At 59.9% G+C, this 41162-nt stretch carries 39 protein-coding genes and 1 pseudogene; 19 read left to right on the top strand and 21 right to left on the bottom strand.

Translation table 11 applies throughout. The features are described 5' to 3' along the window. Positions 1–62: 62 nt before the first annotated feature. A complete protein-coding gene (locus AC3WN7_RS25270; protein WP_007970336.1) occupies positions 63–1082 on the bottom strand; it encodes a Glu/Leu/Phe/Val dehydrogenase family protein in 1020 nt (339 codons plus the stop codon). Between the two features lie 183 nt (positions 1083–1265). On the opposite strand from AC3WN7_RS25270, the gene AC3WN7_RS25265 reads away from it, so the two are divergent. Beyond that, entirely contained in the window at positions 1266–2069 is an 804-nt protein-coding gene (locus AC3WN7_RS25265; protein WP_102675418.1) for a SirB1 family protein, read from the top strand. A gap of 123 nt (positions 2070–2192) precedes the next feature. Here AC3WN7_RS25265 and maiA read toward each other — a convergent pair whose 3' ends face one another. Genes maiA through hmgA form a run of 3 tightly spaced genes read right to left on the bottom strand, consistent with a single transcriptional unit; the run spans position 2193 to position 5453 of the window. Then, entirely contained in the window at positions 2193–2828 is a 636-nt protein-coding gene (gene maiA, locus AC3WN7_RS25260) for a maleylacetoacetate isomerase (protein ID WP_102675417.1), read from the bottom strand. Between the two features lie 12 nt (positions 2829–2840). Beyond that, positions 2841–4145, bottom strand: a complete 1305-nt coding sequence (gene fahA / locus AC3WN7_RS25255) for a fumarylacetoacetase (protein ID WP_015093535.1) — start codon at positions 4143–4145, stop codon at positions 2841–2843. Between the two features lie 3 nt (positions 4146–4148). Further along, positions 4149–5453, bottom strand: a complete 1305-nt coding sequence (gene hmgA, locus AC3WN7_RS25250) for a homogentisate 1,2-dioxygenase (RefSeq protein WP_102675416.1) — start codon at positions 5451–5453, stop codon at positions 4149–4151. 163 nt (positions 5454–5616) lie between these two features. On the opposite strand from hmgA, the gene AC3WN7_RS25245 reads away from it, so the two are divergent. Then, entirely contained in the window at positions 5617–6414 is a 798-nt protein-coding gene (locus AC3WN7_RS25245; protein ID WP_102675415.1) for an IclR family transcriptional regulator, read from the top strand. A gap of 71 nt (positions 6415–6485) precedes the next feature. On the opposite strand, the gene AC3WN7_RS25240 is transcribed toward AC3WN7_RS25245, so the two are convergent. The 3 genes from AC3WN7_RS25240 to AC3WN7_RS25230 form a co-directional block, all read right to left on the bottom strand. Next, entirely contained in the window at positions 6486–9032 is a 2547-nt protein-coding gene (locus tag AC3WN7_RS25240; protein WP_102675414.1) for a LuxR C-terminal-related transcriptional regulator, read from the bottom strand. Between the two features lie 141 nt (positions 9033–9173). Continuing rightward, positions 9174–10541 (bottom strand): DUF1329 domain-containing protein, encoded by a 1368-nt coding sequence (locus AC3WN7_RS25235; protein ID WP_102675413.1) that lies wholly within the window; start codon positions 10539–10541, stop codon positions 9174–9176. 23 nt (positions 10542–10564) lie between these two features. Then, complete coding sequence (locus tag AC3WN7_RS25230) at positions 10565–12358, bottom strand: DUF1302 domain-containing protein (RefSeq protein ID WP_102675412.1); 1794 nt, start codon at positions 12356–12358, stop codon at positions 10565–10567. A gap of 772 nt (positions 12359–13130) precedes the next feature. On the opposite strand from AC3WN7_RS25230, the gene AC3WN7_RS25225 reads away from it, so the two are divergent. Next, positions 13131–13901, top strand: a complete 771-nt coding sequence (locus tag AC3WN7_RS25225) for an N-acetylmuramoyl-L-alanine amidase (RefSeq protein WP_095965860.1) — start codon at positions 13131–13133, stop codon at positions 13899–13901. 74 nt (positions 13902–13975) lie between these two features. Here the strand turns inward: AC3WN7_RS25225 and AC3WN7_RS25220 are convergent, their stop codons facing one another. From AC3WN7_RS25220 to AC3WN7_RS25205, 4 genes are all read right to left on the bottom strand, one after another. Next, positions 13976–14887, bottom strand: coding sequence for an SDR family oxidoreductase (locus AC3WN7_RS25220; RefSeq protein WP_095965861.1), 912 nt, complete (start codon positions 14885–14887; stop codon positions 13976–13978). Positions 14888–15166: 279 nt separating this feature from the next. Further along, positions 15167–16069: an alpha/beta fold hydrolase gene (locus AC3WN7_RS25215; protein ID WP_102675411.1), complete on the bottom strand. Its 903-nt coding sequence runs from the start codon at positions 16067–16069 to the stop codon at positions 15167–15169. Continuing rightward, entirely contained in the window at positions 16069–16851 is a 783-nt protein-coding gene (locus AC3WN7_RS25210; RefSeq protein ID WP_095965863.1) for a class II aldolase/adducin family protein, read from the bottom strand. The genes AC3WN7_RS25215 and AC3WN7_RS25210 overlap by 1 nt, the downstream gene beginning before the upstream one ends. Before the next feature lie 226 nt (positions 16852–17077). Then, positions 17078–17533, bottom strand: a complete 456-nt coding sequence (locus AC3WN7_RS25205; protein WP_095965864.1) for a flavodoxin — start codon at positions 17531–17533, stop codon at positions 17078–17080. A 102-nt stretch (positions 17534–17635) separates the two neighbouring features. Between AC3WN7_RS25205 and AC3WN7_RS25200 the strand changes: the two genes are divergently transcribed. Beyond that, complete coding sequence (locus tag AC3WN7_RS25200; protein WP_095965865.1) at positions 17636–18112, top strand: PAS domain-containing protein; 477 nt, start codon at positions 17636–17638, stop codon at positions 18110–18112. Positions 18113–18166: 54 nt separating this feature from the next. Next, entirely contained in the window at positions 18167–18772 is a 606-nt protein-coding gene (locus AC3WN7_RS25195) for a hypothetical protein (RefSeq protein ID WP_095965866.1), read from the top strand. Positions 18773–18775: 3 nt separating this feature from the next. Here the strand turns inward: AC3WN7_RS25195 and AC3WN7_RS25190 are convergent, their stop codons facing one another. After that, positions 18776–19735, bottom strand: a complete 960-nt coding sequence (locus AC3WN7_RS25190; protein ID WP_095965867.1) for a MerR family transcriptional regulator — start codon at positions 19733–19735, stop codon at positions 18776–18778. A gap of 223 nt (positions 19736–19958) precedes the next feature. Between AC3WN7_RS25190 and AC3WN7_RS25185 the strand changes: the two genes are divergently transcribed. From AC3WN7_RS25185 to AC3WN7_RS25155, 7 genes are all read left to right on the top strand, one after another. Beyond that, positions 19959–20528: an antibiotic biosynthesis monooxygenase gene (locus AC3WN7_RS25185; protein ID WP_102675410.1), complete on the top strand. Its 570-nt coding sequence runs from the start codon at positions 19959–19961 to the stop codon at positions 20526–20528. A 188-nt stretch (positions 20529–20716) separates the two neighbouring features. Then, positions 20717–21427: a dihydromonapterin reductase gene (folM, locus tag AC3WN7_RS25180; RefSeq protein WP_102675409.1), complete on the top strand. Its 711-nt coding sequence runs from the start codon at positions 20717–20719 to the stop codon at positions 21425–21427. Between the two features lie 20 nt (positions 21428–21447). Beyond that, positions 21448–22008 (top strand): GTP cyclohydrolase I FolE, encoded by a 561-nt coding sequence (gene folE, locus AC3WN7_RS25175; RefSeq protein ID WP_095965870.1) that lies wholly within the window; start codon positions 21448–21450, stop codon positions 22006–22008. A 2-nt stretch (positions 22009–22010) separates the two neighbouring features. Beyond that, positions 22011–22382 carry a dihydroneopterin triphosphate 2'-epimerase gene (gene folX / locus AC3WN7_RS25170; protein WP_007970304.1) on the top strand — a complete coding sequence of 124 codons (372 nt, stop codon included), beginning with the start codon at positions 22011–22013 and terminating at the stop codon, positions 22380–22382. 97 nt (positions 22383–22479) lie between these two features. Next, the gene (locus AC3WN7_RS25165) at positions 22480–22776 is read left to right on the top strand and encodes a DUF1244 domain-containing protein (RefSeq protein WP_008023232.1); all 297 of its coding nucleotides are present in this window, start codon (positions 22480–22482) and stop codon (positions 22774–22776) included. Beyond that, a complete protein-coding gene (locus AC3WN7_RS25160) occupies positions 22769–23107 on the top strand; it encodes a HopJ type III effector protein (RefSeq protein WP_095965871.1) in 339 nt (112 codons plus the stop codon). The genes AC3WN7_RS25165 and AC3WN7_RS25160 overlap by 8 nt, the downstream gene beginning before the upstream one ends. Positions 23108–23355: 248 nt before the next feature. Further along, on the top strand, positions 23356–24606 hold the full coding sequence (locus AC3WN7_RS25155) for a 2-aminoadipate transaminase (protein WP_095965872.1): 1251 nt from the start codon (positions 23356–23358) through the stop codon (positions 24604–24606). 173 nt (positions 24607–24779) lie between these two features. Here the strand turns inward: AC3WN7_RS25155 and trxB are convergent, their stop codons facing one another. Beyond that, entirely contained in the window at positions 24780–25736 is a 957-nt protein-coding gene (gene trxB / locus AC3WN7_RS25150) for a thioredoxin-disulfide reductase (RefSeq protein WP_095965873.1), read from the bottom strand. 315 nt (positions 25737–26051) lie between these two features. Between trxB and cysZ the strand changes: the two genes are divergently transcribed. Together cysZ and AC3WN7_RS25140 are read left to right on the top strand one after the other, a co-directional pair. Beyond that, a complete protein-coding gene (gene cysZ / locus AC3WN7_RS25145; protein ID WP_102675408.1) occupies positions 26052–26804 on the top strand; it encodes a sulfate transporter CysZ in 753 nt (250 codons plus the stop codon). A gap of 57 nt (positions 26805–26861) precedes the next feature. Beyond that, positions 26862–28061 (top strand): glycosyltransferase family 4 protein, encoded by a 1200-nt coding sequence (locus AC3WN7_RS25140; protein WP_095965875.1) that lies wholly within the window; start codon positions 26862–26864, stop codon positions 28059–28061. Positions 28062–28179: 118 nt separating this feature from the next. Here AC3WN7_RS25140 and AC3WN7_RS25135 read toward each other — a convergent pair whose 3' ends face one another. The 3 genes from AC3WN7_RS25135 to AC3WN7_RS25125 form a co-directional block, all read right to left on the bottom strand. After that, complete coding sequence (locus AC3WN7_RS25135; RefSeq protein WP_102675407.1) at positions 28180–29283, bottom strand: NADH:flavin oxidoreductase; 1104 nt, start codon at positions 29281–29283, stop codon at positions 28180–28182. Positions 29284–29481: 198 nt separating this feature from the next. Further along, positions 29482–29964, bottom strand: a complete 483-nt coding sequence (locus AC3WN7_RS25130) for a glutathione peroxidase (RefSeq protein ID WP_008000576.1) — start codon at positions 29962–29964, stop codon at positions 29482–29484. Between the two features lie 122 nt (positions 29965–30086). Then, entirely contained in the window at positions 30087–30572 is a 486-nt protein-coding gene (locus tag AC3WN7_RS25125; RefSeq protein WP_008000574.1) for an FKBP-type peptidyl-prolyl cis-trans isomerase, read from the bottom strand. Here AC3WN7_RS25125 and AC3WN7_RS25120 point away from each other — a divergent pair. The 3 genes from AC3WN7_RS25120 (at position 30541) to yihG (ending at position 33934) form a co-directional block, all read left to right on the top strand. After that, positions 30541–30867, top strand: coding sequence for a DUF3565 domain-containing protein (locus AC3WN7_RS25120; protein ID WP_102675406.1), 327 nt, complete (start codon positions 30541–30543; stop codon positions 30865–30867). The genes AC3WN7_RS25125 and AC3WN7_RS25120 overlap by 32 nt on opposite strands. 61 nt (positions 30868–30928) lie before the next feature. Further along, the gene (gene pta, locus AC3WN7_RS25115; RefSeq protein ID WP_102675405.1) at positions 30929–33028 is read left to right on the top strand and encodes a phosphate acetyltransferase; all 2100 of its coding nucleotides are present in this window, start codon (positions 30929–30931) and stop codon (positions 33026–33028) included. Next, on the top strand, positions 33029–33934 hold the full coding sequence (gene yihG / locus AC3WN7_RS25110) for a 1-acylglycerol-3-phosphate O-acyltransferase, YihG family (RefSeq protein ID WP_102675404.1): 906 nt from the start codon (positions 33029–33031) through the stop codon (positions 33932–33934). A gap of 389 nt (positions 33935–34323) precedes the next feature. Here the strand turns inward: yihG and AC3WN7_RS25105 are convergent, their stop codons facing one another. Next, positions 34324–34800 (bottom strand): hypothetical protein, encoded by a 477-nt coding sequence (locus tag AC3WN7_RS25105; RefSeq protein ID WP_146022447.1) that lies wholly within the window; start codon positions 34798–34800, stop codon positions 34324–34326. Between the two features lie 294 nt (positions 34801–35094). On the opposite strand from AC3WN7_RS25105, the pseudogene AC3WN7_RS25100 reads away from it, so the two are divergent. Then, positions 35095–35295, top strand: a pseudogene (locus tag AC3WN7_RS25100) (acyltransferase); the annotation flags it as partial. A 177-nt stretch (positions 35296–35472) separates the two neighbouring features. Here AC3WN7_RS25100 and cysN read toward each other — a convergent pair. The 4 genes from cysN to AC3WN7_RS25080 form a co-directional block, all read right to left on the bottom strand. Further along, positions 35473–37371, bottom strand: a complete 1899-nt coding sequence (gene cysN / locus AC3WN7_RS25095) for a sulfate adenylyltransferase subunit CysN (RefSeq protein ID WP_095965880.1) — start codon at positions 37369–37371, stop codon at positions 35473–35475. A gap of 53 nt (positions 37372–37424) precedes the next feature. Continuing rightward, complete coding sequence (locus AC3WN7_RS25090; protein ID WP_102675402.1) at positions 37425–37766, bottom strand: four helix bundle protein; 342 nt, start codon at positions 37764–37766, stop codon at positions 37425–37427. Positions 37767–37870: 104 nt separating this feature from the next. Continuing rightward, positions 37871–38788 (bottom strand): sulfate adenylyltransferase subunit CysD, encoded by a 918-nt coding sequence (gene cysD, locus AC3WN7_RS25085; protein ID WP_007970286.1) that lies wholly within the window; start codon positions 38786–38788, stop codon positions 37871–37873. A 261-nt stretch (positions 38789–39049) separates the two neighbouring features. Continuing rightward, positions 39050–39808, bottom strand: a complete 759-nt coding sequence (locus AC3WN7_RS25080; RefSeq protein WP_102675401.1) for a Nif3-like dinuclear metal center hexameric protein — start codon at positions 39806–39808, stop codon at positions 39050–39052. A 103-nt stretch (positions 39809–39911) separates the two neighbouring features. On the opposite strand from AC3WN7_RS25080, the gene algW reads away from it, so the two are divergent. Further along, on the top strand, positions 39912–41072 hold the full coding sequence (gene algW / locus AC3WN7_RS25075; RefSeq protein ID WP_095965884.1) for a Do family serine endopeptidase AlgW: 1161 nt from the start codon (positions 39912–39914) through the stop codon (positions 41070–41072). Positions 41073–41162 lie beyond the last annotated feature (90 nt).

Raw genomic sequence — 41162 nt, 5'->3', positions numbered from 1 at the left:
CTCCTACACGGGATAACGTTCAACTTGTAGGAGCTGCCGAAGGCTGCGATCTTTTGATCTTATTATCGATACAGCACCTTTTCCGCCAACTCGTCCGCCACCCGGGCCGGCGAACGTTTTTCCGCCTGGGCGTGGGCAAACACCTCGGTCAGGCGCGAGCTGATTTTCGACAGGTGTGCGGTGATGGTCGACAGTTCTTCACCACGGTGCTTGAGCGACACATAGATCAACCCGCCAGCGTTGATCACGTAATCCGGTGCGTACAGGATACCGCGACGTTCCAGTTGATCGGCGACATCCAGATGCGTCAGCTGATTGTTCGCCGAGCCGGCCACTGCCGAGCAGCGCAGTTGCGTCACGCTGTGGCTGTTCAGCACCCCGCCCAAACCGCATGGCGCAAGAATATCGCAAGGCGTGCTGAGCAGTGCGTCGTTGGCGATGGGGTGAGCCCCGAGTTGCTCCATCGCCAGTTGCACCTTGCCGTGATCGATATCGCTGACCAGCAGTTCGGCACCGGCGGCATGTAACTGTTCTGCCAGGGCATAACCGACGTTGCCCAAGCCCTGAATGGCGACGCGCAGACCTTCGAGGTTATCGCTGCCCAGTCGCGCCATCGCAGTGGCGCGAATGCCGGTGAATACGCCCATCGCCGCGTGCGGCGCGGGGTCACCCGCCGAGGTGGTGCTGGTGACGTGTTGGGTCTGTTGGGCGATGCAATCCATGTCCGCCACTGAGGTGCCGCTGTCGATGGCTGTGATGTAGCGCCCGTCCAGCTGATTGATACAGCGCCCGAAGGCTTCGAACAGCGCGGCGCGGTTGGCCACATGAACGGGGCGAATGATCACCGCGACGCCGCCGCCCTGGGCCAGGCCGGCCAGTGCCGCCTTGTAACTCATGCCTTGGGCGAGGCGCACCGCATCCTCGACCGCAGATTCGTCGCTGGGATAGGCAAGATAACGACAACCACCCAGGGCAGGCCCCAGTCGGCTGTTATGAATGGCAATGACCGCCTTTAACCCGGTGACCGGGTCAACGCTCAGATGCAGCGATTCAAGGCGAGTACTTTGCATGAGAGCGAACATCGTCAGGCTCCCGAATCACTTCTTGTAGACGCCAGTATAGGCTTGCGCCCGAAAATTGCAGAAGCGCACCGGAATAAGCACGGCTGCGATGCAGGCTTTCGGAAATAACCGGAATTCGCTCTTGCGCAGCACTGGACGAATGCCGGAGAGGGGACTAAAACGAGGCATTGCCCGGAGATTTTGATGACCCCGCGCCAATCGTTCTTCGCCTGCCTGCAACGTTCACCGCCCGCGCTGTTCGAGGCCGCGCTATGGATTGCGGTCGAGCATGACGGTGAAGTAAAGCCCCAGGCGGTACTGGCCGACTTCCAGGAATTGCAGCAACGGGTCAGCGGTGGCTTGCCGATGCTGCCGGTCAGTGAACTGGCGCAACCGCTATTGCGGCGCATGAACGACCTGGGCTTCGCCCAGGACGACTTCACACCCTTGCGCCCGCAAGTGGCACTGATAGACAAAGTGCTGGAGCGCCGACGAGGGCAACCCTTGACGCTGGGGTTGATTGCGCTGGAGTTGGCCAGGGGCCTGGAGATCCCCATGGTCGGGGTCAACTTTCCCGGGCATTTCCTGCTGCGGGTGCCGGGCTCCGATCATTTGCTCGATCCCTGCGGCGGCCGTCGCCTTTATCCGAACGATTGCCGAGAGTTGTTGCACCGCCAGTATGGCCCGGACATGAAGCTCAGCGCCGACCATCTGGTCACCGCCGAGCCAGTGCAGATGCTGCAACGGCTGTCGCGCAACCTGCGCCAGTTGTACCTCTCCCACGACGACTTCATCAATGCCCTGATCGACGCCGGGCGCGTCCTGGAACTGGGCAATGCCAGTACCGCCGACTATCTGGCCCGGGCCAGCCTGTACCAACGGCTGGACTGCCCGAACGCCGAGCGTTTTGATCTGGAGCACGCACTGCTGCTCAGCGACGATCCCATCCAGCGGATTCGCCTCACGGACCGGCTGGGGCATCTACCGCCGAATGCCATCGTCCATTAATCACAGTCCCCTCCTGTGGGAGCGGGCTTGCTCGCGAAGAGGGCGTGTCAGCCAACAATAATGTGGCTGACACACCGCTTTCGCGAGCAAGTCGGACCGCCGCACCGCCGCTCCCACATTGGGTCATGGCGTATCTGGCTGATTCGCCGGATGCGCCTGGATGAACGCCGGGTGCGTCGCCGCCAATGCCGCCACTCGCCGGATGCGTGGATAAGCCTCAAGAGAAACATTGAAACGCTCGGCCGCGTACAGCTGCGGAATCAAGTAGACGTCCGCCAGCCCCGGCTCGAGGCCGAAGCAGTAACCGTCATCACCGATCAACTGCTCTACCGTGGCCAGTCCCTGGCCGACCCAGTGGCCGATCCACTCCACCACCTGCGGTTCGTCGTGACCCGACTGGCGCAGCCGGTTGAGCACGCTGACGTTGTGCAGCGGGTGCACATCGCAGCCGATCACTGCCGCCACGCCACGCTCATGTGCGCGGGTGGCGAGGTCCCTGGACAGCAGCGGCACCTGTGGATAACGTTCCTCCAGGTATTCGATGATCGCGGGAGACTGGATCAGCAACTCGCCTTCATCGGTACGCAAGGCCGGCACCCGGCCTTGCGGATTGATACCCAGATAAGGCGGCTGCCGATGCTCGCCGCCCTGGGGTGCGATCAGGTTGACGGGCAGGGATTGATAATCCAGGCCCTTGAGCGCCAACGCGATACGCACCCGGTACGACGACGTCGAACGGTAGTAGGTATAGAGTTCCATGCCCCGCTCCTCTCAGCGCGCCGGCAGCACTTTGCCGCGGCACTCACCGAAACCGATGGACGCGAAACCGTCGCGGCGGCAACGGCCGCGCAGGATGATTTCGTCACCGTCCTCAAGGAACTTGCGCACCTCGCCCGAGGCCAGTTCGATCGGCTTTTTACCGCCTTCGGTGATTTCCAGCAGGCTGCCGAACTGACCGTTCTCCGGCCCCGACAAGGTGCCCGAACCGAACAGATCACCAGCCTGCAATTGGCAGCCATTGACGCTGTGATGCGCGACCATTTGCGCCACGGTCCAGTACATGTGCTGTGTGTTGCTCAAGGTCAGGCGATGGGCCGGCAGGTTCTGCTCGCGCATGGCCTCGGTGAGCAGCAGCACTTCCAGTTCGATGTCGAACCCGCCAGCGGCTTGATCACGCTTGTCCAGCAGGTACGGCAGCGGCTGCGGATCGCCTTGCGGACGCGCAGGCTGGGCACGACGGAACGGCTCCAGCGCTTCGGCGGTGACGACCCACGGCGAGATGCTGGTGATGAAGCTTTTCGACAGGAACGGCCCCAACGGCTGGTATTCCCAAGCCTGGATGTCCCGTGCCGACCAGTCGTTGAGCAGACAGAAACCGGCGATGTGATCGGCGGCGTCGCCGATGGCAATCGAGTCGCCCATGTCGTTGCCCTGGCCGATCCAGATGCCCAGCTCCAGTTCGTAGTCCAGGCGCGCACAAGGGCCGAACGTCGGTTCGCTCTGACCGGCCGGCAACGTCTGGCCTTTCGGACGACGGACGTCGGTACCGGACGGGCGAATGGTCGACGCACGACCGTGGTAGCCGATTGGCACGTACTTGTAGTTCGGCAGCAACGGGTTGTCGGGACGAAACAATTTGCCGACGTTCTGCGCGTGCTCGATGCCGACGTAGAAGTCGGTGTAATCATTGATTTTTGCCGGCAGGTGCATCTCGCAATCCGCCGCCAGCGGCAGCAGTTTTGCGCCCTGGGCTTCGATCTTGCCGTGCAGGGTGCTGCCCTCGGCGAACAGTTCCAGCAAACGCTCGCGCAACGCGACGCGAGCCTCACGCCCCAGTTCGAAGAAGGCATTCAACTGACCGCCAAGGGTCGCTTCGACCGCGGCTTTCGCAGCGCCATCGAACAACCCGGCCTCAAGGGCCGCTTGCAAGTCAAAGATGTGTTCGCCGATGGCCACGCCACTGCGCGGTGCCGAGCCGTTGAGGCTGAACACGCCCAGCGGCAGGTTTTGCAGGGGGAAATCCGCATGGCCGTTAGCGGATGCAACCCAGCTGCGAGTGATGGAAGTCTGCGTCATGGGTTATCTCCGGGTCGGGTCGAAAGTGGCGGGCAGCGTAGCCCAGCAGGCATCGTAAGTGTTTTGCAGTTGCGGGCAATCGAGGGCGAAACGGCTCGGACGCAACACCTGGCTGGTCTCGAACATGAATGCCATGGTGTTGTCGATTTTCGCCGGTTTGAGGTCAGCGTTGATCGCTTTGGTGCACGTCTCTCCGTCGGGACCATGGGCGCTCATGCAGCTGTGCAGCGAAGCACCGCCGGGCACAAAGCCTTCGGCCTTGGCATCGTATTCGCCCTGGATCAACCCCATGAATTCGTTCATCAGGTTCCGGTGGAACCACGGCGGACGGAAGGTTTTCTCGGCCACCATCCAGCGCGGAGGGAAGATCACGAAATCGAGGTTGGCCAGGCCATGAACGCTGGTCGGCGAGGTCAGGACGGTGAAGATCGACGGATCGGGGTGATCGAAACTGACGGTGCCGATGGTGTTGAAACGGCGCAGGTCATATTTGTATGGCACGTTGTTACCGTGCCAGGCAACCACGTTGAGCGGCGAATGATTGAGCTCGCACGCCCACAGCTGGCCGAGGAATTTCTGCACCAGCGTGGTGGGTTGTTGCAGGTTCTCGTAGGCCGCCACCGGGGTCAGGAAGTCCCGCGGATTGGCCAGGCCATTGCTGCCAATCGGCCCCAGGTCCGGCAGACGCAACGGTGCGCCATGGTTTTCGGCGACATAACCACGGGACTGTGGGTCGAGCAGTTCGATGCGGAATTTAAGGCCGCGTGGCAGCACGGCAATTTCCAGCGGTTCCAGCTCAAGCACGCCCAGTTCGGTGGCAATGCGCAGGCGCCCCAGTTCAGGCACCAGCAACATCTCGCCGTCGGCGTTGAAGAACACGCGCTCCATGGAACGGTTCGCGCGGTAGTTGTAGATGCTGATACCGGCCGGCTTTTCCGCGCCCGAGTTGGCGGCCATGCTCACCAGGCCGTCGATGAAGTCGGTCGGCTCGGCGGGAATGTCCAGCGGGTTCCAGCGCAGGCGGTTGGGGGTCACCTCACCCAGCGGGCCGCCGGCCAGTTGCCGGTCAAGCTTGACGAATGCCGGGTGATTGGCCGACGGCTGAATGCGGTACATCCACGTCCGCCGCCCCTCGCTGCGCGGCATGGTGAACGCCGTGCCGGAGAACAGCTCGGTGTAGAGACCGTACGGGGCTTTTTGCGGGGAGTTCTGGCCGACAGGCAGTGCGCCGGGCAAGGCTTCACTGCTGAATTCGTTGCCAAAGCCTGACAGGTAGGCCAGCGCTGGCATCGTTGAATCGGGGTTCATGGAGCCTCCTGAACAGGGAGTCGGCAGTGGCCGCTCACTCTGTTGCAGAGGTCGAGGCACGCCTGGGTTATTTTTATCGTAATTTGATTACGCATAACGTAATTTGATTGGTATTGACCGTCAAGCTATAAAGACGCCCATTCGTCCCGGGATCCCAGCCACCATGGAAAAAACCAGCGACAACAACGGTAAACAGAAAGTCCGCTCGGCCGAGGTGGGCACTGACATCCTCAAGGCACTGGCCGAGTTGTCGCCTTCGACCTCGCTGTCGCGCTTGGCCGAGCACGTGCAGATGCCAGCGAGCAAGGTCCACCGCTATTTACAGGCGCTGATTGCCAGCGGATTTGCCGAACAGAACGCAGCGACCAACCATTACGGCCTGGGCCGTGAAGCCTTGCGCGTGGGGTTGGCAGCACTCAACAGTATGGACGTGCTGAAAGTCGCCGCCCTGCCCCTGGCCGAGCTGCGTGATGACTTGAACGAAACCTGCTTTCTGGCGGTATGGGGCAATCAGGGCGCGACCGTGGTGCACATCGAGCCAGCAGTGCGTGCGGTGACGGTGGTGACACAACTGGGCTCGGTGCTGCCGCTGCTCAGCTCTTCGACGGGACTGGTATTTGGCGCCTACCTGCCGAAGCGCGAGACCGAGGATTTGCGCGCGCAGGAATTGCAGGCCCACGCAGCCCATGTGCTGGCAGACGATCAGGCCTACGCGGCCCAGTGCGAACGAATCCGCGCACGCGGTTTGCACCATGTACATGGCTTGCTGCTGCCAGGGGTGGATGCCTTGTCGGCACCGGTGTTCAACGCGATGGGCAGAGTGGTTGCCGTGCTGACAGTGGTGGGGCCGACATCCTTGTTCCATGCCGATGAAAACGGACCGGCGGCGCAGCGCCTGTTATCCGCCAGCCGTGCGGTCAGCTGGCGCATGGGGCATGAACCCGCCGCATCCGCGACCTGACTGGCACAGCTGTGCCAACCAGGCAGAGTTGGCGCATGCCTTTAATTCATTTCAAAACCAAAAACCAACACTTACCAAACCTGCATTATCAATCCCAGCTTCTTCGCCATGGCAACTGCCTGTGTGCGTCGCTCCACACCCAACTTGCTGTGAATGCGCCGGGCATGGGTTTTCACCGTATGCAACGAAATGAACAGTTGTTCGGCGATTTGCTGATTGGAGTTGCCTTGGGCGATCAGGTCCAGTACTTCAAGCTCTCGCCCGCTCAGCAAACTGACATCGGTGTCTCTATCGACCACTGGCGCCGCGCCCTGTAGACGACAGATCAGACTCGGCTGGCGCAAATTCAAATCACGCAATGCCTGCTGCCCATGACAACGCTTCACCAAGGCCAGGCCGGCCTCCAGTGCGGCATGAGCCATGTCCGGCTCGCCCGTCAGGTCCGCCACTTCGCAGATTGCCAATTGCAACTCCGTTTCCAGCGCCAGCATGGCCTGTTGTTGCGCCTGCTTGAGTAACGCCTTGAGACGATCCAATGGACTTTGCGCCAATTGAAGTTGAGTCTCGGCCAACACCAACTGGTATTCGATACGCGCAATCAGTTGCAGCGTGGCGGGTGGTGCCTGGCGTGCATGGGCCCCGCGATAATGACGCAAGACTCGGGTCAGCGCTTCCCGGACCAACTCCGGGCGCCCTTGTTGCAGCCAGAAATGACTGCTGATTTGCAGCAGTACGCTGCGATAAACCGTGTCGGGGATCTGCCGTTGCTGCATCAACCGTTCGGCTTCGCGCAGACGATCAAACGCATGGGCATAATCGCGCTGGTTGGCAGCCATCTGCGCTTGCCCGAGAAAGCCATACAGCGCGTGCTTGTCCTGGCTTTGCAGGCAGTCCTGCAGGCCGGACTGGAAGAAACCGGCGGCCAGTTCATCTTGTCCCTGACAGAGGGCCAACCGTCCTCGGCGCAGGGCAATTCGCCCCAATAGCGGCGTCGGTCGATCAGCCTCTCGAGACAACAGCGCAACCGTATCAGCCAACAAGCTCTCGGCGCGTCGGGGCGCTCCGCGCATCTCCAGCAACTGCGCGTGATCGAGTTCAAGCAGCCCTTCGAACAATAGCGAGCCTTGGGCGCGCGCCAGGCACAGTGCCTCGCGATTGAACGTCTGCGCCACATCGAGTTCGGCGTTGAGCAACGCTTGCTGGGTCAGCCCTGACAGGCACAACACTCGCGCCGGCCAGGCATCGACGCTCAACTCGGCCAGCGCTTCGAGAAAGTGTCCGCGAGCCGCCTCCATACGGCCTTGCAAATGCAGCAGCCAGCCTTTTTGCGCCTGCCAGCGTGCCAACAGTTGCCGTTGCAGCGCCTGCGTAGGCTGCGGGGTAAATCGTGCCAGTTGCTCGATGCACGCGGCGGCAGGATCGAAACGTCCGGCAAACAACAACGCCGCGCTGACCAGCCCGACCAATTGCGGCGTAACAAGGGTCAGCTCAGCCTGTTGACGCTCGTGGAGTTTCAACAACAGGCAGACATTTTCGCGCCGGAACAAATGTTCGAGGCTGAAGTGCTGCAACAGACTGACCGCCACTTCGAACTCCTGCGCCAACAGCGCCTGCTCAAACGCACCTTGCCAGTCCTCTTCGGCGCTGAACCATTGGCACGCGCGGCGATGCCAGGATCGCCCGGCCGGGGTCGGCTCTTCCGCCATTGCCCGGGCCAGTGGCTCGAAGATCCGCAACCACTCGACGGAGTCTTCCCAAGGCTCAATGAAGCAGCCCATGTCCTGCAACGCGTGCAGCCACTGCGCGCCCTCACCCGTACCGAAAAGATGCTCGCACAGGCTGGCGTTGAAGCGTGGCAGATGAACCAACACCTGCCAGACCTCAACCAACTCCGGTGGCAAGGTGTTGAACAACTCGTGCTGCAGATAATCGAGCAACGTTGCCGAACGCCCCTGCTCAACCGACCACGGGCAACCATTGAGCAACGCAATCCGCACACCGGCGCACCAACCACCGCTGCGCTCAACCACCCTCTTGGCGGTCTGGGCCGCCAGGGTCGGCTCGACATGACCGAGTAACTGCCCGACCTCGACCTCGGTAAACGCCAGCGCCCGACCTTCGCACTCGTACAACTCATCATCGAGCAGCAGCCGCGGCCAGTTGCAGGAGGGTCGACGACGGGAGCCCAGCCACCAGGTCAGCGCCGGGCTGGCGACGGCCAACAGGCGATCGAGCATCCGGTCGAGTTCCGGGTTGGGTGCACGGCAGTAATCATCCAGAAACAGCCAGGTCGGGGTCTGTAATCGGGCCAGATGCGCCAGCAGTCCGGGCTCATCCGCCGAGGGCAGATCCAGCGCTTGCGTCAGTCGCAATAGAAAATCGGCAGCACTCAACGACTCCCCCGCCAGCGGCAGCCAACAGACCCGACAGTGCTTCGGCGCCCGCAGCAGGCATTCGCTGAGCAACGCGCTCTTGCCACTGCCGGGCGGTGCGCAAAGCAACTTCACCCTCGCGGTCGACACCAGCATGGGCTCGATCAGCCGCTCGCGGGACAGATGATGAGACGACAGTCGGGGCACAAGGCCTGAGCGGTCCAGACAGTGCGTCATTGCAGTCATTGTGATGCGCCTTTTTTATAATTCTGGCGCCACCCTAGACCTCTCCCGAGCGCTTGTTGAAGAAGTATTCAACACACTGATCGTCCCCTATAAAAAAGGTGACCGCAAAGTCACCCTTTTGTGTAGGAGCCTGTAGGAAACCTACCTGACCCCCGTGCTACGCAAGGCTGCTGGTGTGTAGTCCCCCGCTTTTGCATCGATGTTGAATTCGAAGCTGCGCTTTTCTTCGTTCTTCATTCCCAGTGCGATATAGCGACCGGCAATCAGGTCATACAGCGCTTCGACGGTATAGGCCGGCACCTGGTGATCGTAGTAGAACTGGGCATGCCCTTCGGCGACGCGCCAGAGCTGTCCACGCCCGTCGTAATGGTCGGCCAGCGCCACTTGCCAGCTGTCTTCGTCGATGTACATGTGGCGCTTGGCGTACACGTGCCGCTCGTTCGGCTTGACCGTGGCGACGACTTCCCAGACCCGGTGCAACTCATAGCGGGTCAGGTCCTGGTTGATGTGCCCGGCCTTGATCACATCGGTGTACTTGAGGTCTGGCGAGTCGAGCTTGTAGCTGTTGTAGGGGATGTACATTTCCTTCTTGCCAATCAGCTTCCAGTCGTAGCGATCCGGCGCGCCGGAAAACATGTCGAAGTTGTCGGTGGTGCGCAGGCCATCGGATGAGGTGCCGACACCGTCATAGGCGACCTGTGGCGCACGCCGTACCCGACGCTGGCCGGCGTTGTAGATCCAGGCCTTGCGCGGTTCCTTGACCTGATCGAGCGTCTCGTGAACCAGCAGCACGTTGCCCGCCAGCCGCGCCGGTGCGGTCACCTCCTGCTTGAAGTAGTTGAGCACGTTATCGTCGCTGCCCGGTTTCAGATCGCTGAGCAACGACGGTACGGCAACTTCGTCCTTGAAGCGGATCACCGTGAAGTCACCATTGGATTGCGGCGTCGCCTGGGTGATGGTGCGACGCAGATTGCCGCCGTGGTAACGGGTGACGTGGTTCCAGATCACTTCCACGCCATTCTTCGGAATCGGGAACGCGTAGTAGCGATTGCCGGTGAAGTTGGCCAGACCGTTACCGTCGTTGATCGGCGTTACGTTCAGTGCACTGCGCTTGGCCGACTCATAGATTTCTGCCGGTAACGCCACGGTGCGGTGGCTGGGATAGACCGGGATCTTGTAAGTCTCGGGGTAGCGCTTGAACATCGCTATCTGGCCGTCGGAAAGCTTGTCCTTGTACTGGTCGACGGTCGCTGCGGTGATCACGAACAATGGCTTTTCGTTGGCGAACGGGTCGGCCAGGAAACCTTTGCTGTCCACCGCGCCAGCGTTTTTCGGGATGCCACCGGTCCAGGCCGGAATCGAACCATCGGCATTGCCGGCCTTCTCGGCTCCGAGCGGTGTAAGGCTGGTGCCGAGCTTGCTGGCTTCCTCTGGCGACACCGCGGCCATCACGTTGGCGGCCAGCAACCCGAGGGTCAGCACGCCCAATTGCAACATCATCTTGCGCATCGAAATCATCCTTATCAGCCGGGTCAGAAGTTCACACCAAAGCTCAACGCCACGAAGTCACGGTCGGTGAGGACGTTGTAGTCCCCGCCGAAAAAATCGGTGTAACTGAGGCTTGCGGTATAGGTGTTGCGATAGTCCGCATCGACACCGAGGCTGATGGCCTTGGCGCCTTCGTTGAACAGGCCGTTGGGGCCATAGCCGGAGACGTCGTGGGACCACGAGAGATTGGGCCTGACGTTGATCCCGGCGATGAGGTTGTTGTAGTCGAGGATGGCCCGAGCGCGATAACCCCATGAAGTCGAGGTCACGAAGCCGTCGGTATCGCCGCCGAAACCATACTGGCCATACACCGAGTCGCGGCCGTAGCGCAACTTCGTACGTGCTTCCAGGCCACCGACCCGAACCACCGCCGCCTCACCCACCAGCGTCAGGCGATCGGCACCGGCGACCTGATCGATGAAGTGCGTCAGGGTGCTCTGGATCTGCGTCACCTCCTTGCGGCGGTAACCTGTGTTGTCAGCCCCCGGTGACGTGGCGATGGGCGACGCCGCACCGCCTGCAATCGGATTGAGCATGGCCAGGGTCAGGTCATTGGTGTTGACCTGCACCGGGAGGTTGGGGCGGTAGCTGATCTCCCCGCTCCACGCAGTGCCGGTCGATAAGGTGGTGGCGAAGCTGGCGCCGTAGAGGCGGATGTCCTCCGGGTATTCGAGGTAATACTGGCCGCGACCGAGCATCACACTCTGGGCCAGGCCTGAACCGCTGCCGGGGGCGATTCGGTTGGCGGCGGCGACGATTCCCGGAAGGCTTGCCAGCGTGCTGAGCCCGGCGGTGGTGGTCCCGACGTTGGGGCTGCGGCTGTGATAATTCATGAAGTACAGGCCGTACTCAGTGTCGTCCCCCAGCCAGCGCAACGCCGTACCCCACTGTCCGGAATCCCGGGCATCACGGTCGCCGCCACGGGGAACGATCACGCCCTCTTTGCTGACCTCGAAGCCCTGGCCAAAGGCAGCCGCAATCGGCTGCAAGGGTGCAATGGCCGGGCTGGCGACGGTGTAGCCCTTGTTGCAGCCATCGGCCACCACATCGACACCAAAGAAGGTGCCGCAGTTATCGACGACCGTCTGATCCCATTCCAGTTGATAGAAGCCTTCCACGGTCAACTTCTCCGTCAGGCCCTGGGAGGCGAACAGCATGTTGACCGGGATCAGGCCCTCCTTGATCTCGGCTCCAGGACGACGGAACGCGGACACGTCGACCGGGTTGATACTGTTGATCGAGTTGCCGATGAAGGTGCTCTCCCCCCAACTGACCACCTGCTTGCCGGCACGCACCGTGCCCGGCAAATCGGCGAGGGAGTAGTTGTGATAGACGAATGCGTCGAGGATTTGTCCGCCTGAAGACTTGGCGCCTTCTTTGCGATTGTGATCGCTGATGTCCTTGAATGGGCGGCTTTCATCCTTCAGCTCGAAGTCGTACCAGTACTTGCCACGCACAAACGCGCCGGTGTCGCCGTACTTCAGTTCGAGGTCGTGAATACCCTTGGAGATCTTCGAGAAGGTTTCACCTTTCTTGAAGTTCAGGCGCCCGTCGTCACCGGTCGAAGACTGACCGGAACCGCCATTGACAGTGCCTACCAGAGCATCATCCGCATCACGCATGCCCCAACTCGCGCCGACCGACAATGAGGAGTCGAACGTCCCCTCGATTTCCCCGATGCCGAACGAAATGGCCTGAGCCTGGGCACAGCAGCCCAATGCGACCGCGGCCGCCAGCGCCTGCGGTGTGAAGATGGCGCGCATTGTTGTTTTTGTCATGCGTCTTCCCCGGTGAGTGACAGAAGGCGTCACCCTACTGCCGGGCATCGGGATCGATAAGCGCACCAAGGAGGTATTCGTGGTGTACCTCTAAAGGATGACTGGCACAGGGTCATCACCCGGACGTCGAGCAGCCGAATCCTGACTGTTGCCGGGGCTGCAACAGTGCATGTCGGGAATTGGTATTTTTCCTACAGCAACGAGGGCTTATTCTTACCTGGCTGCCACGGAGCCTGCGCCGTGACTGAAAGATTTCAGATGAATCGAGGATTCGGTTCATCACTCCGTGTTCACTGACGTTGATTTGTAGCTCCTGATCCAACGTCTTACTTTGGCCGCTGCGTTTGCAGCGGCCTTTTTTATGGGCCTCATTTTCAGCGCGGGCACGGTCCCCAGCAGGAGCTGGCTTGTCGGGTCGCCGCATCGCAGCGATGGTCGTTAACGATAACGCGTGTGAACCGGATACACGCGGCGCACTGGAGTCCATCGCCAGCAAGCTGGCTCCTACAGGTATTGCGTGAAAAACGACGCGGACGCGGTCCCTTGTGGGAGCTGGCTTGCCAGCGATGGTCGTTAACGATAACGCGTGTGAACCGGATAAACGCGGCGCACTGGAGTCCATCGCCAGCAAGCTGGCTCCTACATTTCTTTCAGAAAGCAACTACAAGCATAGGTAAACATCTATCGCACTCGGGCCATTAAGTTGACCAGCAAGTCGGCGAACAACCTTGATCTTCGTCCGACTGCAAACTTACTTATTGCGAGTGCAACCATGAAGCCCATCGACTACAACAAGTATCGCTCAGCCAGAAGCTTCAACAGCCGAATACGCTTTCTGATTCTTCATTACACCGCCGCTAACTTCTCAAATTCTGTCAGTGCCCTGACCGGCCCGAATGTCAGCGCGCACTATCTGGTTCCGGATATCACCGACCCCAGCTACCTGAAAGCCGGTTATACCGGGCAGGAAGTGTTCAACCTGGTGGATGAAACCCATCGCGCTTGGCATGCGGGCGTCAGTCAGTGGGGTAACCGTAGCAATCTAAATGACACGTCAATCGGCATTGAGGTGGTCAACCTGGCGACTGACAACAAAGGCCAATTCACCTTCCCGCCGTATCACCCCGAGCAGATTGCCGCGATTGAACTACTGGCGCTGAACATCCTCAAGCGCAACCCGGATATCACGCCAACGCAGGTGTTGGGCCACTCCGATATTTCAATCGGCCGCAAGAGCGACCCGGGGCCAATGTTTCCCTGGCAGGCGCTGTACCTGAAAGGCGTCGGCGCCTGGTTCGATGAAGCCACTCGGGACCAGTATCTGAGCCAATACACCACATCGGGTGTTCCAGGCCGAAGCGAATTGCTGGGGCTGTTCAAGTCCTATGGATACGATGTTTCGGGCGCCTCGTCGGAAGGTGGTTTTCAACAGTTGGTACGGGCATTCCAGATGCATTTTCGCCCGGAAAAATTTGACGGGAAAATGGATGCGCAGACAGCCGCCAATCTGAAGGCACTGGTATTCAAATACTTTTCCGGCTGATCGATGGCAAACAATTTTCCAACCGACAGATGCAGCCACCGGCAAGGTCAGTCAATGTGACCTTGCCGGCAATGTCAGAGCGAATACTTCTGCAAATTCCCCATCATTTCCTTCAGCGCTTCGATGTTGTCCTTCGGATGCGCCGCACCTTCGAAGTCGCAAATCTGCTGCCAGTGCGCCGCCACGTCTTCCGGTGAGAAGCCGGCCCGTGGATCGAACCCGACACCGAGGCTGCGTTCCCAGCGGACCTTGCCCATCCAGCCACCGCCGACCTCGAACAAACCGGAGGTTTCCTGGCAGTTCTCGCTGGCCAGGTACACCACCAACGGGCTGACCAGTTCCGGCTTGAGCTGTTCGAAGACTTGCGGCGGGATCAGGCCTTCGGTCATGCGTGTGCCGCCGGTGGGGGCGATGGCGTTGACCAGGATATTGTTCTTGCGGCCTTCGATGGCCAGGGTGCGGGTCAGGCCGTAGAGACCGAGCTTGGCCATGCCGTAGTTGGACTGGCCGAAATTGCCATAGATACCCGAGGTCGACGCGGTGAAAATCACCCGGCCGTAGTTCTGCTCGCGCATATGTGGCCAGGCGGCACGGGTGACTTTGTAGGCACCTTCGACGTGGACGCGGTAAACCAGATCCCAGTCGGCGTCTTCCATTTTGTGGAAGGTCTTGTCACGCAGGATCCCGGCGTTGTTGACCACCACGTCGACGCGACCGAAGACGTCCAGGGCGTGCTGGACCAGTTTGTCACCGTCAGTGACCGAATCGTGGTTGGCCTCGGCGATGCCGCCGGCCTCGCGAATGTCCGCTACCACGCGGGCGGCGGCCGAGGCGCTGGCGCCTTCGCCCTGGGTCGAGCCGCCCAGGTCGTTGACCAGAACCCTGGCGCCCTGTTTGGCGAACAGCAGCGCATGCGCCCGTCCCAGGCCGCCACCGGCACCGGTAATGATCACGACTTTATCTTCGAAGCGCACAGGCTCATTCATGGGGGGACTCCAGCAGGCCAAGGGACGATGAGTCCGAGTGTCCGGCACGGCGCAGCGGGTCACAATCAATACGGGGGAGGCTGAATGGTGCGCGATAAGGCTGGGGGATGATGATCGCGTCAACAGGTTGCGCGGCCCTTGTGGCGAGGGAGCTTGCTCCCGTCGGGTCGCGAAGCGGCCCTGAGGCATTCAATCCGGGACACAGGTTTTACGACTGCTTCGCAGCCGAACGGGGGCAAGCCCCCTCGCCACAGAAGCAGAGCAGGTTCACGCTGCGAATCAGGAGCAGGCGACTTTGCGCGGAGGGGAAAGCAGTTGATCGCGAAACGCCAGGTAGTGCCTGAGGACCTCGCAAGGTGCCTCGATCTGCGGGTAGTGACCGATGTCGGGCAACACCACGGTGTCCGCATCCGGGATCAGTTCCCGGTAACGCTCGACCATATGCACACCGGAGATCGGATCGACCCCGCCATCGATCACTCGCAGCGGCACTTCACCGCGCTGCATCGCGCTCACCCACCGGTTGCGCCAGACGCGTCGCTCCGGGATGTAGGCGATCAACTTGTGCATGATCCTTGGCCCACGCTGGCTTTCGACCAGGCTCCAGAAGTCATCCATCTGGCTTTCACTGGGACGGGTTTGCGGGCCGAAAATCTGCCGAAAGCTTCTCACCAGGCCATCACGGCTGAAGGCGCGGCCAATCATCCAGCCCAAAGGGCTGAGCAAGAGCTTTTGCATCAATACCGGGCGGTGGGTTTCCGGAAACAACCCGCCGTTGAGAAACACACAACTGGCCAGCTCCACCCGCGACTCGTAATGCCGGGCCAGCAGTTCCTGGGCCACGCTATCGCCATAGTCGTGGGCGAACAGGTGCACCGGCTGCTCGACATTCAGGTGCTCAAGCAGTGCCTGTTGCAGATCCGCTTGCTCCAGCAGGCTGTATTCGTGGTTCGCCGGTTTGGCCGAATCGCCGAAGCCCAGCATGTCGCAAGCGATCACGCGAAAGCGCTGGGTCAATGGCTGCCACAGGTAATGCCAGTCCCAGCTGGCGGACGGAAAACCGTGAATCAGCAACAGCGGCTCACCCTGACCCGCCGTCCAGTAACGGATGCTGTGGCCACGGAACACGAACGTCTGGCTGCGTTTGCGCCAGACACACAGAGGAATCTCGGCAAGTGCCATTAGAGTTTATAACCCGGGTCCAGTTTATCGAGCTTGCGCAGCAGCGCCGGCCACGCCAGCGCTCCGCCCATTCCTTGAGCACTTCTGGTGACACCCGCGATCATGGCTTTGGCGCCGGCCAGGATCTGCGGTTCGATGGCAATCAGTTCAGCCGCACCGTTTTGTGCCATGACCTGAATGTCGCAGGCACGCTGAAAGGTAAACATCATCAGGAACGTATCGGCGATGGTGCTGCCGCAGGTCAGCAGACCGTGGTTATGCAGCATCAGGAAATTGTTTTCACCGAGGTCGGCCTGCAGCCGCACCTTCTCTTCATGGTTGAGCGCCACACCTTCGTAGGCGTGGTAGGCCAGGCTGGAAAGCACGAACAACGATTGTTGGCTGATCGGCAGTACGCCCTGCTTCTGTGCCGAGACCGCCACCCCTGAAGCCGTGTGGGTGTGCAGCACACAAACCACATCGTGACGCACTTCATGCACGGCGCTGTGGATGGTGTAACCCGCCGGATTGATCTCGTAAGGACTGTCCATCAGCTTGTTGCCGGCCTGATCCACCTTGACCAGGCTCGACGCGGTCATTTCGTGAAACATCAGCCCGAACGGGTTGATCAGGAAATCTTCGGTGCCGGGCACCTTGGCGGAGATGTGGGTAAAGATCAGGTCATCCCAACCATGTTGGGCAACCAGGCGATAACAGGCGGCCAGGTCGACGCGGGTCTGCCACTCGGCAGCACTGACCTGGTCTTTGACACTGTGTGGCGATTGGATGGGAGCGACAGTCACGGCAAGAAGCCTCGGTGTTTTTATTATGGAGTGTTTCCTATGTTCACCGAGTCTAGTCAGCCCTTGGGGTTCGTGTAGTTGCATTGGCAGCCAGCTTGGTGACCCTACGAGTCAGTCGCCCTGCCACCCATGGATCCCTGTCAAACGACCGGCGCCCGCGATGGTCTGACAGGCAGTTTTTTACCGTACTGGCAGAACCCTGACTGGCATGGATATCGGAGTAACGTCAGGTGCGCAGTGCGCTGATCAGGTCCGCCAGCCAGGGCTCGGCGTCCGTCTCTGGGGTCACGCTCTCGCTGGCATCCAGGCGCAGCATCGGCAGCACTTCGCGAATGCCCAGTTCACCGAACAATTCGCGCATCAGCTCGCCGCCGCCACAAAAAGTATCGCCATAACTCGCATCGCCCAATCCGATCACCGCCCCCGGCAAACCGCGCCAGGCAGCTGGCAATTGGTCACGAATGGTCGAATACAGTGGTTGCAGATTGTCCGGCAGCTCACCCATGCCGGTGGTCGAGGTCACCGCCAGAAAGGCTTCTGGGCCAAACGCCTGGACGTCGGCGAGGGTCGCACGCGGGTTATGCCAGGTTTCGAAACCGGCGGCTTTCAACAGGCTGGCGGCGTGGCGGGCAACTTCTTCGGCCGTGCCGTACACCGAGCCGGAAATGATGGCGACTTTCATCAATCTGATCCTGAATCCGAGTAAAAGACCCGGATATTAACACCACAGTCGTGATTATTCTTTTAGAATGCAATTGACAATCAATCAGGAAAGGATACTCCGATGATTAATGCTCAACTGCTGCAAATGGTGATCAATGCCTCCAACGACGGCATCGTGATTGCCGAAAAGGAAGGCGATCAGGACAAAATCCTCATTTACGTCAACCCCGCGTTCGAACGCCTGACGGGGTACTCCAGCGAAGAGATCCTCTATCAGGATTGTCGCTTCCTGCAGTCGGGGGACCGCGACCAGGAAGCCCTGCCATTGATTCGCGACGCCTTGAACCGAGAAGGTTCCTGCCGGGAAATACTGCGCAACTACCGCAAGGACGGCACACCGTTCTGGAATGAGCTGTCCCTTTCAACGGTGAAAAATCCGGCGGACGGGCAAACCTACTTTGTCGGTGTGCAGAAAGACGTCACCGTGCAGGTCAAGGCGCAACAGCGCGTGGCACAACTGGAGGGACGGGTGGCTGAACTCCAGGCTGAGCTTGCTGCGCTCAAGGCGACGAACGGCGCAAACGAAACTCAGAATTAATGGTCAGTAATTACAATCACCAATGACTTTGTAATTATATCTTTCGAGCTGGCCATGCAACGTGACGCACTCCTGACCCAGGATGAGCTGGATTTCATCCAGACCATGCAACACAACCCGCAACTCAATGTGCGGGATGCGACGTCGAGCCTGCTCGTCAACGGTGGATCGCAAATCCGTGACCTGCTCACCCGCCTGGCGGCCCATGAGCAGGTCACCATTCAAGCCAGCTTCGAAAACCAGCAAATAACCTTCCCCCTGCACCTGGTGGAAGACGAGTTTCATGCGATGCATTTGCGTCTCGGCGTGCCGAGCATCTATGAAGACGGGCCCATGGTCCGGCCTTGGCGTCTGGTACTGGACGAGCCGGTAGCGCTGGAAAACGCCCAGGGTCAACCCGGCACCCTGTGGGTACACGAAGTGTCGTGCAAAGGGGTTTTGCTGGAGGTTCGCAACAAGACCAAGCCACCGAAGCATTTCGCCTTGTGGTTCAGCCCCTCAGGCTATGAGCGGATTGCCGTGCGCGGCACCTTCGAGAAAGAAAACGAACAGGGCTTCTACGCCTATCAACTGAACCAGAGCGATACGGACGAAACCGAGCGTCTGCGTCAGTTCATCCTGCAACAGCATCGTTTGACTCATCCAACGCTGCATCTCTGAACTTTAAGTATCCAGATTTCCCGCCAGGAACTGCTTCAGACGCTGGCTCATGACCTTCCCTTCATTGCCCAGGCAACCGATCGATGACCCGGCCAGGCTGTCCTGCGCCAGGTCAGAGGCATCACCGGCCAACAACAATCGACACTCCAGGCCCATGGCCAGGCGATTCAAGCGACGCGGCAACTCGGCATTCGGTACATGATTGGAAAACAGCACCAGTGCCACGGGCTTGATCCTTTCACACATCAGCGCCAGCTCCTCGAATGGCTGACCTATGTTCAATACGCGAATGGTTGATGGCCCGGAACTCAGGAACAGGGCGGCGACCAACAGCTCCAGCTCCCGACAGTGACCATCCAGGGCACAGATGACCACGTGATGCGGTTGCTTCTCGCGCGTCAACAGCAAGCGCTGCACGACCCGGGAACGTAGAAAACCATCCAGGAACAGCCACTCGCTGGTTACGCCGAACTGGTCCTGGCGTTGCAACAACTGCTTCCAGACGGGGATCAGAATGTCCTGAAACACCACCGGCAGGGCGTAACTGGAAAAGATTTGCCCGTAGACCTGCTCCAGCTGAAGGTCGTCAAACCCGTTGACCGCCGCAAGAACCTGCTGCTGCCACTGCGCGTAATCGGCTTCCACGAGGCTGTTGGGGATGATGTGCGACAATGCCTGGTGTTGCTCGGTCCTGGCCAGGATCTTGCCGATCCTGCTGACCGCAACACCGCGTTCGATCCAGCCGAGGATGCTGCGAACGCGCTCAATATCGGACAGCGAATACAGTCGATGCCCGCTATCGGTGCGTGTTGGAACAATCAGGCCATAACGTCGCTCCCAGGCGCGAAGCGTGACCGGGTTGACACCTGTCAGTCGCGCCACCTCGCGAATGGGGAACAGCTCTTCCTGTTCAAGAGCGACGGCCTGCGTGGATCTTGAAGCAATGTCTGTATGTATCGGCATCCTGTTGAAACATCCCTGTATCGTCCGTCCGATATTCTAACGCCCCCGCCCCGTAAAGTTTCCGTAAAAAATCGATACTGCGAAGGAGCGTGTAAACGTCACAGACGCCACGGGCAGAATCAGGAATAATCCTTGCTTGTTTCAAGTCGCAGCCCACCACCCCGGCACTGCGCCTGGCGAAGCCCCTATCCGGAGCGACGCAAATGTCTTATGGAGATACACAATGTCTACCCCACCCGTCACGCTGATGGTTGCGCGCCGCGTTGCCAATGGACGTTATCAGGACCTGATCGCCTGGCTGCGCGAAGGCGAACAACTGGCCACCGATTTTCCCGGCTACCTCGGCTCCGGTGTGCTCGCTCCGCCACCCGAGGACGACGAATTCCAGATCATCTTCCGCTTCGCCGACGAGCAGACCTTGCACGCCTGGGAACATTCCGTCTCTCGCAGCGCCTGGCTCGGACGCGGCAGCGACCTGTTCGCCCACCCGACAGAACACCGGGTCAGCGGCATCGAAGGCTGGTTTGGCGTCGCCGGCCAACGCCCGCCGCGCTGGAAACAGGCCGTGGCGATCTGGCTGGCGTTCTTTCCGGTCTCGCTGCTGTTCAACTTTGTGCTGGGGCCGCTGCTGGGCGAGATGGCGCTACTGCCCCGCGTGCTCGTCAGCACCCTGTGCCTGACGCCGTTGATGGTTTATTTCTTCATCCCTTTGTCCACTCGACTGCTTGCCACCTGGCTGAACAGTGCCTCTACGCGGCCCTTGCCCGCACAACCCACTACCCAAAACCACTGACAACCCTTGTGGGAGCGGCGGTGCGGCGATCCGACTTGCTCGCGAAGACGGTATGTCAGTCAACATTTGTTCCGGCTGACACAACGCTTTCGCGAGCAAGCCCGCTCCCACACAGACCCGTTTTGCATAATAGGTAGAGCGCTGCCGTCGCTGGTATAGTTTTACTCTCACCGCGACGCGAGCCGTTCATGACTTCTTCCGTAGCCCCTATCCTGATTACCGGCGCCGGCCAGCGTGTCGGCCTGCACTGCGCCCGGCGATTGCTGGAAGACGGCCATCGCGTGATTTTCAGTTACCGCAGCGAGCGGCCCGGCGTACAAACCCTGCGCGACCTGGGGGCCACCGCCGTGTTCGCGGACTTCGCCAGCGAGGCCGGGATCCTCGCCTTCATCAGTGAACTGAAAACCCACACCGACTGTTTGCGGGCGATTGTCCACAACGCCTCCGAATGGCTGGCCGAAACACCGGACACTGACGCCGCCGCATTCACCCGCATGTTCAGCGTGCACATGCTGGCGCCCTACCTGATCAACCTGCATTGCGCCGATCTGCTGCAACGCTCAAGCCCCGCAGACATTGTGCACATCAGCGATGACGTGACCCGCAAGGGCAGCAGCAAACACATCGGCTATTGCGCCAGCAAAGCCGGACTCGACAGCCTGACCCTGTCCTTCGCCGCCAGGTACGCGCCGGACATCAAGGTCAACGGGATTGCGCCGGCCCTGCTACTGTTCAACCCTGAAGACGACGCGGCCTACCGCGCCAAGGCACTGGCCAAGTCCGCGCTGGGCATCGAGCCTGGCTGCGAAGTGATCTACCAGAGCCTGCGCTATCTGCTCGACAACCCTTATGTCACCGGCACCACCCTGACCGTCAACGGCGGAAGGCACATCAAGTAAGTGTCCCGCGAGGATTTTCCATGACGTTATCCCTGCCCCAGAATTATCGACAGATCCTCATCGGACTCGGTGAAAATCCAGACCGCGAAGGCCTGCTCGACACCCCGGTGCGCGCAGCCAAAGCCATGCAGTACCTTTGCCATGGCTACGAACAAAGTGTCGAAGAGATCGTCAATGGCGCGCTGTTCGCCTCCGACAACGATGAAATGGTGATCGTCGACAACATCGAGCTGTATTCGCTTTGCGAACACCACATGCTGCCCTTCATCGGCAAGGCGCATGTGGCTTATATTCCAACCGGCAAGGTGCTGGGGCTGTCGAAGATTGCGCGGCTGGTGGACATGTTCGCCCGGCGCCTGCAAATCCAGGAAAACCTCACCCGGCAAATCGCCGACGCCGTGCAACAGGTGACCGGTGCGGCAGGCGTCGCAGTGGTCATCGAAGCGCAGCACATGTGCATGATGATGCGCGGCGTCGAGAAACAGAATTCGACCATGAACACCTCCGTGATGCTCGGCGCCTTCCGCGAGTCGAGTAACACCCGCCAGGAGTTCCTGCAATTGATTGGACGGAGCAAGTAGCAATGCCACAACTTCAGCCAGGCATGGCACGTATCCGGGTCAAAGACCTGTGCCTGCGTACCTTCATCGGCATCAATGAGGATGAAATCCTCAACAAGCAGGATGTACTGATCAACCTCACCATTCTGTACGCGGCCCAGGAAGCGGTACGTGACAACGACATCGATCACGCGCTGAACTACCGCACGATCACCAAGGCGATCATCGCCCACGTGGAAGGCAACCGCTTTGCGCTGCTCGAACGCCTGACCCAGGAAATTCTCGACCTGGTGATGGCCAACGCATCGGTGCTCTACGCCGAAGTCGAGGTCGACAAGCCCCACGCGCTGCGATTCGCCGAGTCGGTGTCGATAACGCTCGCGGCAAGCCGCTAAGCTTCAAGCTTGAAGCTTCAAGCGGTAAGCTAGAAGCCACCGCAATCCATCTTGCAGCTTGAAGCTTGTCGCTCAAAGCTGTCTCGCAGAGACCCCCATGACCGATCAACAACGCCTTGAACTCGAAGCCGCCGCCTTTCGTCGGCTGGTGGCCCACCTGGACAGCCGCAAGGATGTGCAGAACATCGACCTGATGAACCTCTCGGGCTTCTGCCGCAACTGCCTGTCCAAGTGGTACAAGGCGGCGGCGGACGAGCGCCAGATCGAGGTCAGCCTCGACGAAGCCCGCGAAGTGGTTTACGGCATGCCGTACGCCGAATGGAAAGCCCAATATCAGCAAGAAGCCAGCGCCGAACAACAGGCGGCGTTCGCCAAAGGAAAACCCAATGAGTGATTTGAACACCTTGCGCGCCAGCCTCAACAGCGGCGAACACGCCTTCGCCGACACCCTGGCGTTCATTGCTGGCGGTTACGACTACCAGCCTCAGGCCTTCAACAACGGTGGTGTGGAAAACGCGGCCGGGCAGAACGAAGGCTCGTGCAAGACCCTGGGGCTGGCGCTGCTCGAAGGCTTGAGCGATCAAGAAGCCCTGCTGGCTTTCGGCGAGCATTACCGCTCGGTGCTGGCAACGCCAGAAGGCAGCGACCACGGCAACATCCGGGCGCTGATTGCCCATGGCCTGGCGGGTGTGAAGTTCACCCAACAGCCGCTGACTCGCCGCTGATTTGATTTGTAGGAGCGAGCCCGCTCGCGATGGACTGAAGAACGCCACGGGGTGTCAGGCTCCCAGCGTCATCGTTCACCACCATCGCGAGCAAGCTCGCTCCTACAGGTTTTGCGTTCATGGCGCGGAATTGATCACAAGCACAACCCGACTTTTAAGATTGACCCGGCAACTTTATTTCGTTTGCCCCGTAGCACCGCTCACGGCTTAGATAAAAAGAAGTCCTCCTTCTTCCGAGCCGGTCATTCATGCGCAGCGAAACCATCAGCCAGTCGATCAACATCGTTCACCCTGTCACGCTCAGCCACGGTAAAAACGCCGAGGTCTGGGACACCGATGGCAAACGCTACATCGACTTTGTCGGTGGCATTGGCGTGTTGAACCTCGGCCATTGCCACCCGCGCATCGTCGAGGCCATTCGCGAACAAGCCACACGACTGACCCACTATGCGTTCAACGCGGCGCCCCATGTGCCTTACCTCGAACTGATGGATCGCCTCAGTGCGTTCATGCCGGTGGGTTATCCGGTCAGCGGCATGCTCACCAACAGCGGCGCGGAGGCGGCGGAAAACGCCCTGAAGATCGTCCGTGGCGCCACCGGCCGCAGCGCGGTCATCGCCTTCGACGGCGCATTCCACGGCCGCACACTGGCCACGCTCAACCTCAATGGCAAAGTGGCGCCCTACAAACAGAAAATCGGCGTGCTGCCGGGGCCGGTGTATCACCTGCCCTTTCCCGGCCCGGACAACGGCGTGACCTGCGCCGAAGCCCTCAAAGCCATGGAGCGCCTGTTCAGCGTCGAGATTGATGTCGAAGACGTCGCCTGCTTTATCGTCGAACCGGTGCAGGGCGAAGCGGGGTTCCTGGCCATGGATGTCGAGTTCGCCCAAGTGTTGCGCAAGTTCTGCGACGACAAGGGCATTGTGCTGATCGCCGATGAGATCCAGTCCGGTTTCGGCCGCACCGGCCAGCGCTTCGCGTTCTCACGGTTGAGCATCGAACCGGACTTGGTCCTGCTCGGCAAAAGCATCGCCGGCGGCGTGCCACTCGGGGCGGTGGTCGGGCGCAAATCGCTGCTGGATAACCTGCCCAAGGGTGGACTCGGTGGCACTTACTCGGGCAATCCCATCGCCTGCGCCGCCGCGCTGGCGACGCTGGATGAAATGACCGATGCCAACCTGCACGCCTGGGGCACACAACAGGAGGAAGCGATTGTCGGCCGCCATGAAACCTGGCGCGCGAACAGCCTGACGCCGTACCTGGGCCGACTTACCGGTGTCGGTGCGATGCGTGGTATCGAGCTGATCAACGCCGATGGCTCGCCCGCCCCGGCACAATTGACCCAACTGCTGACTTTGGCGCGGGATGCGGGCCTGCTGCTGATGCCCAGTGGCAAGTCGCGGCACATCATTCGCTTGCTGGCGCCGTTGACCATCGAGGCTGCGGTGCTGGAAGAAGGGCTGGATATTCTTGAAGCCTGTCTTGCAAAACTGACCTGAACACTATCCCTGTGGGAGCGGGCTTGCTCGCGAAAGCGGTGGATCAGCCAGCATCAATGTTGAATGACACACCGCCTTCGCGAGCAAGCCCGCTCCCACACCGGAGTGTTATCAAGCATTAAATCGTGGGCATAAAAAAACCGGCCGAGGCCGGTTTTTTTACCAAAACAGAATCAAGCGTTCTGCAGATTGTCGAGGTAACGCTCGGCATCCAGTGCCGCCATGCAACCGGCGCCAGCCGAGGTGATGGCCTGACGGTACACGTGGTCGGCCACGTCACCGGCGGCGAAGATGCCTTCGAGGCTGGTGGCGGTGGCGTTGCCGTCACGGCCGCCCTGCACAACCAGGTAACCGTCTTTCAACGTCAGCTGGCCTTCGAACAGCGAAGTGTTCGGGGTGTGGCCGATGGCGATGAACACGCCGTCGACTTTCACTTCGTCGAAGCTGCCGTCGTTATTCTTCAGGCGGGCACCGGTCACGCCCATGTTGTCGCCCAGCACTTCGTCCAGGGTCGCGTTCAGCTTCAGCTCGATCTTGCCTTCGGCAACACGGGCGTTCAGCTTGTCGATCAGGATCTTCTCGGCGCGGAAGGTTTCGCGACGGTGGATCAGGGTGACTTTGCTGGCGATGTTGGCCAGGTACAGGGCTTCTTCGACAGCGGTGTTGCCACCGCCGACCACAGCCACCGGCTTGTTGCGATAGAAGAAACCGTCGCAGGTCGCGCAGGCGGAGACGCCTTTGCCCATGAACGCTTCTTCGGACGGCAGGCCCAGGTAACGAGCACTGGCGCCGGTGGCGATGATCAGGGCGTCGCAGGTGTAGGTCGCACTGTCGCCAGTCAGGGTGTATGGCTTGGCAGCGAAGTCCACGGCATTGATGTGATCGAAAACGATCTCGGTTTCAAAGCGTTCGGCGTGCTCGCGCATCCGCTCCATCAGCGCCGGGCCGGTCAGGCCGTGGACGTCGCCCGGCCAGTTGTCGACTTCGGTGGTGGTGGTCAGTTGACCGCCGGCCTGCATGCCGGTGATCAGCAGTGGCTTGAGGTTGGCACGGGCGGCATAGACCGCAGCGCTGTAACCGGCAGGGCCGGAACCGAGAATAATCACTCGCGAATGACGGACTTCAGACATGACCTGCTCCTGTTGACCGGCCCGGAACACCTGGCGCGGAACGCCGGATTGCCGGCTGGAATAAAAAAGAACGGTTGAAAGCACTTGGGGAAGGCTTGAACACGACCGTCCTGTAAAAAGATTGGGTGCAGCGTATCGAGGGGGCGAAGATTAAGGAAATACGGATTAACAATCCAGCTCATAGGTGGTCTCTATGCAATCTGCCCGACGATATCGACGTCTTTGTTACAGTGAATGTCGATACCGCCACCGCGCTTTCGCATGTGTAGCAAAGCCGGTAAGGTCGGCGCGTTTTCCCTCTGCCCGGAGCACCTTATGCCCGCCCCTGTTCTGTCCGGCCCGCAATACCTGCGCGAAGGCCTCAAGCTGGTGCTGAGCCCCAGCCTGCGTTTGTTTGTGTTGTTGCCGCTGGCGATCAACCTGGTGCTGTTCGTCGGATTGATCTACCTGGCCGGCCATCAATTCAGCCTGTGGGTCGACACGCTGATGCCGTCCCTGCCCGACTGGCTGAGTTTTCTCAGCTACATCCTCTGGCCGCTGTTCGTAGTCCTCGTCGTGCTGATGGTGTTCTTCACCTTCACCATGCTCGCCAACGTCATTGCCGCGCCATTCAACGGCTTCCTCGCGGAGAAAGTCGAAGTGGTTGTGCGCGGCACCGATGATTTTCCGGCCTTCAGCTGGGGCGAACTGATTGCGATGATCCCGCGCACCCTGGCCCGGGAAATGCGCAAGCTTGGCTACTTCCTGCCGCGGGCGATCGGGCTGTTCATCCTCTCGTTCATCCCGGTGGTGAACATTATCGCCGCACCGCTGTGGCTGTTGTTCGGGGTGTGGATGATGGCGATCCAGTACATCGACTACCCGGCGGACAACCACAAGCTGGGCTGGAACGAAATGCTTGGCTGGCTGCGCGAGAAGCGCTGGCAGAGCATGAGTTTTGGCGGGATTGTTTATCTGGTGTTGCTGATTCCGGTGGTCAACATCCTGATGATGCCGGCGGCAGTGGCCGGGGCGACGTTGTTCTGGGTGCGTGAGCGCGGCGCGGAAAACCTGGTGACCCAGCGCTGAGTCACCACCACCGGCACCCCGGTCACAAATCCATCATCCCGACGTCACACTGACGACATGGCCCCAGCCGACACTGGGGTCATGACGACAGCTCTGCATATCACCCTGATCACCGAAACCTTCCCTCCGGAAATCAACGGCGTGGCCAATACCCTGGGTCGCTTGTGCGACGGTTTGCGCGCGCGCGGGCATCAGGTGGAACTGGTGCGACCACGCCAGGGCTGCGACCAGCAGTTGGGCAGCGACGATGAATTGCTGCTGTGCCGCGGCTGGCCGCTACCGGGCTATCCCGGTCTGCAATGGGGTCAGTCATCGATGCACAAGCTGCTGCGGCGCTGGACGCGTCACCGCCCGGACGTGCTCTACATTGCCACCGAGGGCCCGCTGGGCCTGTCGGCCTTGCGTGCAGCACGGCGTCTGGGGATTTCCGTGGTCAGCGGTTTCCACACCAATTTCCAGCAGTACTCCAACCAGTACGGCCTTGGTTTGCTCACGCGCCTGCTGACTCACTACCTGCGCTGGTTCCACAACCGCTCGACCATGACCCTGGTGCCGAGCGTCAGTCAGCGCATGGAGCTGGAACGACGGCATTTCGAACGACTGGCGTTGCTCTCCCGAGGGGTCGACAGTGAGTTGTTTCACCCGGCCAAACGATTAAGTGCCCTGCGTGAGCAATGGGGACTGACCGAGGAAGACATCGCCGTCATTCACGTCGGACGCCTGGCCCCGGAAAAGAATCTTGGCTTGCTCAAACGCACCTTCAATACCCTCAAGGCGAGTTATCCCCGGCGCACTCTGAAACTGATCGTGGTCGGCGACGGCCCGCAACGCCAGGAACTGCAAAACGAAATGCCCGAGGCGATTTTCTGCGGCACCCAGCGGGGTGAAGCCTTGGCATGTCACTACGCGTCGGGGGACGTGTTTCTGTTTCCGAGCCTGACTGAAACCTTCGGCAATGTGGTGCTTGAAGCTCTGGCATCGGGGCTCGGCGTGGTGGCCTATGATCAGGCAGCGGCGGCCCAGCATATTCGTCATGGCTACAACGGTGTGCTGGCGATGCCGGGGGATGAAGAAGCGTTCTGCGATGCAGCGGCATGGCTGCTGGAGGACAGGGAGGCCTTGCGCAATGTACGGCTCAATGCACGCCAGCATGCCAGTCGCCAAGGCTGGGCGACGATCATCGAACAGTTCGAGGGACAATTGCGCGGGGCCTGTGCCCGGGAGATGGTGCTGCCGAATGCACCGATTGTTCCCTGACTTCCGGTGGCCTTGAGTCAGCCATCGCGAGCAGGCTCGCTCCCACATTGGTTCTGTGTCGTACACAAATCCCCTGTGGGAGCGAGCCTGCTCGCGAAGGCGGCAGTAGGGTCGCCGCTTAAACCAGCGTCATCAACGCCTCACGGCTGAACGGCAGGATGTCGTCCTCACGACCATCGCGCACTTTCTGTGCCCAGTCCGGGTCCACCAGCAACGCACGACCGACCGCCACCAGGTCGAACTCGTCGTTGTTCAGGCGCTCCAGCAGTTTTTCCAGGCTGGCCGGTTGTGCCACCTTGTCGGTGTTGACCATGAACTGCAGGAACTCGCCGTCCAGGCCGACGCTGCCCACGGTGATGGTCGGCTTGCCGGTGAGTTGGCGGGTCCAGCCAGCCAGGTTCAGCTCGGAACCGTCGAACTCCGGCTCCCAGAAGCGGCGGGTCGAGCAGTGAAAAATATCCACGCCGGCATCGGCCAACGGCTTGAGGAACTCGCCCAGCGCCTCCGGGGTTTGCACCAAGCGCGCGGTGTAGTCCTGTTGCTTCCACTGGGAGAAGCGGAAGATGATCGGGAAACCTTCACCGACCGCGGCACGCACGGCCTGAATCAATTCAATGGCGAAGCGCGAACGGTTGGCCAGGCTGCCGCCGTATTCGTCGGTACGCTGGTTGCTGCCTTCCCAGAAGAACTGGTCGACCAGGTAACCGTGGGCGCCGTGGATTTCCACGCCGTCCATGCCGATGCTCTGGGCGTCCCTGGCAGCCTGGGCGAACGCGGCGATCACGTCCTGGATATCCTGTTGGGTCATGCCGTGCACAACGACCTGGCCGTCCTTGATTTTTTCCGACGGGCCATAGCCCGGTACGCTGGCGTCCGGCTCGGTGCCGATACGACGTACGCTGCCCACATGCCACAACTGCGGAACGATCTTGCCGCCTTCGGCGTGAACGGCGTCGACGACTTTCTTCCAGCCGGCCAGCGCCGCTTCACCATAGAAGTGCGGAACGTTCGGGTAGCCGTTGGACGCCTTGTGACCGACGGTGGTGCCTTCGGTGATGATGAGGCCAACGCCCGCAGCGGCGCGGCGACGATAGTATTCGATCACTTTGGAGTTCGGCACGCCGCCCGGAGAAAACGAGCGGGTCATCGGCGCCATGACGACGCGGGTCGGCAGTTCGAGGGTGCCGAGGTGGAACGGTTTGAACAGGGCTTTGACGGGCATGGGACGCTCCACAGGGAATGACTTTATGACGGCGATAATATGGAGGTTCGCGCGTACTGAACAGCACTATTGATTTAGGTGATGTAGGAGCGAGCTTGCTCGCGATGGTGGTCAACGATAACGCTGGCGGTCTGATGCCCCGCGGTGTTCCTGTAACCATCGCGAGCGAGCTCGCTCCTACAGAGGGAGAGGAGAATTTCAGCGAAGCGCTTTTTCAATCGCGTGAACGATGGTCGGATCATCCGGCGCCGTGCGTGGCGAGAATCTCGCCAGTACGCGGCCATCCTTGCCGAGCAGGAACTTCTCGAAGTTCCAGGTGATATCGCCGGGGAATTCCGCGCCCTCGCCCGCCAGCAAGCGGTACAACTGATGACGGTCATGCCCGTTGACTTCCAGCTTGCTGGACAACGGAAAGGTCACGCCATAGTTGAGGCTGCAGAAATCCTTGATCTCCTGCTCGCTCCCCGGTTCCTGTCCGGCAAACTGGTTGCACGGCAAGCCCAGCACACTGAAGCCTTTGCCCTTGTATTGCTGGTAGAGGTTTTCCAGCGCCGCGTACTGCGGGGTCAGGCCGCATTTGGAGGCGACGTTGACCACCAGTACGACTTGGCCTTTGAAAGGCGCCAGAGGTAGCTCCTGTCCATCCAGGGCTGTCAATTTAAGGTCGTGAAAAGCACTCATGGCGTACTCCAGATTCCCGTGTTCTTCTCGAAACAGCCACTTGGCGGTGTCATCAGGGACAGCCGCAGACTAAAAAGGCGCCCTCGGGGCGCCTCTCCAGTTATCTGAGCTTAGCGCAGAAATCAGTGGTGATGGCCGCCTTCGCCATGGACGTGGCCATGAGCGATTTCTTCCTGGCTGGCGTCACGGATGGCAACGATCTTGACCTGGAAATTCAGGCGCTGACCGGCCAACGGGTGGTTGCCGTCAACGGTCACGTCGTCGCCGTCCAGATCACGGATGGTCACGATCTGCATCTGGCCGTCCGGAGCGGAAGCGTGGAACTGCATGCCCACTTCCAGCTCGTCGACGCCTTCGAACATGCTGCGGCTCAGGGTGCTGACCAGTTCGGCAGCGTATTCGCCGTAAGCGTCTTCCGGTTCAACGGCTACGGTCAGCTCGTCGCCGACAGTCTTGCCTTCCAGAGCCTTTTCCAGGCCCGGGATGATGTTGCCTGCGCCTTGCAGGTAGACCAGCGGCGCGCCGCCGGCGGAGCTGTCGATGACCTCACCAGCGTCGTTGGTCAGGGTATAGTCGATGGAGACAGCCTTATTGGCGGCGATCAGCATGGGGCGAGACCTTTTGCATAAGAAGATTGAAAGGCCAAGTTTAGCGAAGCAATCGACCGAAAGCGAACACAACCCGGACAAACGGGATTCGACGGTCACAGGCTTCCATCAGGACGAGGACGGCCACTGGGTGGCCGAGCTTTCCTGCGGCCACACCCAACACCTGCGGCACCAGCCGCCCTGGCAATCCCGCGCCTGGGTCATGGACCCTGTGCTGCGCCAGGAAAAAATAGGCCAGCCCTTTGATTGCGGTTGGTGCGCACAAGGCACGGTTAGCGATAACCTTGGCGACTGAATTTCGGTAATCGACCAGCCATAGGTCGTGACCATTGCCATGCACCTTCCAGAGAATCCGCATGCAAACTTTTTTTATCGCGCCCACCGATTTTGGTGTGGGTCTGACCTCCATCAGCCTCGGGCTGGTACGCACCCTTGAGCGCGCCGGGCTCAAGGTCGGCTTTTTCAAACCGATTGCCCAGCCGCATCCGGGCGACACGGGCCCGGAACGTTCCACCGAGCTGGTGGCGCGCACCCACGGCTTGAAACCGCCTCAGCCACTGGGCCTGGCGCATGTCGAGCGCATGCTCGGCGACGGCCAGCTCGATGAGTTGCTCGAAGAAATCATCACCCTGTATCAGCAGGCGGCCATCGGCAAGGACGTGCTGATCGTCGAAGGCATGGTGCCGACCCGCAGCGCCAGTTACGCCGCGCGGGTCAACCTGCACCTGGCCAAGAGCCTCGACGCCGAGGTGATCCTGGTTTCGGCACCGGAAAACGAAGTGCTGACCGAGCTCTCCGGTCGCGTCGAGTTGCAGGCGCAATTGTTCGGCGGCCCGAAAGACCCGAAAGTCCTCGGTGTGATCCTCAACAAGGTCAAGACCGAGGAAAGCATGGAAGCCTTCGCCACGCGCCTGAAGGAGCATTCACCGTTGCTGCGCAGTGGTGATTTCCGCTTGCTCGGCTGCATTCCGTTCCAGCCGGAACTGAACGCCCCGCGCACCCGCGACGTCGCCGACCTGATGGGCGCGCAAGTGCTCAACGCCGGTGACTATGAAACCCGGCGCATGACCAAAATCATCATTTGCGCCCGCACCATGCGCAACACCGTGGAGTTGCTCAAGCCCGGCGTGCTGGTGGTGACCCCCGGCGATCGCGACGACATCATCCTCGCCGTCAGCCTCGCGGCCTTGAACGGCGTGCCGCTCGCCGGCCTGCTGCTGACCAGCGACACCCTGCCCGACCCGCGCATCATGGACCTGTGCCGCGGCGCCCTGCAGGCCGGGCTGCCGGTGCTGTCGGTGAGTACCGGCTCTTACGACACCGCCAACCTGCTCAATGGCCTGAACAAGGAAATCCCCATCGACGACCGCGAGCGCGCCGAAATCATCACCGATTTCATCGCTGGCCATCTCGATGCCAACTGGTTGCACCAGCGCTGCGGTACACCGCGCGAGATGCGCCTGTCGCCAGCGGTGTTCCGCTATCAATTGATCCAGCGCGCCCAGGCGGCCAACAAGCGCATCGTGCTGCCCGAAGGCAGCGAGCCGCTGACCGTGCAGGCCGCGGCGATCTGCCAGGCCCGAGGCATCGCACGTTGCGTGCTGCTGGCCAAGCCCGAGGACGTGCAGGCCGTCGCCCGCGCCCAGGGCATCGAGTTGCCGCCCGGCCTGGAAATCATCGATCCGGATTTGATCCGCGAGCACTACGTCGAACCAATGGTCGCGCTGCGCAAAAGCAAAAGCCTCAATGCGCCGATGGCCGAGCAGCAACTGGAAGACACCGTGGTGATCGGCACCATGATGCTGGCCCTGGATGAAGTCGACGGGCTCGTATCGGGCGTGATCAACACCACCGCCAACACCATCCGCCCGGCCCTGCAGCTGATTAAAACGGCGCCCGGCTGCACCCTGGTGTCTTCGGTGTTCTTCATGCTGTTCCCCGAAGAAGTGCTGGTCTACGGCGACTGCGTGATGAACCCGCACCCGAGCGCCAGCGAACTGGCCGAGATCGCCCTGCAAAGCGCCGACTCGGCCGCCGCATTTGGCATCACGCCACGGGTGGCGATGATCAGCTACTCCAGCGGCGAATCGGCCAGCGGCGAGGAAGTCGAGAAGGTCCGCGAGGCCACCCTGCTCGCCCACGAACAGCAGCACTCGCTGCTGATCGACGGCCCCTTGCAGTACGATGCCGCGGCCAACGAAAGCGTCGCCCGGCAGCTGGCGCCGAACAGCCAGGTGGCCGGTCGTGCCACGGTGTATGTGTTCCCCGATCTCAACACCGGCAACACCACCCACAAAGCCGTACAGCGCAGCGCCGACTGCGTCAGCCTCGGGCCGATGCTGCAAGGCCTGCGCAAACCGGTGAACGATTTGCCGCGCGGCGCGCAGGTCGACGACATCGTCTACACCATCGCCCTGACCGCGATTCAAGCCGCCAACCGACCTATGGATGTGTAAATGCTGGACTTCCTACCTGCTCCGCTGCGGGGCGTGATCGCCTCGCTGCTATTGGCACTGAACACGATTCTGCTCTGCTCGTTCCTGTTCTGCGTGGCGCTCATCAAGGTACTGCCGTTCGCCCTCACCCAGCGCCTCGCGGGCTGGCTGATGAGCCACACCCACGAAGCCTGGATCAGCCTCAACAAAGGCTGGATGAACCTGGTGCGCCGCACGCGCTGGCACATCAGCGGCCTGCAAGGCCTCGACTATCAGCACTCCTACCTGATCACCAGCAACCACCAGAGCTGGGTCGACATCCTGGTACTGCAATACGTGCTCAACCGACGCATCCAACCGTTGAAGTTCTTTCTCAAGCAGGAGCTGATCTGGGTCCCGGTGATTGGTCTGGCCTGGTGGGCGCTGGGCTTTCCGTTCATGAAGCGCTACTCCAAGGCCTATCTGGAGAAGCACCCGGAGAAAAAAGGCAAGGACCTGGAAACCACCCGCAAGACCTGCGCGAAATTCCGCGACAACCCGGTGGGAATCTTCAACTTCGTCGAAGGCACCCGCTTCACCGAGGGCAAGCATGCCCAGCAGAAATCGCCTTTCAAGTACCTGCTCAAGCCCAAGGCCGGTGGCATTGCCTTTGTGCTGGATGCGATGGGTGAGCAACTGGAGTCCATCGTCAACGTGACCATCCACTACCCCGCCGGGCGCCCTGGTTTCTGGGACTTGTTGTGCGGGAATATTGCAGACGTGGTGGTGCACTTTGAAGAGCTGAAGATTCCACCACAGTTCATCGGCAAGAACTACGATCAGGATGGTGAGTACCGATTGCAGTTCCAGGGCTGGATCAATCAGATGTGGCAGGACAAGGATGCGTTGCTTGCGCAGATGCACCGCGAGTTCCCTGACCGCCGCTGAACCAATGTGGGAGCGGGCTTGCTCGCGAATACGGACTAACATTCAACATAGATGCTGACTGACCCACCGTTTTCGCGAGCCCGCTCCCACAGGGGTCGACTCGTACATAAAGCTCGCGACAGAACAGACACAAAAAAGCCCACAGACAATCACTTGCCTGCGGGCTTTTTCTTGCAGCTAAGAGCTTGCCGCTGCTCTTACCTAAACATGATTTCCGATCCGGCCGACCTTTACCTGCAATAAAAAAATGCCAACAAGGCCTAACAAACGGAAGTCCCTCATAACTTGGCCAGTTGTATCTCCAAACTGAGCCCTTGAGCTGAAGATTTATACATTCCTCTTCACCTCGAGTTAAAAACTCGTCAATTAAAAATACCCCACCATCAATCTTATTTATTTTCACAAGCCATCCTTTTCGCTGCAACTCTATTCCAAACACCAGTCAAAAAAATAATATAGATGAAATACAATGACGAAATAAACATCAAAGAAAGTATAAAATAATTATCAACATTGACTGAAGTGACCCAGCGCAATATATCTTGACGACTTATCAACAAGCCATAATTATCATCATATACTCCCCAAACAAATTTTTTACTTCGATCAGAATCTACCGCCACCCACAGCTTTTGCGGCTTATCAAAGTTCGCGTACACAATATCGCGACTCGAAGCCTCAATGATATATTTATAAGCAGCGTCACCAGCCCCAACCCTCAGATACAAAAAAGATGTTGTCTTTGAAGCTTGCGAAAGCCCTCTATATACAAAAGCCTCTTTCATAACTAATTTATCAGGAACCGGAGGAACATCTATCAACTTACTATAAATATAAATAGAAAAAACAACATACAACAACAACACGATTGCACAAAAAAACGACCTCAAAAACACTAGAAACATAACCAACCGGAACTGGGAAAAATTTATTTCGCACACCTTGATCCTCGAGCGCAAGCTTACTTCTTAAGCCACCACCTACTTCCTTGCAATTGCTTCACTTGATACAAGCTGTGCGAGAACACTTCTACGCTGCTACAAACACTATTCTCATTTACAAAACAATTAAACTTCACAACTTCCGACTTTTTTGTAGTCCATTTCCGATCAAGGATTCTGGCTATTCCTTCTGACGTTAGATTTTCAGAGGTCTCCTGATTCTGGAACCTGCTGTGTGGATGCGTGAAAGACGCGCTGGTGCGTTTTCAGCAGCTGAACATTCCACCGCAGTTCATCGGCAAGAACTACGACCAGGATGGTGAGTACCGATTGCAGTTCCAGGGCTGGATCAATCAGATGTGGCAGGACAAGGATGCGTTGCTGGAACAGATGCATCAGGAGTATCCGGCAAAGTCTTGAGGTGCCTGTACTGGCCTCTTCGCTGGCAAGCCAGCTCCCACAGGGACCGTGTCGTTCACAAAATTTTCGAACGCCCTCAAAACTGTGGGAGCTGGCTTGCCAGCGATGGCGATTTCAAGGCACAAAAAAACCCGCCGATGATCACTCATCGGCGGGTTTTTCATTTCCGGCTAGCGCTTAAATTGCACCACGCTCGCGCAGCAGCCCCAGCACTTGCTTGACGCCTTCCTCCAGCGACACGGACTGGGTGTCGATCACCAGGTCGGCATCCAGCGGCACGTCGTACGGGAAGGACTCACCCGGGATGTTATCCCCGGCCGCCGCGTACAGGCCCTGTGGATCACGCTCGGCGCAGACGGTCGGCGAAGCCTGGACGTAGACCGTCAGCAGACGTTCCTTGCCAATCAGTTCCCGGGCCTGTTCACGACCTTCGGCACTCGGCGCAACGAATGCCGCCAGGGTCAGCAGACCGGCTTCGTTGAACTGACGCGCAACGTGCGCGGCACGACGCCAGTTTTCGGTACGACCGGCGCGATCCTGTGGCAGACCTTTGTTCAGGTCGTGACGCAGGTTCTGGCCATCGAGTACGTACACCGCACGACCAAGGTCGAACAGCTTGCGTTCAACCGCATACGCCAGGGTGCTCTTGCCCGCGCCCGACAAGCCGCTGAACAACACGGTGGCCGGTTGCTGGCCGAAGCGCTGGGCGCGCTCTTCGGTGGCGACGTGGGCCAGCTTGCCGTGGTGGGTGCTGGTGCCATGGGCCAACGGCTGGGCGACGATCATGCCCGCGCCGACGGTGCCGTTGGTCAAGCGGTCGATGATGATGAAGGCGCCGGTGGTGCGGTTGCTGTCGTAACCATCGAGGGCAATCGGCGCGTCGAGCGCGATCTTGACCTTGCCGATTTCGTTCAACTGCAACGCGCTGGCCGGACCTTCTTCCAGGGTGTTCACGTCGACCTTGTTGACGATGCTGGCGATGGAGCCCGGCACGTAACTGGTGGCGCGTTTGATGTCGTATTTCTTGCCCGGCAGCATCGGCTCTTCAGCCATCCACACCAGCATGGCTTCGAAGCTGTCGGTCACCGGCGGCACGTTGTCGGCGTGAACCAACAGGTCGCCACGGGAGATGTCGATTTCGTCTTCCATGGTCAGCGTGACTGCCTGACCTGGACCTGCGTGTTCCAGTTCACCTTCGAAGGTGACGATGGACTTCACGCGGCTGCTCTTGCCCGACGGCAGCACCACGACTTCGTCGCCTTTCTTGACGATGCCGCTGGCCAGCGTACCGGCGAAGCCACGGAAGTTCAGGTTCGGACGGTTGACGTACTGCACCGGGAAACGCAGGTCGGTGAAGTTGCGATCGCCCGCCACTTCCACGGTCTCGAGGATTTCCATCAGCGACTGGCCGGTGTACCACGGCGAGCGCTCGGACTTGTTCACCACGTTGTCGCCCTTCAGTGCCGACATCGGCACGAAGTGCATGCTGGTGGGCTTCATCTTCAGGCCTTCGGCGAACTGCAGGTAGTCGGCCTTGATCGACTCGAACACGCCTTGGTCGAAGTCCTTGAGGTCCATCTTGTTGATGGCCACGACTATGTGCTTGATGCCCAGCAACGAGGCGATGAAGCTGTGGCGACGGGTCTGGGTCTGCACGCCGTAGCGGGCGTCGACCAGGATGATCGCCAGGTCACAGGTGGACGCACCGGTGGCCATGTTGCGGGTGTACTGCTCATGGCCGGGGGTGTCGGCGATGATGAATTTGCGCTTGGCGGTGGAGAAATAGCGGTACGCGACATCGATGGTGATGCCTTGTTCACGCTCGGCCTGCAGGCCGTCTACCAGCAACGCCAGGTCGATGTCTTCGCCGGTGGTGCCGACTTTTTTCGAGTCGCGGGTGATTGCTTCCAGGTGATCTTCGTAGATCATCTTGGAATCGTGCAGCAGGCGCCCGATCAGGGTGCTCTTGCCGTCGTCGACGTTACCGCAGGTCAAAAAGCGCAGCAGCTCTTTACGTTCGTGCTGGCCCAGGTAGGCGAGGATGTCCTCGCTGATCAAATCAGATTGGTGGCTCATTGCATTCAAGCTCCAAGCTGTAAGCTTCAAGCGGCAAGCTTGTCGGCGTACAGCTAGTCAGAAATTTTGTCGATCAACCCGCACAGCATTTTTGAAAGCTCGCGAGTTTCCATAATCCAATTTTCAGCCAGCGGGTCTGCGATGTAAGCAATGTCTCGAGCGATGATGATCTGCGTGCGTAGCTCCGCATTGGAGGCCTTTGCAATCCAGAGAAATCGAACTTTTTCTCTGTTGCTTCGCCGCTCCATGCCTTCAGCAATATTGGAAGGCACCGAAAGTGCGGAGCGGGTAATTTGATCTTTGAAACCAAAATCCCCACATCGCGCAAATTCTCTATAGATTCCCACCGCTAAATACTTGCTACGCTGCCAAACAATCAGCTTCTCGAAATCCATTACGAGTCATCCGATGACGGCTCGCAACAACCGGCTGCAAGCACCAAACTGCAACGTTACGCATACCGCCTTTAACTTGCAGCTTGCCGCTTGTAACTCGAAGCTTAAAAATACCCTTGACGTTTTTTGTCTTCCATCGAGCCTGCGCCATCGTGGTCGATGACACGGCCCTGGCGCTCGGAAGTTCGCGTCAGGAGCATTTCCTGAATGATGTCCGTGAGGCTTTCGGCCTCGGACTCCACCGCGCCCGTCAACGGGTAGCAACCAAGGGTACGGAAACGCACTTTCTTTTTGACGATACGCGCTTTGTCTTCATCGCTCAGGTGCTCGAGGATGCGCTCGTCGTCGATCATGATCAGCGTGCCGTTCTTCTCGATGACTTCACGCTCGGCGGCGAAGTACAGCGGAACGATCGGGATGCCTTCAAGGTAGATGTACTGCCAGATGTCCAGTTCGGTCCAGTTCGACAGCGGGAAGACGCGGATCGACTCGCCCTTGTTGACCTTGCCGTTGTAGACGTTCCACAGCTCGGGACGCTGGTTCTTCGGGTCCCAGCGGTGCTTGCTGTCGCGGAACGAGTACACGCGCTCCTTGGCGCGGGATTTCTCTTCATCGCGACGGGCGCCGCCGAACGCCGCGTCGAAACCATGCTTGTCGAGTGCCTGCTTGAGGCCCTCGGTCTTCATGATGTCGGTGTGCTTGGCGCTGCCGTGGGTGAACGGATTGATGTTCTGCGCCACGCCGTCCGGGTTGACGTGGGTGATCAGGTCGAGGCCCAGCTCCGCGACCATCTTGTCTCGGAAGGCGTACATCTCCTGGAATTTCCAGCGAGTGTCGACGTGCATCACCGGAAACGGCAGCTTGCCCGGGAAGAACGCCTTGCGTGCCAGATGCAGCATCACGGCGGAGTCTTTACCGATGGAGTACAGCATCACCGGGTTGTCGAACTCGGCGGCCACCTCGCGGATGATGTGGATGCTTTCCGCCTCCAGCTGTTTCAGATGCGTCAGTTTGTCGACCATGGCTACTCACGAAAGCTTTCTTATGAACGGCCAGCGGGCCGTGTTCGAGCGGGGATCCTAGCACAGCGACCTCTTCTAATCAGGACGCCAACTAGATCGAAAGAGCATATGAATATGCCCCGCTGTTTGGGCACATCGCCCCCCCCCCTGTAGGAGCGAGCTTGCTCGCGATGAACCTGAGACCACCGCGGGGTGTCAGGCTTCCAGCGTTATCGTTGACGACCATCGCGAGCAAGCTCGCTCCTACAGGGGGTCCCGGATTCAGATCGGATTGGGGCAATCGATGAAGATGTGCTCCAGCGCAAAGCGCCGCGCCAGATAATCCCCCAGCGCCTGAACGCCGTAGCGCTCGGTCGCATGGTGACCGGCGGCGATGAAGCTGATGTCGTTTTCCCGTGCACTGTGGAAGGTCTGCTCGGAAGCCTCGCCGCTGAGGTACAAGTCGACGCCGGCCGAAATGGCCTGATCGATGTATCCCTGGCCGCCACCGGTGCACCAGCCGACGCGGCGGATCATGGCGCTGCCTTCGATCAACAGTGGCTCACGACCCATGACTTCCTGCACGCGGCGGGCGAAATCCCGGGGCATCATCGGTTCATTCAACGAGCCGACCAAACCGACTATCTTCAGGTTATCCGGGTCCAGCGGACCTTCGACGGTGATGTCGAGCTGCCGCGCGAGCTGCACGTTATTGCCGACGTCCGGGTGCAGATCCAGCGGCAGGTGATAGGCCAAGAGGCTGATATCGTGCTTGAGCAGGGTCTTCAAGCGGCGCTGCTTCATCCCGGTGACACATGGGTTTTCGCCCTTCCAGAAATAGCCGTGGTGCACCAGCACCAGATCGGCATTGGCCTCTACCGCGGCATCCAGCAACGCCTGGCTGGCAGTGACGCCACTGACAATGCGCATCACTTGCGGACGGCCTTCGACTTGCAAGCCATTGGGGCAGTAATCGGCGATTTTCGCGCTGTTGAGGTAACGGTCGGCTTCTTCGACCAGGGTGCTCAGGGCGACGGCCATGAAAGACTCCTAAATATCCCGTTCAGAGGCGCGTGCGGCCTCGTATAATGCGCGTCATTATGAGCGGTCTCATACCGCCTGCAACTCTCTCAGGAACTGCTTAATGCTCAAGGCGCTGCGTTTTTCCGGCTGGCCGCTGTTGGCCGGCGTGCTTGTCGCTCTTTTGATAATCCAGCGTTACCCGCAGTGGGTCGGGCTCCCGAGCCTCGACGTCAATCTGCAACAAGCGCCGCAAACCACCAGCATGCAACAGGGCCCGGTGTCTTACGCCGACGCGGTCACCACTGCGGCGCCGTCGGTGGTGAACCTGTACACCACCAAAGTCATCAACAAACCCAACCATCCGTTGTTCGAAGATCCGCAGTTCCGCCGTTTCTTCGGCGATAACTCGCCCAAGCAGAAACGCATGGAATCTAGCCTCGGTTCCGGCGTGATCATGAGCCCGGAAGGCTACATCCTGACCAACAACCACGTGACCAGCGGCGCCGACCAGATCGTCGTGGCGCTCAAGGACGGCCGCGAAACCCTGGCCCGGGTGATCGGCAGCGACCCGGAGACTGACCTCGCGGTGCTGAAAATCGACCTGAAAAACCTGCCGTCGATCACCGTCGGGCGCTCAGACAACCTCCGCATCGGCGACGTGGCGCTGGCCATCGGCAACCCGTTCGGCGTCGGCCAGACCGTGACCATGGGCATCATCAGTGCCACCGGGCGCAATCAACTGGGTCTGAACAACTACGAAGATTTCATCCAGACCGATGCCGCGATCAACCCCGGCAACTCGGGCGGTGCACTGGTGGACGCCATTGGCAACCTGACCGGCATCAACACGGCGATCTTCTCCAAGTCCGGCGGCTCCCAGGGCATCGGTTTCGCGATCCCGGTAAAGCTGGCGATGGAAGTGATGAAGTCGATCATCGAGCACGGCCAGGTGATTCGTGGCTGGCTGGGTATCGAAGTGCAACCGTTGACCCAGGAACTGGCCGAATCCTTCGGCTTGTCCGGGCGTCCGGGCATTGTCGTGGCGGGGATTTTCCGCGATGGTCCGGCACAGAAGGCCGGCCTGCAACTGGGTGACGTGATTCTTGCCATCGATGGCGAACCGGCCGGGGACGGCCGTCGCTCGATGAATCAGGTGGCGCGAATCAAGCCGACCGACAAGGTCACGATCCAGGTGATGCGCAACGGCAAGGAACTCAAGCTGACCGCGGAAATCGGTTTGCGTCCGCCGCCGGCACCGGTCAAAGAGAAAGAAGAAGAGTAAGCGGCCCCCAAAAACCAATGTGGGAGCGGGCTTGCTCGCGAAGGCGGTGTGTCAGTCGACGCAGAAGTTAACTGACACACCGCCTTCGCG

It is taken from the genome of Pseudomonas sp. FW305-70 (assembly GCF_058783925.1).
The sequence above is the reverse complement of the archived record's forward strand: the minus strand, read 5'-3'. Positions and strand labels throughout refer to the sequence as shown.

Excerpts from the sequence above, each read along its gene's own strand:
- AC3WN7_RS25270 (WP_007970336.1), bottom strand. The coding sequence starts at position 1,082 with ATGTTCGCTCTCATGCAAAGTACTCGCCTTGAATCGCTGCATCTGAGC.
- AC3WN7_RS25265 (WP_102675418.1), top strand. The coding sequence starts at position 1,266 with ATGACCCCGCGCCAATCGTTCTTCGCCTGCCTGCAACGTTCACCGCCC.
- maiA (WP_102675417.1), bottom strand. The coding sequence starts at position 2,828 with ATGGAACTCTATACCTACTACCGTTCGACGTCGTCGTACCGGGTGCGT.
- fahA (WP_015093535.1), bottom strand. The coding sequence starts at position 4,145 with ATGACGCAGACTTCCATCACTCGCAGCTGGGTTGCATCCGCTAACGGC.
- hmgA (WP_102675416.1), bottom strand. The coding sequence starts at position 5,453 with ATGAACCCCGATTCAACGATGCCAGCGCTGGCCTACCTGTCAGGCTTT.
- AC3WN7_RS25245 (WP_102675415.1), top strand. The coding sequence starts at position 5,617 with ATGGAAAAAACCAGCGACAACAACGGTAAACAGAAAGTCCGCTCGGCC.
- AC3WN7_RS25240 (WP_102675414.1), bottom strand. The coding sequence starts at position 9,032 with ATGACTGCAATGACGCACTGTCTGGACCGCTCAGGCCTTGTGCCCCGA.
- AC3WN7_RS25235 (WP_102675413.1), bottom strand. The coding sequence starts at position 10,541 with ATGCGCAAGATGATGTTGCAATTGGGCGTGCTGACCCTCGGGTTGCTG.
- AC3WN7_RS25230 (WP_102675412.1), bottom strand. The coding sequence starts at position 12,358 with ATGACAAAAACAACAATGCGCGCCATCTTCACACCGCAGGCGCTGGCG.
- AC3WN7_RS25225 (WP_095965860.1), top strand. The coding sequence starts at position 13,131 with ATGAAGCCCATCGACTACAACAAGTATCGCTCAGCCAGAAGCTTCAAC.
- AC3WN7_RS25220 (WP_095965861.1), bottom strand. The coding sequence starts at position 14,887 with ATGAATGAGCCTGTGCGCTTCGAAGATAAAGTCGTGATCATTACCGGT.
- AC3WN7_RS25215 (WP_102675411.1), bottom strand. The coding sequence starts at position 16,069 with ATGGCACTTGCCGAGATTCCTCTGTGTGTCTGGCGCAAACGCAGCCAG.
- AC3WN7_RS25205 (WP_095965864.1), bottom strand. The coding sequence starts at position 17,533 with ATGAAAGTCGCCATCATTTCCGGCTCGGTGTACGGCACGGCCGAAGAA.
- AC3WN7_RS25200 (WP_095965865.1), top strand. The coding sequence starts at position 17,636 with ATGATTAATGCTCAACTGCTGCAAATGGTGATCAATGCCTCCAACGAC.
- AC3WN7_RS25195 (WP_095965866.1), top strand. The coding sequence starts at position 18,167 with ATGCAACGTGACGCACTCCTGACCCAGGATGAGCTGGATTTCATCCAG.
- AC3WN7_RS25190 (WP_095965867.1), bottom strand. The coding sequence starts at position 19,735 with ATGCCGATACATACAGACATTGCTTCAAGATCCACGCAGGCCGTCGCT.
- AC3WN7_RS25185 (WP_102675410.1), top strand. The coding sequence starts at position 19,959 with ATGTCTACCCCACCCGTCACGCTGATGGTTGCGCGCCGCGTTGCCAAT.
- folM (WP_102675409.1), top strand. The coding sequence starts at position 20,717 with ATGACTTCTTCCGTAGCCCCTATCCTGATTACCGGCGCCGGCCAGCGT.
- folE (WP_095965870.1), top strand. The coding sequence starts at position 21,448 with ATGACGTTATCCCTGCCCCAGAATTATCGACAGATCCTCATCGGACTC.
- folX (WP_007970304.1), top strand. The coding sequence starts at position 22,011 with ATGCCACAACTTCAGCCAGGCATGGCACGTATCCGGGTCAAAGACCTG.
- AC3WN7_RS25165 (WP_008023232.1), top strand. The coding sequence starts at position 22,480 with ATGACCGATCAACAACGCCTTGAACTCGAAGCCGCCGCCTTTCGTCGG.
- AC3WN7_RS25160 (WP_095965871.1), top strand. The coding sequence starts at position 22,769 with ATGAGTGATTTGAACACCTTGCGCGCCAGCCTCAACAGCGGCGAACAC.
- AC3WN7_RS25155 (WP_095965872.1), top strand. The coding sequence starts at position 23,356 with ATGCGCAGCGAAACCATCAGCCAGTCGATCAACATCGTTCACCCTGTC.
- trxB (WP_095965873.1), bottom strand. The coding sequence starts at position 25,736 with ATGTCTGAAGTCCGTCATTCGCGAGTGATTATTCTCGGTTCCGGCCCT.
- cysZ (WP_102675408.1), top strand. The coding sequence starts at position 26,052 with ATGCCCGCCCCTGTTCTGTCCGGCCCGCAATACCTGCGCGAAGGCCTC.
- AC3WN7_RS25140 (WP_095965875.1), top strand. The coding sequence starts at position 26,862 with ATGGCCCCAGCCGACACTGGGGTCATGACGACAGCTCTGCATATCACC.
- AC3WN7_RS25135 (WP_102675407.1), bottom strand. The coding sequence starts at position 29,283 with ATGCCCGTCAAAGCCCTGTTCAAACCGTTCCACCTCGGCACCCTCGAA.
- AC3WN7_RS25130 (WP_008000576.1), bottom strand. The coding sequence starts at position 29,964 with ATGAGTGCTTTTCACGACCTTAAATTGACAGCCCTGGATGGACAGGAG.
- AC3WN7_RS25120 (WP_102675406.1), top strand. The coding sequence starts at position 30,541 with ATGGAGACAGCCTTATTGGCGGCGATCAGCATGGGGCGAGACCTTTTG.
- AC3WN7_RS25125 (WP_008000574.1), bottom strand. The coding sequence starts at position 30,572 with ATGCTGATCGCCGCCAATAAGGCTGTCTCCATCGACTATACCCTGACC.
- pta (WP_102675405.1), top strand. The coding sequence starts at position 30,929 with ATGCAAACTTTTTTTATCGCGCCCACCGATTTTGGTGTGGGTCTGACC.
- yihG (WP_102675404.1), top strand. The coding sequence starts at position 33,029 with ATGCTGGACTTCCTACCTGCTCCGCTGCGGGGCGTGATCGCCTCGCTG.
- cysN (WP_095965880.1), bottom strand. The coding sequence starts at position 37,371 with ATGAGCCACCAATCTGATTTGATCAGCGAGGACATCCTCGCCTACCTG.
- AC3WN7_RS25090 (WP_102675402.1), bottom strand. The coding sequence starts at position 37,766 with ATGGATTTCGAGAAGCTGATTGTTTGGCAGCGTAGCAAGTATTTAGCG.
- cysD (WP_007970286.1), bottom strand. The coding sequence starts at position 38,788 with ATGGTCGACAAACTGACGCATCTGAAACAGCTGGAGGCGGAAAGCATC.
- AC3WN7_RS25080 (WP_102675401.1), bottom strand. The coding sequence starts at position 39,808 with ATGGCCGTCGCCCTGAGCACCCTGGTCGAAGAAGCCGACCGTTACCTC.
- algW (WP_095965884.1), top strand. The coding sequence starts at position 39,912 with ATGCTCAAGGCGCTGCGTTTTTCCGGCTGGCCGCTGTTGGCCGGCGTG.